We start from the raw sequence: 54,648 nt of genomic DNA, 5'->3' as shown, positions 1-54,648 counted from the left end.
CAGGCGTCTGGCTCAGCGCAGGGGATTCGAGCATGGCGTCCAGGCGGTCCATGTCGAAGGTGGAAACGGTGATCGACGGCGGCAGGCCGCTGGCGGTACTCATGGTGAAGCTCCTTGGTTGAAAGCCATGCAAAAGGCGGCACCTGCTGGCGCCGCCTGTCTGTATTGTGGGGACAAATGCGGCCGGAATCGACTCCTGCCGATTCCAGGCAGGTGCTGCGGGGGTTCAGCCGTTCAGCGCGGGGCCGGGCAGGGCGGCAGTGTCGCTGGCGGCGTTGACCGCCTCCAGGGTGAACAGCGCCTGCGGCAGGCGCTTGAACTGGTCGGCCAGCTCCATCAGGAAGTCGTTCATGGCCGAGCTGCGGCGCCAGATCATGGCGATGCGGCGGCTGGGACGGCCCTCGCCGGTGAAATCGAGCAGGCGGATGTTGTTCGAGCGCGGCACCGGCGGCTGCACCGACAGGCTCGGCAGCAGCGTGATGCCGACGTCGGCGGCGACCATCTGCCGCAGGGTTTCCAGGCTGGTGGCGCGGAACTCGGACTTCTCGTTGGCGCCGAACAGGCGGCAGACTTCCAGTGCCTGGTCGCGCAGGCAATGCCCGTCTTCCAGCAGCAGCAGCTTCTGCGTGGCCAGTTCCTGCACGTCCAGGTGTTCGCGACGGGCCAGCGGGTGGCGCCCGGAGACGGCCAGCAGGAACGGTTCCTCGAACAGGAACTCGGCATGCAGCTGGTCGTCGATCACCGGCAGCGCCAGCAATGCAGCGTCGAGCTTGCCTTCGCGCAGGCGGTCCAGCAGCACATCGCTCTTTTCCTCGACCAGCAGCAGTTCCAACTCGGGGAAGCGATCGCGGATGCGCGGGATCACATGCGGCAGCAGGTACGGGCCGAGGGTCGGGAAGATTCCCAGGCGCACTGTACCGGCTTCCGGGTCGCGGCTGCGTCGCGCCGCTTCCTTCAGCTGTTCCACTTCGGACACGATCACCCGCGCCCGTGCCGCCGCTTCCTGGCCGGCCGGGGTCAGCATCACCTTGCGCGGTGCGCGTTCCACCAGCGGCAGGCCCAGCTCTTCTTCCAGCTTGCGGATTTGCGTGGACAGCGTGGGCTGGCTGACAAAGCAGGAGGCGGCAGCCCGGCCGAAATGCTTGTGGTCGGCCAGGGCTACCAGGTACTTCAGATCACGTAGGTTCATCCTTACACCCCAGGGGTAACGGACCGGCTGACGGCATGGTTACCCGACAGGCAGACAATGTTCCCGGTGATCTGGGAACGGTGGATCAGGCAGCTTCAGCAACGGCACCGCTGCTGTTGCTCACCGACGAGCGGATCAGGTGGTCGAACGCGCTCAGTGCGGCGGTCGAACCGGCGCCCATGGCGATGATGATCTGCTTGTAGGGTACCGTCGTGCAATCGCCAGCGGCGAACACGCCCGGCAGGTTGGTCTGGCCGCGGTCGTCGATGACGACCTCGCCACGCGGCGACAGCGCCACGGTGTCCTTCAGCCACTCGGTGTTGGGCAGCAGGCCGATCTGCACGAAGATGCCTTCCAGCTCGACGCGGTGGGCGTCGCCGCCGACGCGATCCTTGTAGACCAGGCCGGTGACACGGCTGCCGTCGCCCAGCACTTCGGTGGTCTGCGCGCTGGTCAACACGGTGACGTTGGCCAGGCTGCGCAGCTTCTTCTGCAGCACTTCATCGGCGCGCAGGCTGGAATCGAACTCCAGCAGGGTTACATGCGACACGATGCCGGCCAGATCGATGGCCGCTTCCACGCCGGAGTTGCCGCCGCCGATCACCGCCACGCGCTTGCCCTTGAACAGCGGGCCATCGCAATGCGGGCAGTAGGCCACGCCCTTGTTGCGGTACTGGTCTTCGCCCGGCACGTTCATCTGGCGCCAGCGTGCGCCGGTGGACAGGATCACCGAACGCGACTTCAGCACCGCGCCGTTTTCCAGCTGCACCTGCACCAGGCCGTCTTCACCGGCCGGCACCAACGCACTGGCGCGCTGCAGGTTCATGATGTCCACCTCGTACTCGCGCACGTGCTGTTCCAGCGCCGTGGCCAGCTTCGGGCCTTCGGTCTCCTTCACCGAAATGAAGTTCTCGATCGCCATGGTGTCCAGCACCTGGCCACCGAAACGCTCGGCGGCGATGCCGGTGCGGATGCCCTTGCGTGCGGCGTAGATCGCTGCTGCCGCACCAGCCGGGCCACCGCCGACCACCAGCACGTCGAAAGCGTCCTTGGCGGCGATCTTCTCGGCATCGCGCTTGCCGGCATTGGTATCCAGCTTGGCCACGATCTGCTCGAGGGTCATACGGCCCTGGTCGAAGACTTCACCGTTGAGGTACACGGTCGGCACCGACATGATCTCGCGCTTCTCGACTTCGTCCTGGAACAGGGCACCGTCGATGGCCACGTGCTGGATGCGCGGGTTGAGCACCGCGGCCAGGTTCAGCGCCTGCACCACGTCCGGACAGTTCTGGCAGGACAACGAGAAGTAGGTTTCGAACTTGTACTCGCCTTCCAGGTTCTGCACCTGCTCGATCAGCTCGGCGGTGGCCTTGGACGGATGACCGCCCACCTGCAGCAGCGCCAACACCAGCGAGGTGAACTCGTGGCCCATCGGCAGGCCGGCGAAGGTCAGATGGATGTCCTGGCCCGGGGTGCCCAGGTCGAACGACGGCACGCGGCCCTGGCCATCGCGCAGCACCTGCAGCGAGATCTTGTCCGACAGGCTGTCCAGGGTCTGCAGCAGTTCCAGCATTTCCTGCGACTTGGCGCCATCGTCGGCGTGCGCGGTGATCTGGATCGGGCGGGTCACGCGCTCCAGATAGGTCTTCAGCTGCGACTGCAGGTTGGCGTCCAACATCGGGTCTTCTCCTGGCTTCAGGCAAACAGGGGGCGTGGCACCGCTGTAGAAGGTAGCGGACCAGCAGGGGGTAGGGGTGAACCCAAGACAGCGACCGTGGAAGGGGCTGGCTGGCCAAGGCTGGCGTGCGTTGGCTGTCTTGGGTTCACCCCCACGCCGGCGGGGGGACCGGCACGGGGATGAAGGGCGCGCCGTGGCGTGGGGCCACGGCAGGCCGGTACTGCCTTAGATCTTGCCGACCAGGTCCAGCGACGGGGTCAGGGTCTTCTCGCCTTCCTTCCACTTGGCCGGGCAGACCTGGTTCGGGTTGGCGGCGGTGAACTGGGCAGCCTTCAGCTTGCGCAGGGTTTCGGACACGTCACGGGCGATCTCGTTGGAGTGGATCTCCAGGGTCTTGATCACGCCTTCCGGGTTGATGATGAAGGTGCCGCGCAGGGCCAGGCCTTCTTCCGGAATGTGCACGCCGAAGGCGTTGGTCAGCTGGTGGGTCGGGTCGCCGACCAGCGGGAACTGGGCCTTGCCGACGGCCGGCGAGGTTTCGTGCCACACCTTGTGCGAGAAGTGGGTGTCGGTGGTGACGATGTAGACCTCGGCGCCGGCCTTCTTGAATTCGGCGTAATGGTCAGCGGCGTCTTCGATCTCGGTCGGGCAGTTGAAGGTGAAGGCTGCCGGCATGAAGATCAGGACCGACCACTGGCCCTTCAGGGTGCTGTCGGAGACCTTGATGAACTCGCCATTCAGGTAAGCATTGGCTTCGAACGGCTGGATCTGGGTGTTGATCAGGGACATCGTTTTTCCTCTGGGTGAAGGGGAGTGGGTGAATCGACAGGACCTAGGTTACCGATTCGCTCGCGATAAGAACAATCCATTGATTGCATCTATTTGATAGATGGAGTCTATCAAAATGCCATGAGCCGGCACTGAACCTTGCCGCCCTCATCCTGCAACTGCCTGTGTGACAAGGAAAATCTCCCCGAGGCGCGGAATGGGGCCGATAGCCCCTCCTTATTCCCTCCGGCGGAACCTGAACGGATCTCGGCTTTTGTAGCGTCGAGCTTGCTCGACGGCTTTTCCGGACCCGCCCGTCATCTCAATCAAAAGCAGTCGAGCAAGCTCGACTCTACAATTGCGGAATGTCTTTCCAAACCGAACCCACCCTGCGCCAGATCGTGGCCGAGGCCAGTGCCCGCCTGGGCGGCGTCGAAGCCCGCCACGAGGCGGAGCTGCTGCTGCTGCACGTACTGGACCGCCCGCGCAGCTGGTTGTTCGCACATGCCACCGATCCGCTAGCCGCCAATGACCAGGCCGCCTTCGAGGCGTTGCTGGCCCGCCGCGTAGCCGGTGAGCCGGTGGCCTACCTGACCGGCCGCCGCGGATTCTGGACGCTCGACCTGGAGGTCGACCCGGCCACGCTGATCCCGCGTCCGGAAACCGAGCTGCTGGTCGAGCTGGCGCTGGAGCGGCTGCCGCCAGACCAATCGCTGCAACTGGCTGACCTGGGCACCGGCAGCGGTGCGATCGCCCTGGCACTGGCCAGCGAACGGCCGCAGGCCCAGGTGCTGGCCACCGATGCCAGCCCGGGCGCGTTGGCCGTGGCTGCGCGCAACGCGGCCCGCCATGAACTGTGCAACGTCCGCTTTGCCGAGGGCGGGCACGACTGGTATGCGCCGCTGCAGGGTGCACGCTTCGACCTGATCGCCAGCAACCCGCCGTATATCGCCAGCGACGACCCGCATCTGGAACAGGGCGACCTGCGTTTTGAACCGGCTACCGCGCTGGCCTCCGGCGTCGATGGCCTGGATGACATCCGCCGTATCGTCGACGGTGGCCAGGCCCATCTGCTGCCCGGCGGCTGGCTGCTGATCGAACATGGTTGGGACCAGGGCGCGGCGATCCGTGCGCTGTTCGAGTCGGCGGGGTTTGCCGAGGTGCAGACCGTGCAGGACCTGGAGCAGCGCGACCGCATCACCCTGGGCCGGCGTCCGGCCTAGAATGGAGGTTCTCCTGCCCCGGCAGGGCATCACCCTGGAGCTGCAAGCATGCGTACGCTGTACCCCGCCATCACCCCCTACGACGTCGGCACCCTGAAGGTCGACGACCGCCACACGCTGTACTTTGAACAGTGCGGCAACCCGGACGGCAAGCCGGTGGTGATGCTGCACGGTGGCCCGGGCGGCGGCTGCAGCGACAAGATGCGCCAGTTCCACGACCCGTCCAAGTACCGCATCATCCTGTTCGACCAGCGCGGTGCCGGCCGTTCCACCCCGCACGCGGATCTGGTGGACAACACCACCTGGGATCTCGTTGCCGATATCGAAAAGCTGCGCGAGCACCTCAAGGTCGATCGCTGGCAGGTGTTCGGTGGCAGCTGGGGTTCGACCCTGGCACTGGCCTATGCCGAAACCCACCCGCAGCGCGTGACCGAGCTGGTCCTGCGCGGCATCTTCATGCTGCGTCGCTGGGAGCTGGAATGGTTCTATCAGGAAGGCGCCAACCGCCTGTTCCCGGATGCATGGGAGCACTACCTCAAGCCGATTCCGTCGGTGGAGCGTCATGACCTGATCTCGGCCTTCCATCGCCGCCTGACCAGCGACGACGAAACCACCCGCCTGGAAGCGGCCAAGGCGTGGGCGGTGTGGGAAGGCGCGACCAGCTTCCTGCACGTCGACGACGACTTCATCAACAGCCACGAAGACCCGCATTTCGCGCTGGCGTTTGCCCGCATCGAGAACCACTACTTCGTCAACGGCGGTTTCTTCGAAGTGGAAGACCAGCTGCTGCGCGACGCGCACCGCATCGCCGATATTCCCGGCGTGATCGTGCACGGCCGCTACGACGTGGTCTGCCCGCTGGCCAACGCCTGGGACCTGACCAAGGTGTGGCCGAAGGCAAAGCTGGAAATCACCCCGGCTTCGGGCCATTCGGCGTTCGAGGCAGAGAACGTGGACGCGCTGGTGCGCGCCACCGATAGCTTCGCCTGATCGGTAGTGCCGGCCGCTGGCCGGCAACGCCTCACCGGTAGCGCCGGGCCATGCGCGGCGCTACCCACCCTCATCCACGCATGGCGTGGATCTACTGCACCCGGTAGTGCCGGCCGCTGGCCGGCAACCCGGAAACGGTTGGATCCACGCAGACGCCGGCCAGCGGCCGGCGCTACCAATCCCCGGCCAGCAAGGCGTCGGCCAGCACCTGCAGCTTCGGCGAATGCTGGCGCGACGGTGGATAGATCAACGACAGTTCGCGGCTGCGGCCCTCGAACGGCTGCAGCACGCGCTGCAGGCGGCCGTCGGCCAGCGCATCGGCCACTGCGAAATCCATCACCTGTACGATGCCGATACCGGCGATGGCCGCTTCCACCAGCGGATCGCCGCTGTCGAATACCATCCGCGTCGGTGGCGTGACCTCGCGCAGTTGCCCGTCCTGCAGGAACTGCCAGTCCACCAGCCGGCCACTGCGCAGGTTGCGTACCGCCAGACACGCGTGATCCTGCAGCGCGGACACATCGTCCGGTGCGCCACAGCGGGCCAGATAGGCGGGGCTGGCCACCGTCACCCAGCGCAGCGGCCGCAATGGCCGCGCGACGATGCGCTGGTCGGCGATGACGCCGGTGCGCAGCGCGGCATCGAAGCCTTCTTCGACCAGATCGACCAGGCGGTCGCTGAGCACGGCTTCCACCTGCAGTTGCGGATGCTGTTCCAGTAATGGCGCCAGCATCGGCACCAGCACCTTGCGCCCGAACATCGACGGCGCACTGATCTTCAACGTGCCCGAGGGCGTGCAAGGGCGGTCGGCCAGTTGCCGCTCGGCATCGTCCAGGCCAGCCAGCAGCGGTGCCACCTGTTCCACGAACTGGCGGCCATCCGGGGTCAGCGCCACGTTGCGGGTGTTCCGCTGCAGCAGCTTCACCCCCAGCGATACTTCCAGCCGCCCGATCGCGCGGGACAGGCCGGACTGGCTCAGGCCCAGCTGGCCGGCAGCCACGGTGAAACTGCGCGCTTCGGCCACCTGCACCAGCATGCGCACCGCATTGAGGTCCATCGAGGCTGTATTCATGCGGAAAATCATGACAGAAATGGTGGGCAGGGGGTTTATTGATTCAGTCGCATCAATGAGACTGCGCTCCCCCACCGATCCAATCCGCCGATGCCTCCCCTCAAATACCCGCGCTGGGCGCTGACCCTGCTGGCCACCGCACAGCTGATCATCGCCCTGGATGCCACCATCATCTTCGTCGCCCTGCACGACATGGGGCGCGCGCTGCAGATCAATGCGCAGCAGCTGCAATGGGTGGTCAGTGCCTACACCGTCGCCTTCGGCGGCAGCCTGCTGCTGGGAGGCCGTGCCGCCGACCTGATCGGCCGCCGCCGCTTCTACCGGCTGGGCATGCTGCTGTTCGCGCTGGCGTCGCTGCTCGGCGCGCTGGCGCCGAATGCCACCTTGTTGATCATCGCGCGCGCCGCGCAGGGCGTCGGTGCGGCCCTGCTGTTCCCCGCCACGCTGGCACTGATCAACACGCTGTACGCCGAAGGCCCGGTGCGCAACCGCGCACTGGCGATCTGGAGCATGGCCAGCGCGGTGGGCCTGGCGCTGGGCACGCTGCTGGGTGGCGTATTGACCCAGGCGTTCGGCTGGCCGGCGGTGCTGGCGGTGATCGTGCCGCTGGCCACCGCTTGCGCGGTCGCTGCCGGTACATGGCTGCCGGCCGATGGTCCACGGGTGCAGGGCCGTTCATTCGATCTGGCCGGTTGCCTCACTGTCACCGCCGGCGGCAGCCTGCTGGTCACCACCCTGGTGCAAGGGCCGGAGTGGGGCTGGACGGCGCCGGCCACGCTCATCTGCCTGCTGCTTTCAGCCGTACTGTTGACGGTGTTCGTACAGATCGAAAAGCGCAGCCGTGACCCGCTGATGCAGTTTTCGCTGTTGCGCCTGCCGGGCCTGCGCGCGGCACTCGGCCTCACCTTCGCCTTCATGAGCAGCTATGGCGTGCAGTACTACTTCCTGGCGCTCTACTTCCAGGATGGCTATGGCTGGAGCCCGCTGCAGGCCGGCATGGCCTTCCTGCTGCCGACATTGGTGTGCACCTTCGGCATCCGTATTGCCGAACGCATGCTGCGGCGCCGTTCGCCACGGCAGGTACTGGCCTGGGGCTTCGCCGCCGGTGCCATCGGCATTGCCGCGGTGGCGCTGGCGATGCCGCATGGCGCCAGCTACTGGCCGCTGCTGCCGGGAATCGTGGTGCTCAGCATCGGCCAGGGCATGAGCTGGACGGCGATGTGGATCGTGGCCGGGCAGGGCGTGCCGGGTCCGCAGCAAGGCGTCGCGTCCGGCATGGCGGCCACCGCCCAGCAGATCGGCGGCGCCTTGGGACTGGCGGTACTGGTGATGATCGCCAACGCCGCGCGCGGCACGCAGGCAGCAACCAGTCCCGATGCCCTGCAGGGCATGGTCAATGCACAGTACGGCGCCGCGCTGTTCGCCGCGCTCGGCGTGGTGATCGCGCTGGGCCTGCGCCCGGCGCCGGTAGACTCGGCAGCGACCGCCTGCCTGAGCACAGACGCATGATCGAACTGCTGGACCTGCAACAGACCCTGCATGCCTTCGCCGCCTGCAACGATGACGATGCGGTGTGGAACGCCTTCGGCTGGGTGATGGCCAGCGACGAAGACCTGCTGGCGGCACGGTTGTGGTTGCCGTCATCCAGTGATGAAGCGCTGGATGACGACGGCGAGCGATCGGCCGCTTCGGCAGCGATGGGGCTGTTCCCGTATCTGGAACCGGCCACGTTTGCCGACGTGCTGGATGTGCAGAAGCGGCAACGTCCGCTGTCGTCGCTGCAGGACTACGCACAGGCGCTGGCGTACTACGCCGAGTACGACGCGTTCCAGCAGGTCGAGGGTATCGACGAAGCGCTGGGCGAAGCGGGAGCTGCTGAACAGGCGGCTGCGCGCGAGGCGGGGGTGGGCACGGGCATCTTCGCCTCCTTCGATCTGACGCTGAGGGCGTGCCCGGAGGGGCAGATCAAAGCAGCAGCCCAGCGCGTGGCGCACCTGCTGGAGATTCCGGTGGGCGAGGCGCTGGCGCGCTGCCGCGCGTTGCCGTTGGTGCTGGGTGAAGCGCTGGATCGCCGCCGCGCGCAGGCGATCAAGGATCAGTTCGAAGCGATCGGTGCGACCGTGCAGGTGCACGGCTTCAAGCCGTTCCCGTGGATGGAGGCGCCCGTATTGCGTTGAACAACACCATCCACGCATGGCGTGGATCTACTGGGAACCGGCCTCGTTCGTTTTTCGCCGAATGCGGATGTCCGTCGGCGCTGCAGTAGATCCACGCCATGCGTGGATGACCCTCACCCGGCCGCCAGCAACCCCGGCTGCAACGCGCTGAAGATCCGCGCCAGCCGATCCGCCCACGCGAGCTGCCCAGCCACATCGGCAATCAGGTCCTGGCGGATTTCCAGTTCCACGTGCACCAGCCCGCGGCCTTCGCCATGCACCGGCACCGCGTAGTCGCTGGTACTGCTGACCGAATACGGTTCGTTGTCACCCACCACCAGATCGCCTTCATCGCGCAGTGCCTGCAGCAGCGCATGCGCAAAGCGCGTGTCCTGGTGATACAGCACGCCGGCGTGCCACGGCCGCTGCGCGCCGTTCATCGCCGGGGTGAAGCTGTGCATCATCACCAGCAGGGTGGGGCGGCCGGCATCTCGGCGCGCATCCAGTTCTGCGTCGATGCGCGTGTGGTAGGGCGCGTGGATCGCATCGATGCGTTGCTGGCGCTGCGCCGCTGACAGCCCGGCGTTGCCCGGGATCACGGTGTGGTCGCTCACTTCCGGAATCAGCGTCGGTGAGGCCAGTGGCCGGTTGCAGTCGATCAGCAGCCGCGAATAGGTCTGTTCGATCGCCCAAGCATCCAGCCGTTCGGACAGTGCACGGGTGGTGCCGGCAATGCCGATGTCCCAGCCGATATGGCGGTCCAGTTCGGCCTGCGGCAAGCCCAGGCCTGCAAGGGCACGCGGCACCTGCTGGCCGGCATGATCGGCCAGCAGCAGGTACGGCGAAGCGCCCTGCGGCCGGTGGAGGGTGTAGATCGCCGGGTCGTCGGCGCCCAGCAGCGCCGGCAGCGCATGCAGGTCGGCGTCAGCCACGCGGGCGTCCGTCCAGGTGGTGCTCGATCATCCACAGCCCGGCCCAGAGCTTGGCGTCCAGCTCGTAGCCTTCGCCCATTTTCTGCACCAGCCAGGCCGCAGCCTCACTGCGCGGAATCTCGTGCACGGTGATGTCTTCGCTGTCATCGCCGCCACCTTCGCCGATCCGGCGGAGGCCGGTGGCGCGTACGAAGGCGATCTTCTCGCTGCTGGCGCCGGAAGACGTCGGGCCGATCATCAGCACTTCGGCGTGGTCGGCGGTCCAGCCGGTTTCTTCTTCCAGTTCGCGCACGGCCGAGACTTCGATCGATTCGCCGGCGTGAATGTCGCCGACCAGGCCGGCCGGCATCTCGATGGTGGGTGCCTGCAGCGGCACGCGGAACTGCTCCACGAACAGCACCTTGTCCTCCGGGGTGACGGCGATGATGATCGCGGCCAGGCCACCGGCATGGGTGCGTTCGCTGTATTCCCAGGTGCCGCGCACCAGCATGCGCTGGTACTTGCCTTCATAGACGACACGCGGGGCTTCGGTGTTGCGCTGGCTCATGCGGGCTCGCCGGAATTGGAAAAGGATGGAGTGGGAACGGGGTCGGCCACGCCAGCGGCTTCGAACAGCCGGCGGCGGGTCATCGGGCCGAAGCGCAGGGTCTGGCACAGGCCGCCGAGCAGCTCGGGGTCGGCCGCCTGGCGCAGCAGGCCGGGCTGGCTGCCTTCCAGCGGCGCGTCCAGCGCGATGGTGGTCAGCTGGCGCCAGAGCTGGGCGTGCTCGCGCTGCTCGCGCAGCCGCACCGCCATCTGTGCGGCACCGCGCAGGCGCAGGAACGGCACTTCGTCCAGACGTTCGTAGAGCACGTCCATGCTGCCGAAATGGGCCAGCAGCACCGCAGCGGACTTGCTGCCAACGCCACTGATACCGGGAATGTTGTCCACCGCATCGCCGCACAGCGCCAGGTAGTCGGCAATCTGGTGGGCGTGCACGCCGTGCCTCGCCTTCACCCCTGCCACGTCCCAGCGCTGGTTGCGTGCGTAGTCCCACTGCTCGTCGTGGTCCACCAGCAGCTGCGACAGGTCCTTGTCGGCGGAAATGATCAGGCCGCGATGGCTGTGCCGGTGCTGGTGCAGGGCACTGCCGATCAGGTCGTCGGCCTCGTAGTCATGGTGGGCCAATACCACCAGGCCCAGCGCTGCGCACAGCGCCTTGCAGTGCACGAACTGGCGCTTCAGCGCTTCCGGCGCCGGGTCGCGGTTGGCCTTGTAGGCCGCGTACAGGCGATGGCGGAAGCCACTGTCCAGCGCCTCGTCGAAGGCGATGGCGATGTGCCGGGGGCGTTCGCGCTCGAGCAGGTCCAGCAGGAAGCGGGCAAACCCATGTACTGCGTTGGTCGGCCAGCCCTGGCTGTCCTGGAACTCGTCCGGTAGCGAATGCCAGGCGCGGAACACGTAGATGCTGGCATCCACCAGGTACAGCGGCGGTGGCAGCGGCACGGCATTCACGGCGCTCACTGGCCGGTCCAGTCCTGCAGCAGGGCCGCGACGTCCGGCCGCTCGCGCTCAGGCACCTCGGCCTTGGGCGTGCCGATATGGATGAAGCCGGCGATGCCCTCGCCCTCGGTGAGGCCAAGGTGCGCCTGCACGACCGGGTCGAAGGCCATCCATGCAGTCAGCCATTGAGCGCCGAAGCCCAGCGCCTGTGCGGCCTGCAGCAGGGCGAAGCAGACGCAGCCGGCGGTCATCAGCTGTTCCTGCTCGGGCACCTTGGGGTCCGGACGCGGGCTGGCCACCACCACGATCACCAGCGGCGCATGGCTGAAACGCTGGCGGTCCTTCTCGAATACCGCCTCGCCGGCATGTGGGTCGCGCTGGCGGCTGCGCTCGGCCAGGAAGTCGCCCAGAGTGTGACGTGCATCGCCGGCGATCTTCAGGAAGCGGAACGGTACGCGCTTGCCGTGGTCGGGCACGCGCACGGCCGAGGCCAGCATGCGCTGCAGGGTGGCCGGATCCGGTCCGGGCTCGCCCAGTTGCCGCGAGGGCACCGAGCGGCGGGCATCCAGGGCAAGCAGGGCAGCGGGGTCGGGCATGGAGTCTGAACCGGTCATCACGGGTGTTTGATTATAGTCGGGGTGGTCAATGACGCCGTCTGTGTCGCGTCCGGCCCCTGAATATCAAACTGTGATGAACATCATGCCACTGGCGGGAAAGGGACGACCGCTTCCTCTCGCCTCGTGGGCCTCGCACGGCTTACGATATCTATCTTGCCGGGCCGCCGGTCATGAGGTTTGAAGTGAGGACTGTTTCACTGTCCGTGACGGGCTGGCCGGCCTACCATCGACGTACCGGTACATGGGGTGTGCCGGCCGTCGCGATGTCCATGCTGTCTGTCGTACCAGAGAAGGTGGGGAGCCTTCCCGAATGATGAGCGCGCCCACACCGATGGGATCGCCGGGCCGTGACCCGGTCCAGCTTCAGCGTGCCCGGGACATGGTCCTGCCGGCGCTGTGCCAGGCGTTCGGGGCCGCACTGGCGCGTTTCGACGATGCACTGTTCGACCGGGCCGGCAATGCAGGCTCGTCGCAGCTGCTGTTCCTGGATGCGATGCGCGAGCTGCGCCGCCGCCGTGAGGACATCGCCGCCGCCTTCGCCGGCCACCTGCAGCGGGCCTGGGATGCACTGGCCAGTGGCGAGCCGCTGTCGGCCGAAGCCACCCTGTCCGGGCCGGCCGAGGATGGCCTGAGCCTGCTGGCTGAACATGTACTGGAGTCGCGGCTGGCGGTGCGTAATTTCGCCACCGTGCTGCTGCGCGACTTCAAGCCGGTGCTGGCGCGGCTGGACCGGCGCCTGGGCCGCTTGATCGGCGGCGCCGAGCTGGATGCCGACCACAACCCGGTCAGCCCCGAACACCTGGGCGTGGCCATCCACGAGGCCTTTGCTGGCTGTGAGCTGGCGCCGGAAGTGCACCTGGTGCTGATCAAGCTGTGCGAGCGCGACCTGCGCGCGCCGGTGGGCCGCATCTACGAGAAGCTGGACGAGCAGCTGGCCGCCGCTGGCGTGATGTCGCAGATGGGGGCGCCGCGGCGTCCGCTGTCGGCCGCGCCCGACCCGCGCATGGCGCCGGGCGCGGACGATCTGGTCGAGCCGCGTCACGCGGCGGGCTTCGAATCCGACTTCAGCGATGATGAACAGGCCGCGCCGGCCTGGGCGCAGCGCTTCGCCGCGCGCTGGTCCGAGCGCCGTGGCCACATGCAGCAGCATCTCGGGGGCGAGGAGGCCGGCAGTGGCGAGGCGTATGCCGGGCAGCAGGGCATGTTGCTGGAGGCCCTGCATGAGCTGCTGCAGCAGACCCGCCACGTTCGCGAGGACGCCACCTCGGCCGCGCAGGTCGCGGTTGGCCAGCACCGCCCATTGAGCCAGCGCGAGATGATGTCGGTGCTGTCGCTGCTGCAGGCCACGCCCAGTGCGACGCTGCGTGCGGCCATCGGCGAGGACGGCGAATCCCTGGCGCAGCGGTTGAAGAGTGAAGTGCTGTCCAGCGCCACCCGTCTCGGTGTCGATCCGGGCCAGACCCGGCTGGACCCGCAGGACGAGGATGCGATCGACCTGGTCGGCATGCTGTTCGACGTGATGCTGGACGAGCGCGAGCTGGAAGGTCGCTCGCGCGAGCTGATCGGCCGCCTTGTAGTGCCGTTCGTCAAGGTCGCGATGCTCGACCGCCGCATGTTCGTGCAGAAGACCCATCCGGCCCGCAAGCTGCTCAACTCGCTGGCCGAAGCCTGCGAGGGCAACACCGGCGAAAGCCAGGCCGAGCGCATGCTGATGGCCAAGGTGGAAGAGATCATCGAGCGCCTGGTGGCCGAGTTCAACGAGAACCTGGCGATCTTCCTGACCCTGGAAGAAGAATTCCGCGAATTCCTCGTGCAGCACCGCCGCCGCGTGGAAATCGCCGAGCGTCGGGCCGCCGAAACGCAGCGTGGCCAGGAAAAGCTGGAAATGGCCCGCAGCCGGGCCGGTGCCGAACTGGACCGCCGCATCGGCGATGCCACCTTGCCGCCGGCCATCGCCGAGTTCCTGCGCCAGCCGTGGCAGCACCACCTGACCCTGGCACTGCTGCGCGAGGGCGAGGAGGGCGCTTCGGTGGCCGAGGCACTCAGCCTGGCTGACGGCCTGCTGGAGGAAGTGGCCGAGGCCCGCCGCCAGATCGTCGGCAAACCGTGGCTGCAGGCCTGGCAGCCGGTGCTGGCCAAGGTATTTGCCAGTGTCGGCGTGCACGGCGATGCCGCCACCGGTGCTATCGACGCCTTGCATGACACCCTGCAGGGCATTGCCGAATCGCGGCCGGAACTGCAGCGCGCGCTGCCGGAACTGCCGCAGGTTGCCTTGCCGGCACCGCCGGTGGCTGAATCGCCCGCGGTCGAGCTGGGCGGGCAGATCGACGCCGACGATTTCGACAACGCCGATGCCGACCGCTTCCGTCGCATGGAAATCGGCAACTGGCTGGACTTCGTCGACAAGGACGGCAAGGTGCAGGCCGGCAAGCTGTCCTGGGTCAGCCCGATTTCCTCGCGCCTGCTGTTCGTCAACCGCCGCGGTGTGCGCTTCTGCGTGGCCTCGCCGGAAGAACTGGCGGTGATGGTGCGGCTGGGCCGCCTGCGCGCCCATGTGGACGATGGCGCCTTCGACAGCGCGATGCAGGGTGTGATCGATCGGCTGGACCCGGGCAGCGCCACACTGCACTGAGCCGTGGCCGCCTGCTAGGATCGGGAAAACTCACCGATCAGCGGGGACCTGCATGGCCGTGGCGTTGCTGGGGATCAAGGAGACCGCGCCGGGCGAACGGCGCGTGGCGTTGACGCCGGAAACCGCGCGCAAGCTCGGTGCCCTCGGCATCACCGTCTGGTACGAGGCCGGCGCCGGCTTGGCGGCAGGCTTCACCGATGCCGCCTATGACGATGCCGGCGCACGAGTGTTCGACGCGGGCCGTTGGGGCGAGATCGATATCCTGCTGTGCGTGCAGGCGCCGCCGGCGTCGGTCCTGGAACAGCTCAAGCCCGCTGCCAGCGTGGTCGGCCTGCTGGCCCCGGCCAGTGATCCGGCGCTTGCGGCATTGGCCGCCGGCGACCGCCTGCAGCTGTTTCCGCTGCAGCAGCTGCCGCGCACCACCCGCGCGCAGGCGATGGACGTGCTCAGCTCGCAGGCGGGCATGGCCGGCTACAAGGCGGCGCTGATCGCGGCCGAGCGTGCGCCGCGTTTCTTCCCGATGCTGACCACCGCCGCCGGTACCGTGCGTCCGGCCAAGGTGCTGGTGATCGGCGCCGGTGTGGCCGGGCTGCAGGCCATTGCCACCGCGCGCCGGTTGGGCGCACAGGTGGAAGGTTTCGACGTGCGCCCGGAAACCCGTGAGCAGATCCAGTCGCTGGGCGCGCGCTTCCTCGATCTTGGCGTGAGCGCGGCCGGTGAAGGCGGCTATGCGCGTGCGTTGACCGATGAGGAGCGTGCCGAGCAGCAGCGCCGGCTGGCCGACCACCTGCGCAGCGTGGATGTGGTGATCTGTACCGCAGCAGTACCGGGGCGACCGGCGCCGACGATCGTGACTGCCGCAATGGTGGAGGGCATGGCCACCGGCAGCGTGATCGTGGACCTCGCGGCGGAGAGCGGCGGCAACTGTGCACTGACCCAACCGGGGCAGTGCATCGAGCATCAGGGCGTGACCATCGATGGCCCGCTGGGCCTGGCCAGCCGCGGCGCGACCCAGGCCAGCGAGATGTATGCGCGCAACCTGCTCAACTTCGTCGCGCTGTTCGTGCGCGAAGGGCAGCTCGGTTTCGACTGGGACGACGAGCTGCTGGCGAAGACGCGCTGGCAGGCGTGAGTGACATGGGGTCAGATCCCTTTGCCGCAGGCAAAGGGATCTGACCCCGTTCCCCGGGCCTTACCGCGGCTTCGCCGGCGGCGGGTTGTCGCGCACCCAGTCCTTGCGTTGTTCCGGCGTCATCTGCGACCAGCGCTCGCGCAGTGCGTCGCGCTGCGCGGGCGGCAGTTCCCGCATCTGGCCGAACAGGGCCCGGGCCTGCTCACGCTGTTCCGGGCTCATGTGCTCGAAGCGGCGCAGGCCACGGCGGGCCTTGTCGCGTTCCTCAGGGCTCATCGACTGCCAGCGCTGGCCGTGCGAGAGCATGCGCTGGCGCTGGCCGGCATCGGCGCTGTTCCAGCGGTCGCGCAGCGGCGCCAGCAGCGATTCCCGCTGGGTTTCACTCAGCTGTTCCCAGGCAGGCAGCGGTGCGGCCGGCGCAGGGCGTGCGGCAGGGGCGGGCGCGGCACTCTGCGCCAGCGCCGGGAGGGCCGGCAGCAGCAACAGGGTCATCAGCAGGGGCAGGGTGTGCAGTCGGGACATGATTCACTCCATCGCCAGGTCGGTATCGCCCAGCCACAGGTACAGATCGGGATTTTCGTCGTAGAGCGCGCTGTTGTCTTCCACCGAGGCCAGCACAGGTGCCGGCGCCGGGCCCGTCAGCGTGCCATGGCCAGTGAACTGCAGGCCGATACCCAGCGCCACCACCAGCGAACAGGCACTGGCCAGCCACCAGCGCCAGCGCCCGCGATGGGGGGCCGTGGCGCTGTGGCGAGCCTGTCGCAGCCGGGCCAGCGTTGCCGGCGACAGCGCGTGCAGCGACTGTGCGTGCAGGCTGCGCAGGGTGTCATCGGAAGGCAGGGAGCGGTTCACGGGTGGATCTCCAGGTAATCCTGCAGCGCCTGGCGGGCGCGTGCCAGATGGGTTTTTACCGCGCCTTCGCTGCAGCCCATGGCGCGGGCGGTGGTGGCCCCGTCCAGGTCCTGCAGCACGCGCAGGGTGAAGGCCTCGCGCTGGCGGGCGGGCAGGCGGCGCAACGCGTCCACCAGCTGCTGGTACTGCTGGCGCTGTTCATGCGCCTGTGCCGGGTCCGGGCCGGGATCGGCCCAGTCGATCTCGCCGCCTTCCGCATCCTGGTTGTCGCGCCAGAACGGCAGTCGGAAGCGGCGCCGGCGCTGCACGTCGATCACGCGCCGGCGCAGGATGCTCCAGAACAGCGGCGCCCATTCGGCCGCCGGCTTGTCGGCTTAGTCCAGCATGCGCAGCAGCGCGTCCTGCACCGCGTCCATGGCGTCGTCGCGCTGGCGCAGGCCGGCCTCGGCGAAGCGGAACGCACGCGGGCCAACGCTGGCCAGGAACGCTTCCAGCGATGCCGGCAGGGCATCGGTCTCGGCGCTCGGGGGGACGGGGCTGCTCACCAGCACAGGGTACGGTTCCTCGCTCGGGGTCACCATCGACAACGCGTGAGCGCGGCGTCGGTTGACGCCGGGCGCGCACCGGGTTCAGCCCATGGTTATGATGGGACGACGAAGACAGAGCAGGAGCGTTGCCAGTGAGTGACGGGTTCGTAGCGCTGTACATCTTCATGCTGGCGGCCATTGCCGGCCACGTGATCATTTCGCGGGTGCCGGTGATCCTGCATACCCCGCTCATGTCGGGTTCCAACTTCATCCACGGCATCGTGCTGATCGGCGCGATGGTGGTGCTGGGGCACGCGCAGACACCGCTGGAAAAAGCCCTGGGCTTCCTCGCCGTGGTGCTCGGCGCCGGCAACGCCGCCGGTGGCTACGTGGTCACCGCGCGCATGCTGGAAATGTTCAAGCCGAGTGCGCCCAAGGGCGGCAAGGACGAGCCGAAGGAGCCGCAGGCTTGAACATCAGCACCGTCGAACTGCTCGATTGGCTGGTCAAGGCCAGCTACCTCGTCGCCGCCACGCTGTTCCTGCTGGGCCTGCAGCGCATGGCCTCGCCGCTGACCGCGCGCAGCGGCATCCGCTGGGCCGGGCTGGGCATGCTGCTGGCCACGGTGGCGACCTTCTTCCTGCCCGAACTGCACAACGTGCCGCTGATCCTGGTGGCGCTGCTGCTGGGCGCCGGCCTGGCCTGGTGGTCGGCCGGCAAGGTTGCCATCACCGACATGCCGCAGATGGTGGCGCTGTACAACGGCATGGGCGGTGGCTCGGCGGCGGCCATCGGCGCGGTGGAACTGCTGCGCTACGCCTTCCTTGCCAACCGCGATACCAGCCACTGGAGCGCGCAGGCGCTGGCCGACCTGGCCGCGCGCCAGCCGTCGGGCATGGTGCTGCTGCTGGCGGTGGTCGGCGCGGCGATCGGTGCGGTGTCGCTGTCCGGTTCGGTGATCGCCTGGGCCAAGCTGGATGGGCGCCTGGACAAGCGCGTGACCTGGCCCGGCCAGCAGGTGATGAACCTGCTGGTGGCACTGGCGGTGGTGGTGCTAGCGATCATCGCGGCCAGCACGCTCAATACCTGGGCGATCGTCGCCTTCTTCGTGCTGGCACTGGCACTGGGCGTGCTGATGACGCTGCCGATCGGTGGCGCCGACATGCCGGTGGTGATCTCGCTGTACAACGCGTTCACCGGCCTGGCGGTGTCGTTCGAGGGCTACGTGCTGGGCAACGAAGCACTGATCATCGCCGGCATGATGGTCGGCGCGGCGGGCATCCTGCTGACCCGGCTGATGGCCAAGGCGATGAACCGGCCGATCCGCAATGTGCTGTTCTCCAACTTCGGCGGCGGTGCTGGTGGCGAAGCGCAGGCGATCACCGGCGCGCAGAAGCCGATTGAAGCGTCGGACGTTGCGGCGATGATGGCCTACGCCGAACGCATGGTGATCGTGCCGGGATACGGCATGGCGGTGGCGCAGGCCCAGCACAAGATCTGGGAACTGGCGCAGCGGCTGGGACAGCGCGGGGTGAAGGTGAAGTTCGCGATCCACCCGGTGGCCGGGCGCATGCCTGGGCACATGAACGTGCTGCTGGCCGAAGCGGGTGTGCCCTACGACCTGATCGCCGACATGGACGACATCAACCCGGAGTTCGCCAACACCGACGTGGTGCTGGTGATCGGTGCCAACGACGTGGTCAATCCGGTGGCACGCACCGACCCGGCCAGCCCGATCTACGGCATGCCGGTGCTGGACGTGGTCAACGCGCGCAACGTGGTGGTGATCAAGCGCGGCAAGGGCACCGGTTTTGCCGGCATCGAGAATGCGCTGTTCTATGCCGACAACACCCGCATGCTGTACGGCGATGGTGCGGAAGCGGCCGCATCGCTGGTGAGCGAACTGAAGGCGCTCGACGGCGGGCATTGAGTGGCGGCTGCATCGGGTAGGTGCGGACCTTGGTCCGCACGCTCCTGCCGGCCAGCGGCCGGCACTACCGAATCCACACGCGTGGCGTGGATCTACGACGGGTACTGAGGGGTGGCTGGATCTGGTAGGTGCGGACCTTGGTCCGCACGCTTCTGCCGGCCAGCGGCCAGCACTACCGAATCCACACGCGTGGCGTGGATCCACGGCGGGCATTGAGCGGCGGCTGCATCTGGTAGGTGCGGACCTTGGTCCGCACGCTCCTGCCGGCCAGCGGCCGGCACTACCTGCCGGTGGGTCAGCGCGCCAGCCAGGCGCCCACGGCTACGCCCAGAGCCAGCCACAGCCATTCCATCGCGCCATTGGCGAGGGTGATCAGCGTCCAAGCCAGGTGCGGGCCCATCCGCATCGTGGCGTCCCACAGGTCCAATCCGATCGAGCCGCCCATCCAGGCGCTGGCGATGGCCCAGTTGGCCACGGCGGCCACCAGCAGGGTGCCCAGTACGACCAGGGCAATGCGCAGCCGGCCCGGGCCCAGCGTACCCATGCGCAGCATGAACACCAGTTCCAGGGCGGTCAGTACCGCCATCCAGCCGACCTGCCGGCCGGTCATCAGTGCCAGCACCATCCAGGCAAGGGGAGCAACAACCAGACCCAGCAACAGCATGATGGGCCAGAGCCAGGTCACGGTCCTGGCACGCGCGGCATTGGAGGACATCGAAGCTCCCTGAAGATCACCCACAGGATACTGTGGTTTGCCGCAGTGCACCGGCGGCCGCAGGGCGGCTGGGCTAGAATGCCGTCTTGCGTGGCCCCGGCCACGGCCCCATATCGGTCCCCATGTATTCCCGTAGCAGCGAACCTGTCCACTTCGAACGCGATTGCGAGGCCGTGATGGTCCCGCAGGGCGACACCGTGACCCTGCCCGCCGGCAGCTATGGGTACATCACCCAGGCGCTGGGCGGCAGTTATTCGGTGTTCGTCGAGGGCAACCTGTTCCGCATCGCCGGCAAGGACGGCGACGCCATTGGCAAGGAGGCGCCGGCACCGCTCGAGCTGCCGGCCGACGCCACCGATGAACAGGTGGAACAGCTGGTGTGGCAGCAGCTGCGGACCTGCTTCGACCCGGAAATTCCGGTGAACATCGTTGAACTGGGCCTGGTCTATGAGGTCGAGATCAAGCACCTGGACGAAGGCAAGCGCGAGATCGACGTGAAGATGACCCTGACCGCACCGGGCTGCGGCATGGGCGACATTCTGGTCGACGACGTGCGCAGCAAGCTCGAAATGATCCCGACGGTGGCCGAGGCCGACGTCGACCTGGTGTTCGACCCGCCGTGGAACCAGCACATGATGTCCGAGGCGGCCCGGCTCGAGACCGGCATGCTTTGACCCACGGCCCGCAGTGACGCGGGCCCGGCTTTACCCGCAACCAGAACAGGAAATCTCCGGTGTCCCAGTCCATTCCCAGCTTCGCCGTCACCCGTTCGGACCACCCGCGCAGCGCTGAAGAGCGCGCCCAGATCCTGGAGAAGCCGGGCTTCGGCCTGCACTTCACCGACCACATGGTGGAAGTGCGCTGGGACAAGGACACCGGCTGGCACAACGCCAACGTGCGCGCCTACGGCCCGCTGCAGCTGGACCCGGCTGCAGCCGTGCTGCATTACGGCCAGGAAATCTTCGAAGGCATCAAGGCCTATCGCCATGCCGACGGTTCGATCTGGACCTTCCGCCCGGATGCCAACGGCCGTCGCCTGCAGCGTTCGGCGCAGCGCCTGGCGCTGCCGGAACTGCCGGTGGAAATCTTCGTCGAATCGCTGAAGCAGCTGATCGCCGTCGACAGCGACTGGGTGCCGTCGGCCGATGAGTCGAGCCTGTACTTCCGTCCGTTCATGATCGGCGACGAAGCTTTCCTCGGCGTGCGCGGCGCGCACAAGGCCGGCTACTACGTCATCGCCAGCCCGGCTGGCCCGTACTTCGCCAAGGGCGTCGCCCCGGTGTCGATCTGGCTGTCCACCGAATACGCGCGTGCGGCCAAGGGCGGCACCGGCGCCGCCAAGTGCGGTGGCAACTACGCCGCGTCGCTGCTGCCGCAGCAGAAGGCGCAGGCGCAGGGCTGCTCGCAGGTGCTGTTCCTCGACCCGGTCGAAGGCAAGTACCTGGAAGAACTGGGTGGCATGAACGTGTTCCTGGTCTACAAGGACGGCACGCTGGTCACCCCGCAGCTCTCGGGCAGCATCCTCGAGGGCATCACCCGCGAGAGCATCCTGCAGCTGGCCCGCGACCGCGGCATGAAGGTCGAAGAACGCAAGGTCAGCATCGACGAGTGGAAGAACGGCGTTGCCTCCGGCGAGATTGCCGAAGTGTTCGCCTGCGGCACTGCGGCGGTGGTCACCCCGATCGGCCAGCTGAAGGGCGAGGGCTTCTCGGTGGGCGACATCAATGCCCCGGCCGGCGAAGTGACCATGTCGTTGCGCAAGGAACTGACCGACATCCAGTACGGCCGCCTGCCGGACCGCCACAACTGGCTGGTCAAGCTGGGCTGATCGCCCACGCCGAACGGTAGCGTCGAGCCATGCTCGACTGCGCTTCTGGAAAGCCCGTCCCAGTGACGGGCTTTCTGCGTTGTGGGCCCGCCGGCCAGACCGCAGCAGGTGATTACTTGACGCAAATAGGTTTGCAACGCAAACTAAATTCAAGCGACCCCGATGGAGCGTGTCATGCAGCAGCCGTCTGTCATTGATCCTTCCACGCGCCTGCAGGCGCTGACCCGTGAATACTCGCGGTACTCGCGAAGTGCCGGGGGCCTGTCGGCGATGGCGGGCGGCATCGCCTGCCTGGCCTCGTTCCTTGCCGGAGCCCTGTTGCCGACCACCCTGGCGCTGCGCATCGTGCTGATTGCCGTGCCGGTGCTGTGGATCGTCGGCAAGCAATGGCTGGCACGCCGCTACTACCAGCGGCTGGGCCAGGTCGAGGAGCAGGTCACGCCGGCCGAACGCAATTTCCAACGCTTCTTCATCGCCTTCACCGCGCTGGTAAGCGTGCTGGTGATCGGCAGCGTGCTGACCCGGCTGGTGCCGATGGGCGAGTTGCCCTGGGATCTGCGCGCCGTCGGTTATCTGGTCGTAGTGGCACTGTTGCCCTGGGTGGTGTGGCGCTGGCTGCGGACACCGCTGGAGTTCATCGTGGGCGTGTTCCTGCTGTGCCAGGCCGCGCTGGCCTTCACCGGGCAGGCGTACGGCTTCGGCCCGAGCACCGCCGTGTTCCCGTTGGCATCCATCGCACTGATCGTGGTCGGCTGGCGCGACCATCGGCGCTTCCAGCGGCTGCAGGTGGAGCTGCGCGCGTTCGTGGCGGCGCGGACGAACCTCGAATGACCCAGCTGCCTGATTCCAGAGCGCTGCTCCAGCTCGACCGCTTGATCCACGAGCCGGCACGCCTGCTGATCCTGTCGATCCTGGCAGGTGCTGAATCCGCCGAGTTCGGATTTGTCGAGCATCTCAGCGGGTTGAGCAAGGGCAATCTCTCCAGCCATCTGAGCAAGCTTGAAGCGGCAGGGCTGGTCGCCATCGACAAGTCGTTCCGTGGCAAGCGCCCACTGACCACCCTGCAGTTGACGCCGGTGGGCCGCGCTGCCCTGGCCGAGTACCGCACGCAGCTGGCGGCAATCGTTGCCGGCATTCCCGATCCGGATCGAAAGGACGCCTGACATGACAATGCTCCTGCGCCTGTTTGCAGTTCTGGTTGTTTCCTTCTCTGCCCTCACCGGCGTGGCCGCGGCCGCAGATCCGCGCCAACAGGGAGCCACGCTGACCACGCAGTTCTACGAAGGGCACATCGACGCCCTGTGGGAACGGATGACCCCGCAGATGCAGGCCGGGCTGCAGTCCCCGCAGAGCCTGGTGGCGCTGCGCGAGCATGTGCTGGCGGGCTGGGGCGCAGAAACCGAGCTGGTCAGTGAGAAGGTCGAGAAGGTTGATGGATTCGACACCTATCTGCGGCAGGCGCGCTTCGCCAGGAGCCCGGCCATCATCCAGGTGCTGTGGGCCATCGATGCCGACGGGCGGATCGGCGGCTTCTACATCCGCCCGCTACAGACCACGCCGCCGCAGGCTGCGGCGAGCGGGTTCCTCGACTACCAGACCCGCACACGGCTGCAACTGCCGTTCGACGATGAGTACTACGTGTTCTGGGGCGGGCGTACTGTCGAACAGAACTACCATGCGGCCCATGCCGGCCAGCGCTTCGCGCTGGATCTGCTGGTGGTCCGCGATGGCCACTCGCACCGTGGCGATGGGCTGCGCAACGATGACTACTACTGCTTCGGTCGCCCGATCCTCGCGCCGGCCGACGGCACGGTGGTGGAGGTGATCGAGGGGGTCGCCGACAACGTGCCGGGCCAGATGAACGCCGCTCAGCTCACCGGCAACCGCGTCATCCTCGACCATGGCAATGAGGAGTACTCGGTGCTGGCGCACCTGCGCCAGGGCAGTGTGCGCGTCGCGCAGGGACAGGCTGTCCGCAGCGGCGAGCACCTCGGTGACTGTGGCAACAGCGGCAACTCCTCCGAACCGCACCTGCACTACCAGCTGCAGGCCGGGCCTGTGTTCGGTGTCGGCGAAGCGTTGCCGGCACAGTTCTCCGGCTACGTGGCCGATGGCCAGCCGGTTGCACGCGGCGAGCCGGTCAAAGGGCAGCGCATCCGGCCAGCGAGCGTTCCGCAGGCAAAGTAGTCAGCGCGTCCGACGCGACGGGCAGGCGCACCGCGGGCACGCTGCGCGGTCGTTGGGGTCAGCAGTGGACGCCGATGTCGGCAAAGTCATCGCAGGACACGTGATGACCCAGTCAGGTGCGTGCAGGGCACGAGAAAGTTCCTTCACCTTCACAAACCCTCGACCCGGGAAGTCTCAGAACGAACATTTCATCTTGCTGAAAAGACGCTGAAAATCTTGTGGTGTCCGGTTTTGGTCATTAGCGTCATCTGCACGGCGGATCGGAAGGGGGATCCGCTGGCTCGCCGGACTTCGAACCTCGCCAATGCAAGCCAGCCCAGGGTTCGGGCCGGTGCTTCTGCCGATTCCGGCATTCACACCACAAGAAAGGGAAATACGATGTCCCAGGTAACGCAACCGCGTGTGCGTCGAGTGTGGGTGGTCCTTGGTGCGTCCGTTCTGTCATCGCTGCTGCTGGCCACGCCTGCGCTGGCCGGTGATGTCCAGCTCAGCGGCCTGCAGTCCGCGCAGACCCACCAGCGTTTCATCGTGAAGTACCGCGACGGCAGCGCGCCGGTGGCCAACACCACCGCACTGGCCTCTTCACTGAAGAGTGCCGCCGCTGGCCTGGCCAGCAGCCAGGGCCGCGCGCTGGGCCTGCAGCAGGTCCGCAAGCTGGCCGTCGGCCCGACCCTGGTCAAGACCGATCGTCCGCTCGACCAGGCCGAATCCGAGCAGCTGATGCGCAAGCTGGCCGCCGACCCGAACGTGGAATACGTTGAAGTCGACCAGATCATGCGTGCCACGCTGACCCCGAACGACACCCGCTTCAGCGAGCAATGGGGCTTCGGCACCTCCAATGCCGGCATCAACATCCGGCCGGCCTGGGACAAGGCCACCGGCACCGGTGTGGTCGTGGCGGTGATCGACACCGGCATCACCAACCACGCCGACCTCAATGCCAACATCCTGCCGGGCTACGACTTCATCAGTGATGCGGCGATGGCGCGCGACGGCAACGGCCGCGACAACAACCCGAACGATGAGGGCGACTGGTACGGCGACAACGAGTGCCAGGCGGGCTACCCGGGTTCGAACTCCAGCTGGCACGGTACCCACGTCGCCGGCACGGTGGCGGCGGTGACCAACAACAGCACCGGTGTGGCAGGTACCGCATTCAACGCCAAGGTCGTGCCGGTGCGCGTGCTCGGCAAGTGCGGCGGTTACACCTCCGACATCGCCGACGCGATTGTGTGGGCTTCCGGCGGCAGCGTCAGCGGCGTGCCGGCCAATGCCAATCCGGCCGAGGTCATCAACCTTTCGCTGGGCGGCGGCGGCAGCTGCTCCAGCACGTACCAGAACGCGATCAATGGCGCTGTCGGCCGTGGCACCACCGTGGTGGTCGCCGCTGGCAACAGCAACACCAACGTGTCCTCGTCGGTGCCGGCCAACTGCCCGAACGTGATCGCAGTGGCGGCCACCACCTCGGCCGGTGCGCGTGCCAGCTTCTCCAACTATGGCAACGGCATCGATATCTCGGCACCGGGCCAGGGCATCCTGTCCACCCTCAACAGCGGCACCACCACCCCGGGCAGCGCCAGCTACGCTTCGTACAACGGCACCTCGATGGCGGCACCGCACGTGGCCGGCGTGGTCGCGCTGATGCAGTCCGTAGCCCCGAGCCCGCTGAGCCCGGCGCAGGTGGAAAGCATCATCAAGAGCACCGCACGTCCGCTGCCGGGCGCCTGCTCGGGTGGCTGCGGCGCCGGCATCATCGACGCCGACGCGGCGGTGGCTGCAGCGATCAATGGCGGCGGCCCGAACCCGGGTGGCAACGTGCTGCAGAACAACGTGCCGGTGACCGGCCTGGGCGCTGCCAGCGGCGCTTCGCTGAGTTACACCGTGAACGTTCCGGCCGGCAGCACCCAGCTGCGCGTGGCGATCAGTGGCGGCAGCGGTGACGCCGACCTGTACCTGCGCCAGGGCAGTGCCCCGACCGACACGGTGTACACCTGCCGTCCGTACCTGAGCGGCAATGCTGAAACCTGCACCGTCAACAGCCCCGCCGCCGGCACCTGGCATGTGCGGGTGAAGGCGTACAGCACCTTCTCGGGCCTGACCCTCAACGCCCAGTACTGAGCCCAAGCCCCTCTCCATGGGCACGCCCCGGCTCAGGCCGGGGCGTTTTTGCTTCTGTAGAGCCGAGCCCATGCTCGGCTGCTCAGGCTGCGGACCGTTGTGCCGAGCATGGCTCGGCACTACAGGAGAGCGCTTTGGTGGGTGCCGACCTTGGTCGGCACGCCGTTCCTCAAACCGATTCGAAGCGGTTCGCGGCCACGTTCTTACGCACGTGCTGCGGGTCGAAAATCCGCCCGTTCATCGCGATGTACACGCCGCTCGGCAGCGACTGCACCGCACCGATCGCGCAGCCGATGTTGAACTCCGCATCCGAACCGCGGAAACGCGCCGGGCTCAGCGCGCCGGTCATCACGATGGTCTTGTCCGGGATCGTCGCCAGCACCTTGCCGGTCTGCACCATCGAATCGGTGCCATGGGTCACCAGCACGTGCCGGGTCGGCTGCGCGGCGATGGTGGCGCGGATCAGCTCGCGGTCCTCATCGTTGATGTGCAGCGAATCCTTGCGCAGGATCGGAATCACGTTGAAGCGGAACGTCACGCCCAGCTCGCGCAGGATCATGCCGATCTGGGGGTCGCCGATCTGGTAGTCCGACTTGTCGTCGAAGTAGATCTTGTCGATCGTGCCACCGGTGGTGACGACCAGGAGCTCTTCCATCATGTGCATGCGCGAAACCAGGACAGGTACAGCGGCGCGGGGCCAGGAACACAGATGATACGGCCCGGCGGGCGCAGCGTCAGCGTCGCTTGCCGAAGCGGGCGCGCAGCCCCGGCAGGCTGGCGCTGAAGATCACCAGCAGGGCCAGCGCGATCTCGATCAGGGCCAGCCAGCGCGTTTCCGGGTGGCTCCAGGCACTCATCACGCCGTGGCTGAACCAGCCCAGGGCCAGCACCGAGGCCCAGAAACCCGCCTTGCGCCAGCCCAGGCGCAGTGCGATGGCCAGTGCCAGCGGTGGCGCGGTGAACACCAGCTGGGTGGCCAGCCAGTGTTTGTCATTGATGAACCAGCCGGCGAACAGCGCGGCCAGCCCCATCAGGGCCAGCAGCAGGGCCATGCGCGGCGCGGTGCTCATCGGGCCAGCCGCTGCGCGATGTCGGCCACCCGGCGACCCAACGCGCGCGCCAGCACCGCTTCATCGTCGGTCGGCTGCGGGTCGTCGGCCGCACCGGCCACATGGCTGGCACCATACGGCGTACCACCACTGGTGGTGTGGCTCAGCGCCGGCTCGGTGAACGGGATGCCGACGATCACACAGCCATGGTGCAGCAACGGCACCTGCATCGACAGCAGGGTCGATTCCTGCCCGCCATGCATCGAGGCGGTGGAGGTGAACACGCCGGCCGGCTTGCCGGAGAGAGTGCCGTTGACCCATTCGGCGCCCAGCCCGTCGAGGAAGTGCTTCACCGGCGCGGCCATGTTGCCGAAGCGGGTGGGGCTGCCGAGCAGCAGGCCCTGGCATTCGACCAGGTCCTGCACGCTCACGTAGGGGGCACCATCGTCGGGTACCGGCGGCTGTGCGGTCTGGGTCACGGCGGCCACCGGCGGCACCGTGCGCAGGCGCGCGGTCATGCCCGGCACTTCGCCGATACCCCGCGCGATCTGGCGCGCCAGCCGTGCCACTGAACCGCCCCGGCTGTAGTACAGCACCAGAATCTCGCCCATCGTGCCCGCTTCTCCTCGTCGTGTGGCCACCAGTATGGCTATCCTGCGAGCATTCCGCATCGGGTACCCTTTCGCCGATGGAACCTTTGGATACGCTCAACCTGTGGATGGAGCGTGCGCGGGATCGCGCACGGGCCATCAGTTTCGGCCGCTTCCTGTGGCATCGCTTCCTCGACGACCGCCTGTTCCAGGCAGCGGCGGCGCTGGCGTACACCACGGTGTTCGCGCTGGTGCCGTTGGCCATCGTGGTGTTCGGCGTGCTCTCGGCCTTCCCTGTCTTCGACCGCTGGAGCGATCAGCTCAGCGATTACGTCTTCTCCAACTTCGTGCCCAATGCCGCGCGCGCGGCGGAGGGTTACCTGCGGCAGTTCTCGGCCAGTGCCGGCCAGCTCACCGCCGCCGGCTTCATCGCACTGGTGGTCTCGTTGCTGATCACCCTCAACAGCGTTGAAGAGACCTTCAACCAGATCTGGCGGGTCGGCTCGACCCGGCCCAAGCTGACCCGCTTCCTGGTCTACTGGACCGTGCTGACCCTGGGCGCGATGCTCGCTGCCGCTTCGCTGGCGGTGTCGGCGCGGGTGTTCGCGATGCCACTGTTCGGGACCCAGGAAGGTCGTTGGCTGGCCGAGTTCGCGCTGCGGCTGGCGCCGATCCTGATCGAGTTCGTCTGCATCACGCTGATGTTCCGGGTGGTGCCGCACCACACCGTGAAATGGCGGCACGCGGTGCCCGGCGCGATTCTCGCGGCGGTCATCCTGGAACTGGTGAAGTGGGGCATCGGCGCTTACCTGGGCAGTTTCCAGTCCTACCAGAAGCTCTACGGCACGGTCGCCTTCGTGCCGATCCTGCTGCTGTGGATCTACCTGTGCTGGGTGGCGGTGCTGCTGGGCGCGTCGCTGTCCTCGTCGATGGCGGCCTTCCGCTACCAGCCGGTGGAGCTGCGCCTGCCGCAGGGCTACGAGTTCTATGGCCTGCTGCGCCTGCTCGGCCGCTTCCACCATGCCCGAGCCAAGGGCAAGGGCCTGGCCGATGATGAAATCCTGCGGCTGGAGCCGATGCTGACAGATTCGCTGCTGCAGGACCTGGCCTGCAACCTGCAGGAGATCGGCCTGCTGCGCCGCGATGAACGCGGCGAATGGCTGCTCTCGCGCGACCTGGACCAGGTGAGCCTGGCCGATCTGTACGAATGCACCCAGTTGCGCATTCCGGTAGCCGAGCAGCACCTGCCATACCGCGACGACACACTGGGCCGTGCTGCGCTGGCGGCACTGGACGATCTGCGGCTGCCCCTGCGCGAACGCCTCAAGCGCAAGGTCAGCGATATCTACACCGATTCCGGAGACATGCCATGACCCGCAAGACCCCGTTGCTGCTCCCGCTGGCCCTGCTGCTGGCGCTGTCGGCCTGCAAGCCGGCGCAGGAGCCGACCCCCGCCAGCAGCCAGCCACCGGCACAGGCACCGACGCCGACCGCACCGGCGCCGGTCGAAGAGACCCCGGCCGAACGCACCACTGCCGAGTTCCCGACGCTGAAGATGAAGGCCGTGGATGGCAGCGACTACGACCTGGCCGCGCACCGCGGCAAGTGGGTGATCGTGAATTTCTGGGCGACCTGGTGTGCCCCATGTCGCAAGGAGATGCCGGAGCTGTCGGCGCTGCACGCGATGCGCAGCAACATCGAGGTGGTCGGCCTGGCCTATGAAGACATCGAGGTGCCGGAGATGCAGTCGTTCCTGACCAAGCATCCGGTGACCTATCCGATCGTGATCGTGGATCCGTTCGATCCGCCGGCGGACTTCGCCACACCGCGCGGTTTGCCGCTGACGCACCTGCTGGATCCGCAGGGCAAGCTGGCGCACACGTTCCTCGGCCCGGTGACGGCCGCCGACATCGAAAAGCAGATCGCGGCTGCCAAGTAGCGGGTTGGTCGGCAGGGCCTGCGGCCCTGCACCCGCCGAAGCGGTAGTGCCGGCCGCTGGCCGGCAACATCAGCAACCGTAACAACCGAAGCAGAAGCGGGTTTCCTGTGGGTAGGCGGGGTGGGTCCGGTGGCGGGGGCCGCTGCAAGTACGTCCCTGTAGGCTTGGCAGCCGCATTCATGCGGCTGACACCCTGCACTCCGACACCGCCCCACCTCTGACAGATTTCTGCGATCTGGTAGATCCACGCCATGCGTGGATGAATCTCTATCGAGTTCGAATACTTCGACAATCGAACAAAGAGCATCCACGCATGGCGTGGATCTACAGAATGCAATGCTGACAGATCGCGGAGATCTGTCGAAGGCGGGGTGGGTCCGGTTGCGCGGGCGTGAGCCGCATGGATGCGGCGACCGAGCTTACATGGACGTACTTGTAGCGTCCCCCGCAACCGGACCCACCCCGCCATCCCTCAGGAAGCCCGCCGTTGCTGTTGCCGTTGCCGTTGCTCTGGCTTCGGCAGGTGCAGGGCCGCAGGCCTTGCCGACCCACCCTAATCCTCGACCGGGAAATCCTCGATCGGCTTCAGCACATCGTAGTGCTCGCGATGCAGCTTGCCCTTCAACTTCGGCAGCTCCGGCAGCGGTGCATCCACCCGCGTGTCCGGCAACCGGTCCAGCAGGTTGCGCACCAGTGTCAGCCGGCCCAGCCGCTGGTCGTTGAAATCCACAAGTGTCCACGGCGCCGCCTCACGATGCGTCGCGCGCAGCATCGCCTCGCGGGCCTCGGTGTAGGCGCTGTACTTGCTGCGCGACTTCAGGTCGACCGGAGAGAGCTTCCAGCCCTTCAGTGGATCGAGGTGGCGTTCGGCGAAGCGCTTTTCCTGCTGTTCCTGGTCCACGCACAGCCAGTACTTGAACAGCAGGATGCCGTCGTCCACCAGCAGCTGTTCGAATACCGGCGCCTGGTGCAGGAACTGCTGGTACTCGGTCTCGCTGCAATAGCCCATCACCCGTTCGACACCGGCGCGGTTGTACCAGCTGCGGTCCATCAGCACGATCTCGCCGGCGGCGGGCAAGTGTGAGGCGTAACGCTGGAAGTACCACTGCGTGGCTTCGCGGTCGGTCGGCTTGGGCAGCGCCACCACCCGGCACTGGCGCGGGTTGAGGTGCTGGCTGATGGCCTGGATCGCGCCGCCTTTGCCTGCGGTATCACGGCCTTCGAACAGCACCAGCAGGCGCTGCCCGCTGTGCTGCACCCAGCGCGCCATCGCGGTCAGTTCCAGCTGCAAAGGCAGCAGCAGTTCGTCGTAGTCCTTGCGCTTGAGCTTGGCCATCGTCACACCACGCGGGGAGGAAGCCCGAGCGTAACGCAGGGGTCGCTCAGGTGTTGTCGACACCCTGCCAGCCGTGTTCACCGGCAAGCCGCTGCAGCAGCGCCGACAGGTCGCGGGCAAATCCGGTCATGTCGAACAGTCCACTGCGGTCGCGCGCGTGCGCCAGCTCGGCACGCAGCACGGCCAGTGCTGCGGGGTCATTGCCCAGCGCGCTGGCGGTGGCAATGAACGCCGCATCGTCGGCGACATTCATCCACGCCAGCCCCAAATGGTGGTTGAGGCTGCCGGCGACGCGCGCGGCGAAGGTGTCGCCGGGGCAGGTCAGCACCGGGCAGCCGGCCCACAGCGCGTCGGACGCGGTGGTGTGCGCGTTGTACGGATGCGTGTCGAGGAACAGGTCGGCCAGCGGGTAGCGAGCCAGGTACTGCGGATGTGGCAGCTTGGCCATGAACACCAGGCGTGCCGGGTCGAGGCCAGCGGCCTGTGCGGCCCCACGCAGGCGGGCGTCGGCCTGGCCGGGGCCGGACAGCAGCCACAGCACGCTGCCGGGTACTGCCTGCAGAATGGCGAAGGCACGGCCCATGCTGCGCGGGTTGAGCTTGTAGCTGTTGTTGAAGCAGCAGAACACCACGCCCTGTTCGGGCAGGCCGCACTCGGCCCGGGACGGTGCCGGCTCCAGCATGCGAGTGTTGTCCGAGGGCTGGAACGCACGCGGCAGGCGCAGTACGCGCTCGCTGTAGTGGGGTTCCAGTGACGGTGGCAGAACGAAGCTGTCGCCGATCACTGCATCCAGCCACGGCGCCCCGGACGTGCCGGGGTAAGCCAGCCAGTTCAACTGCAGCGGGGCAGGGCGCATCGCCAGCACTTCCGGCGTACCGCCACCGCCCCATCCGCGCAGGTCGAACAACAGGTCGATGCCCTGTGCGCGGATGCGTGCGGCAGTGTCTGCATGGCGCAGCCCGGCCACATCATGCAGCTGTGTGGCCGCCTGCAGGCGCTGGCGGATGCGACTGCCGTCATCGTGGTTCAACGCGAACAGATGCAGCTGCAACGCGGGGTCATGACGCAGCTGCTCGAACAGGGCCACGGTCAGCAGCCCGGTGGGATGGGCGCCAAAACCATTGGAAAGGAAACCGACGCGCAAGGCGCCGTGCCCGCGCACCTTCACGGCAGGAAGGGGGCGCACTCCCGAAGCAACCACCGCGGCGCGTGCACGCGCGCAGGCCAGCTGTTCGGCCGCGCCGGCATCCTCGCTGAGGAATGCGAACGGTTCGACCACGCCTTGCCCGTTGGCCACGGCGCCACGTACCTGTGCCGCCAGCGCATCCACGTCCTGCCAGTCGCACAGGCGACGCTGCCAGGCCAGGCGCTGGGCGGCGATATAGGGTTCGCCCGGCATCAGCGCATGTGCGCGGCGATAGGCCGCCGCTGCGCCTTCGGCATCATCGGCATCTTCCAGCGCATGGCCCAGCCACAGCGCAATGCCCGGGTGCTGCGGGGCCAGCGCCGAGGCCTGGCCGAGCAGCTTCGCTGCGTCCGCGTGTGCGCCAGCCATCCAGGCCACGCGGCCCAGCCGTGCCAGCGCTTCGGGGTGGTTCGGGCGCAGCTGCAGCGCACGTCGTGCCGCCTGCTCGCCGGCGGCGATGTCGCCGGCTTCCAGTTCCAGGTCGGCCAGCATCACCCAGGCGACGAAGTCGCCGGGCTGGCGTGCAATCGCCTGTTGCAGGTGCTGTCGCTGCTGCCAGGCCGTCATCGTGCTCAGCCCGCCGACAGCTGGGCCAGGGCGTCGACCTGGTGCTCGTGGCTGAGCCGCTGCAGCAGCGGATCGAGGTCGCCGGCCAGTACGTTGGGCAGGTCGTACAGGGTCAGGCCTTCCACGCGGTGGTCGGTGATCCGGCCCTGCGGGAAGTTGTAGGTGCGGATGCGCTGGCTGCGGTCGCCGCTGCCGACCTGCAGACGCCGCGATTCGGCCTGCGCCGCGTCCTGGCGCTGGCGCTCGGCGTCCAGCAATTGTGCTTTCAGGCGTTTCATCGCCTTGTCGCGGTTGGCGTGCTGGCTGCGCTCGGTCTGGCATTCCACCACCACACCGGTCGGTACATGGGTGATGCGGATGGCCGATTCGGTCTTGTTGACGTGCTGGCCGCCGGCACCGGACGAGCGGAACGTATCCACCTTCAGGTCGGCCGGGTTGATGACGATGTCATCGACTTCGTCAGCCTCGGGAATGATCGCCACCGTGGCCGCCGAGGTATGGATGCGGCCCTGCGACTCGGTGGCCGGCACGCGCTGCACGCGATGCGTGCCCGATTCGAACTTCAGGCGCGAGAACGCGCCACGGCCGACCACGCGCGCCACCACTTCCTTGTAGCCGCCATGCTCGCCCGGGCTGTCCGATTCGATCTCGACCTTCCAACCCTGGCGCTCGGCGTAGCGGGCGTACATGCGGAACAGGTCGCCGGCAAAGATCGCGGCCTCGTCGCCGCCGGTACCCGCACGCACTTCCAGGAACAGGTTGCCTTCGTCGCGCGGGTCGCGCGGCACCAGCAGCAGCGCCAGCTCCTGCTCCAGTTCCTGCAGGCGCGCCTGTGCAGCAGCGATTTCCTCATCGGCCAGCTCGCGCAGGTCGGGGTCGGCGCGCATACCTTCGGCGGCGGCCAGATCGGCCTTGGCACGGGATTCATCGGCCAGGGCGATGGCGATCGGTTCAAGTTGGGCGAATTCGCGCGAAAGGTCGCGGAAACGAGTGTTGTCGGCGACCACATCGGGTTCGGCGAGCAGGCGTTCCAGTTCTTCGCGGCGCTCGGCCAGCGCTTCCAGCTTACGGCGCAGGGTCGGCGTCATCGGGTCTCACGGGTGGGTGGCGGTAACCCGGCGTGGCCGGGAACAGGCGCTCGGCGGCGCGGGTCAGGTCGGCATCGCCACTCAGCGCGGCCGCACGCAGGGCGGCGGTCGGCGGATGCAGCAGGCGGTTGGTCAGGCCGTGGGCCAGCAGTTCCAGCACTTCATCGGCCGGCTTGCCGTTGGCCAGTTGCTGGCGTGCGCGCTCCAGCAGCTCGGCGCGGGTGGCTTCGCCGAACGCGCGCAGCTGCCGCAGCGGCGCCTGGTGGGCGCTGGCCTGCTGGGTCTCGACGAAGCGCGACACCTGCAGGTCGATGATCGCCTCGGCTTCGGCGGCGGCCTCGCGGCGGCCACGGCGGTTGTCTTCCACCGCGCGCTCGAGATCGTCCACGGTGTAGAGGAAGGCGTCGTTGAGCGTGCCGACCTCGGCCTCGATGTCGCGCGGTACGGCCAGGTCGAACAGCAGCATCGGCTTGTGCCGGCGCGCGCGCAGGGCCTTGGCCACCATCTCGCGATGGATCACCGGTTCGCGCGCAGCGGTGGCCGAGAACACCACGTCGGCCTCGCCCAGGTGGCGGTCCAGTTCGGTCAGCGGCAGGGCCACGCCACCATGGCGGCTGGCCAGTTCCTGCGCGTGGGCGAGGGTGCGGTTGGCGATCAGCAGCCGGCGTACCTTGCCTTCGCTCAGGTGCCGTGCAGCCAGTTCGATGGTCTCGCCGGCACCGACCAGCAGCACGGTGGAATCGTCCAGCCGCGCGAACGCGTTCTGCGCCAGGCGCACCGCGGCCGACGCCACCGATACCGGGTTGGCACCCACCTGGGTATCGGTGCGCGCACGTTTGGCCACCGAGAAGGTCTGCTGGAACAGGCGGTCCAGGCGCTGGCCGAGCAGGCCGTGGTCGCGCGCGGTCGACCAGGCATCCTTCACCTGGCCGAGGATCTGCGGTTCACCCAGCACCATCGAGTCCAGGCCGGTGGCGACCCGGAACAGGTGGCGCACGGCCTCGGCATCGGCGTGCTGGTACAGGTAGCCCTGCAGGTCGCCGGCCTGGGTGTGCAGCCACTGGTCCAGCGCCTGTGCCGAATCGGCCACGGCATACAGCTCGGTGCGGTTGCAGGTGGACAGCAGCACCGCCTCGGCGATCTGCGGAGTATCGCGCAGCGAACCGAGCGCGCGCGGCAACGCCTCACCGGCGAAGGCCGCGCGCTCGCGCAGTTCCACCGGTGCGGTCTGGTGATTCAGTCCGAGCACCCACAGGGTCATTGTTCAGTTGCTTGCGATAAGCTGCTGGCCATTGGACGACATTTTAAGGCCCCGATGCCGACGATGCCCGCATTGATTCGCATCCCCAGTGTTCTGCTGCTGTCCCTGGCCTGCAGCCAGGCCCTGGCGGCGGTGCCGGCCAAGGCCCCCGTGCGGGCCCCGGCCACTGAGGAACTGGCGCTGGAACCGGTGATGGCCGGTGAGTTCGCCCTGCAGGCCGGCAAGCTGGCCGAGGCCGCGCGCTGGTACCTGCAGGCGGCCCAGCAGACCGACGGCGACGCCGGCCTGGCCGAGCGCGCGACCCGCATTTCCATGCTCGCCAACGATGATGCCAGCGCCGCCAAGGGCTTGGCCCTGTGGCAGCAGCGGGCCCCGCGCTCGTTGACCCTGCGCAGTGCGGCCGGTGCGCTGGCCATGCGCCAGGGCGATGTGAAGGCTGCCCGCACCGAACTGCAGGGCCTGCTGGCCGACCCCGACGAGCGCGGGTGGAAGTTCGCCCTGGCTGCCCTGATCGGTGGCGGCCGCGATCCGGCGGTGCCCGCGCAGGTGCTGGGTGAGCTGGTTGACGCCAACGCCATTCCGCCGAAGATCGAAGCCTGGCAGGAGTTCGGCCGCCTGGCCCTGCGCATGGAAAAGCCCGAGCTGGCGCGGCGCATGATCGATGAAGTGGTCAAGCGCTTCCCCGAAGAACCGCGTGTGGCGCTGCTGCGTGCCAGCCAGCTGCAGCAGGCCGGGGAGACCGGCAAGGCGCTGTCGCTGCTGCACGATGTGGAGCCGAAGACCCGTCAGGACCCGGAACTGCGCAATGCGGTGGCCATTGCCTATGACAGCCTCGGCCAGCCGTCCGCCGCCGAGCGTGTGCTGGCGTTCGGCCCGCAGGACGTGCAGACCTGGGGCATGCGCGCCTCGCTGTTGGCCAAGCAGGGCGACAAGGCCGCGCTGTCCAACCTCTACAACGAACTGTCGCGGCAGGCGGCCAAGCCGGACGCGGCGCAGCGCCTGCTGCTGGGCAAGATCGCCGAGTACCTGAAGCGTTACCCCGAGGCCGTGCAGTGGTACCACAGCGTGCCCGGTGGCGATGAGCTGAGCGAAGCGCGCCTGCGCGCGGCCAATGCCCAGGCCCTGGCCGGGCGCCTGCCGCTGGCGCTGGATGAAGTGCACGCGATCCAGTCCGATGCGGTGGTTGACGACGACGTGCGCCGCGACGCCTACCTGCTGGAAGCCGAACTGCGCCAGCGCGCCGACGACAGTGCCGGTGAACTGGATGCGCTGGCCCGCGGCTTGGCCGCTTACCCGGATGACAACGGCCTGCTGTACGCCCGTGCGCTCACCTGGGAACGCCGCGATGACATCCCGCGCGCCGAGGCCGACCTGCGCAAGATCCTGGTGACCGACCCGGAAAACGTGCCGGCGCTGAACGCGTTGGGCTACACCCTGGCCGACCGTACGGGCCGCCTGCAGGAGGCGCTGGAGCTGATCGACCGCGCCCGCGTGGCCGAGCCGGACAACGCGGCGATCGTCGACAGCTATGGCTGGGTGCTGTATCGCCTGGGCCGCAAGGAAGAGGCGCTGGTGCAGCTGCGCCGGGCCTGGACCCTGGCCAAGGACCCGGAGATCGCTTCCCACGTCGGCGAAGTGCTGTGGGTGCTGGGCAGGCATGACGAGGCCCGCCATTTCTTCGACGAAGCGGCCAAGCTCGACCCTGAAAACCGCGCGCTGCTGCGCGCCCGCGAGAAATTCAATCCATGAGTGTTTCCCTGATCCGGCCGCTGCTGCTGGCGGCCGTGACCCTGGCGGTGACCGCCTGTACCACCGTGGGCACGCAGAAGACCCCGGCACCGGCGGTGGTCGAGGTTGTTTCAGCCGAAGCGGCACAGGCCGAGGCGGCGCGCGTGGCTGCGTTGCAGGCACAGCCGGACTGGACCTTCCAGGGCCGGGTTGCGGTCAGCAAGGGCAAGGACGGCGGCAGCGGTCGCATCGACTGGAAGCAGGAAGGGCGCCGCTATGTGGTCGAGCTGAGCGCGCCGGTGACCCGGCAGAGCTGGAAGCTGACCGGCGATACCCATTCCGAAGCCGGTCGCCTGGAAGGACTGGCCGGCGGGCCGCGTGACGGCGAAGACGCCCAGCAGCTGCTGCTGGAGGCGACTGGCTGGGACATCCCGGTCAACCAGTTGCCGGCGTGGATCCGTGGCCTGGTGGCCGGTGATGCTGCCGGTCCGGAGAAGGTCGAACGCGACGGTGAAGGCCGCCCGCGCCGCATGCAGCAGATGGGCTGGCAGGTGCAGTACCTGGACTGGTACCCGGCCGAGGCCGGGCACCCGGCGCTGCCGCGCCGGATCGAGGCCAGCAATGGCGACGCCAAGGTGCGCCTGCTGGTGGACCAGTGGGGGCAGGGCGCCCCATGAGTGCCGGGCGCGATGACGCGGGCTGGTCCTGGTGGCCGGCCCCGGCCAAGCTGAACCTGTTCCTGCATGTCACAGGCCGTCGTGCCGATGGCTACCACGAGCTGCAGACCGTGTTCCGCCTGCTGGACTGGGGCGACCGCATTGGCCTGCGCCTGCGTGAAGACGGCCAGGTGCGCCGGCAGGGCGAGGGCCTGGCCGGTGTGGCCGAGGCGGATGACCTGGCGGTCCGCGCCGCGCGTCTTCTGAAAGGTGCGGCCAATATCGCGCAAGGCGCAGACATCATCGTCGAAAAGCACGTTTCTGCAGGTGGTGGCTTCGGAGGTGGTTCCTCCGATGCCGCCACTGTGCTGGTGGTGCTGAACCGGCTCTGGCGGGCCGGTCTGGATGAGGACGCCCTGGCGGAACTGGGCCTGCGCCTGGGCGCCGACGTGCCGGTGTTCGTGCGCGGGCGCAATGCCTGGGCCGAAGGCGTAGGCGAGCGCCTGCAGCCGATCACACTGGCCCCGGCCTGGTATGTGGTGGTTGAACCGGGCGTTCATGTTCCCACGCCGGCCCTCTTTGCAGACCCGGATTTGACGCGCGACAGCCCAGTGGCGAAAATAGACGACTTCGCTTCCGGGACCCTGGTCGGGAACGCGTTCGAACCGGTGCTGCGCCGCCGTGAGCCTGCCGTCGAGGCGGCGCTTACTGCGTTGAGCGACATCGGCACGGCGCGGCTGACCGGTTCGGGAAGTGGTTGTTTCGTCGAGTTCGCGTCGCAGTCTGCTGCAGAGCAGGGACGGTCGAAATTGCCGAAGGAGTTGCGGGCAAGGGTGGCAGCGGGCGTTGCGCGTTCGCCACTGCTGGATGCACTCGAGCAACACTGATTTATCAATGCAGGGGCGTCGCCAAGAGGCCCAAGGCACCAGGTTTTGATCCTGGCATTCGTAGGTTCGAATCCTACCGCCCCTGCCAATAGCGGCTGTGTCCGCGCCTTCCAGCGCATCGCCTGCGCGGGACGTGGAAACAACCGCGGTGTTGTCAGCAGCAAGGGTCCATCGGGTCCTTGCCGACCCCGGATCCCCGCCACTCGTCCCCGCCCGAGACAATCATGATGCAAGAGTCCCCGAACCTGCTGGTCTTTTCCGGCAACGCCAACAAACGTCTGGCGCAGAACATCTGCAAGGAACTGGGGGTTCGCCCGGGCAAGGCGCTGGTCTCGCACTTCTCCGATGGTGAAGTGCAGGTGGAAATCGAAGAGAACGTCCGCAAGCAGGACGTGTTCGTGATCCAGCCGACCTGCGCGCCGAGCGCGGAAAACCTGATGGAACTGCTGGTGCTGATCGACGCGCTCAAGCGCGCATCGGTGGCCAGCGTGACCGCCGTGGTGCCGTACTTCGGCTACTCGCGCCAGGATCGCCGCATGCGTTCCTCGCGCGTGCCGATCACCGCCAAGCTGGCGGCGAAGATGTTCAGCACCGCGGGCGCTGATCGCGTGCTGACCGTCGACCTGCACGCCGACCAGATCCAGGGCTTCTTCGATATTCCGGTGGACAACGTGTATGCGTCCCCGCTGCTGCTGGCCGACATCTGGCGCGCTTACGGCACCGAGAACCTGATCGTCGTGTCGCCGGACGTGGGCGGCGTGGTCCGCGCCCGTGCCGTGGCCAAGCGCCTGGATGACGCCGACCTGGCGATCATCGACAAGCGCCGCCCGCGCGCCAACGTCTCCACCGTGATGAACATCATCGGTGACGTCGAAGGCAAGACCTGCGTGATGGTCGATGACATCGTCGATACCGCCGGCACCCTGTGCGCCGCTGCCGCTGCCCTGAAGGCGCGCGGTGCGCTCAAGGTCGCCGCCTACTGCACCCACGCGGTGCTGTCGGGCCCGGCGGTGGACAACATCACCAATTCCCAGCTCGACGAGCTGGTGGTGACCGACACCATTCCGCTGAAGGACGCAGCGCGGGTGTGCAGCAAGATCCGCCAGCTGAGCGTGGCGGAAATGCTGGCCGAAACGATGCGCCGCATCGCCTTCGGCGAGTCGGTCAGCTCGCTGTACGTCGACTGAGTTTTTCGTCCCTGCCGGCAACGGCGGGGACATACCCCGGGTGCTTCTGGTCGCGGAAGCATCTTCAACCGCCAAGCCGCAAGGCGAGGCAACAACCTGAGTAGTCGAAAATGTCGAAGACCCATGAAATCAAGGTCACCAAGCGTGAACTGCAGCGTAAGGGTGCGAGCCGCCGCCTGCGTCACGCTGGTGTGATCCCGGCCATCGTGTACGGCGGCAACGCCGAGCCGGTCGCCATCAGCCTGGACCACAACGAAATCTGGCTGGCCCAGCAGAACGAGTGGTTCTATGCCTCGATCCTGGACCTGAACCTGGACGGCCAGGTGCAGAAGGTCCTGCTGCGTGACATGCAGCGCCACCCGTACAAGCAGCTGATCATGCACCTGGACTTCCAGCGCGTGAACGAGAACGAAGCCCTGACCGCTTCGGTCCCGCTGCACTTCATCAACGAAGACACCTCGCCGGCTGGCAAGGCTGCCGACGTCGTGGTCGCCCACGAACTGAAGGAAGTGACCATCAGCTGCCTGCCGAAGGACCTGCCGGAGTCGATCGAAGTCGACCTGGGCGAGCTGAAGGCCGGTGACATCGTCTACCTGTCCGACATCAAGCTGCCGAAGGGCGTGGAAATCCCGGCCCTGGCGCTGGGCAAGGACCACGACGACGCCATCGTCACCGCCAAGGCCGGCAAGGTCGACGCGGCTGACGAAGAAGCGGCTGCCGAGTAATACCCAAGCGGCGCCTGCCTCCGGGCAGGCGCCGTGCTGGAAGGAACCATGGCAGGATTGCGACTGATCGTCGGTCTGGGCAACCCCGGATCGGAACACGCCCGGACCCGGCACAATGCCGGGTTTCATTTCGTTGAGGCCCTGGCGGAAAAAGCCGGTGCGCGATGGAATGTGGACAGCAAGCTGTTCGGCGAGACCGCCAAGGTCGAGATCGCCGGGCAGACAGTGTGGCTGCTCAAGCCCGCCACCTTCATGAACCTCAGCGGCAAGTCGGTCACCGCCGCACAGCGGTTCTGGAAGATCGAGCCGGAAGAAACCCTGCTGGCCCACGACGAACTGGACCTGGCGCCCGGCGTGGCGCGGCTGAAGTTCGACGGTGGCCACGGCGGACAGAACGGCCTGCGCGACACCATCCGCCTGCTCGGCCACGGCAAGTTCCACCGCCTGCGCGTGGGCATCGGCCACCCCGGCCACAAGGACCGCGTGGTGGGTTGGGTGCTCGGCCGCCCGTCGAAGGACGACGACGTGCTGATCGCGCGCGCCATCGACGATGCGATCGACGTGATGCCGCTGGCGGTGCAGGGCGATTTTAGCGAAGCGATGAAGCGGCTGCATACCCCGAAATAACCGGTAGGTACCGACCGTTGGTCGGTATGGAACCAACCAGGCCGGTAGGTACCGACCGTTGGTCGGTACGGAGAATGATTGGAAAAGCAGCGCCCAGGTCGCTGTTTCCCCAATCACTTTCACCCCAGAGAGCTGTCACCCATGGGTATCAAATGCGGCATCGTCGGCCTGCCCAACGTCGGCAAGTCGACCCTGTTCAATGCGCTGACCAAGGCGGGTATCGCCGCGGCGAACTTCCCGTTCTGCACCATCGAGCCGAACGTCGGCATCGTGCCGGTGCCGGATCCGCGCCTGAACGAGCTGGCAGCGATCATCAACCCGCAGAAGGTCATCCCGACTGCGGTCGAGTTCGTCGACATCGCCGGCCTGGTGGCCGGTGCCGCCAGCGGTGAAGGCCTGGGCAACAAGTTCCTGGCGCACATCCGCGAAGTCGATGCGATCACCCACGTGGTGCGCTGCTTCGAGAACGCCGACGTCATCCACGTCAACAACAAGGTCGACCCGATCTCGGACATCGAAACCATCGATACCGAGCTGGCGCTGGCCGACCTCGACAGCGTCGAGAAGGCGCTGAACCGTGCCGAACGCGCGGCCAAGGGCGGTGACAAGGACGCCGCGGCGCGCAAGCCGGTGCTGGCCAAGCTGCAGGCGGCGCTGTCCGACGGCAAGTCCGGCCGTTCGGTGGGCCTGGACGAGGAAGAGAAGGCGCTGGTGCGCGACCTGTTCCTGCTCACCCTGAAGCCGGTGATGTACATCGCCAACGTGCTGGAAGACGGCTTCGAGAACAACCCGCACCTGGATGCCGTGCGCGCGCACGCCGCCGCCGAAGGCGCGCAGGTGGTGCCGGTGTCGGCCGCGATCGAAGAAGAGCTGTCCCAGCTCGACGACGAAGACCGCGATACCTTCCTGGCCGATCTGGGCCTGAGCGAGCCGGGCCTGAACCGCGTGATCAATGCGGCCTACAGCCTGCTCGGCCTGCAGACCTACTTCACCGCTGGCGTGAAGGAAGTCCGCGCCTGGACCGTGCGCAAGGGTGCCACCGCCCCGCAGGCTGCCGCAGTCATCCACACCGACTTCGAGAAGGGCTTCATCCGCGCCGAAACCATCGCGTATGACGACTTCATCAAGTACAAGGGCGAAGCCGGCGCCAAGGAAGCCGGTCGCCTGCGCCTGGAAGGCAAGGAATACCGCGTGCAGGAAGGCGACATCCTGCACTTCCGCTTCAACGTCTGATCCAGCGGCATCGGATCGACCCCGGACGCCCCGCCTTGTGCGGGGCGTTTGCGTTTCCGGTGATGGACAAAAAAACACCACGTTGCGAAACGCTTGCGGTGTGATGTTCGCCGGCACTTGTCCACAGCAAACTCCCATCGCTTTCCACGCCGGATGTGGAAAACCGCGTGGCGCCCTGTGGAGCCGAGCCCATGTTCGGCTGATCCCCGGCTCGGGCTCGGCTCTACAGGGCTACCCGTGCAGCGTGGACAAATTTTCACCACGCCCTGAAACGCCTGCGGTGCAATGCTCGCGCCCACTTGTCCACACCAAGTTCCCATCGCTTTCCACGCGGGGTGTGGAAAACAATTGCAGGCGTGGACAAAAACTCACCACGCCCTGGAACGCCTGCGGTGCAATGCTCGCGCCTACTTGTCCACACCAAGTTCCCATCACTCTCCACGCGTGGTGTGGAAAACCCCGGGTGGCCCGCTCTGGTAGTCACCCACCCTGGTGGGCGCGCGGCGGAACAGTGCCCACCGAGGTGGGCATCTACCAAGGCCGCAAACAGCAAGGCCCGCCAATGGCGGGCCTTGTCGTCCACGTTCTGCAATGCGGCGTGCCTTACAGCGCGCTGCCACCGAACTTGTGGGTGTACTGCAGGTTGATCGTGCGGCCGACGCTGTCGAACCAGGACACGTCGTAGTACGGATACGCGGTGTAGGTGGCGTCCTTCGGCGGCATCTTGTTGAAGACGTTCACCACCGACAGCGACAGGCGCGAGTGGTCGTCGAAGCGGTACTGCAGCGACGCGTTGTAGCGGTAGGTCGCCTTGATGTACGGGCTGTCACCGCTGTCCCACTTGAATACCTGGTCGTAGCTGTCCGAGGTCGGCAGCTTGCCCAGGCGCGAACCATAGACCGTGGCCGACCACGCGTCCTTCTCCCAGGTCACGCTCAGGCTGGTCTTGGTACGCGGGATGTCGAAGTTGCTGTTGACCGCGAACTGGTCCTGGATCGGATCACCGGGGTAGCGCTGGAAATCGTGCTTCTTCACCCAGGTGTGGGTGCCGTTGAGGATGAAATCACCGATGCCGGTCTGTAGGCGGTAGCGCAGGCCGACGTCGATGCCGGAGGTCGATTCGCGGGCGACGTTGATCGGGGCGACACGCACGCCGTACAGGCGGCCATCACTGGTGCGGGTGATGCGGTCGAGCGCGTCCACGCAGGTCGGTGAATTGATGTCGGCAGTACCCAGGCGGCAGTTCGCTTCGCTGGCCAGGATGGTGCGCACGTCCATGTCCTGCACCTGCTTGCGCATGTCGATGTCGAACCAGTCCACCGACAGGTCCAGGCCGATCGCGGGCGACCAGACGAAGCCGGCACTCCACGAGGTGCTGGTTTCCGGGTCGAGCTGGCGATTGCCGGTGCGGCTGCGGATCAGGTTGTGCTCGTAGTCGGAACAGTCGGCGGCATCGTCGGCGCGGCAGCTGTACAGGTCCACGGCGCTGGTCTCGTCGTTGCCCGGGCCGGCGAACACGTAGTGCAGGTCCGGTGCGCGGAACGCGGTGCCATACGAACCGCGTACCAGCAGGGTGTCGATCGGGCGCCATTCCAGGCCGCCGCTCCAGGTCGCCTTGCCGATGGTGTGGCCGGAATAGCGGTACTGGTCGTAGCGGCCTGCCACGCTCAGGTTGACCGTCTCGTGCAGCGGCATGCGCAGCTCGGCCGCCGTGGCCCAGCGGTTGCGCGAACCCTTGCCGTCCGAATCCTTCCAGCTGTAGTAGTAGTACTGGGTCGCCAGCGGATCGGGATTCAGCGAGTACGCCTGCTGGCCTACTTCCACGGTTGCGGCGAAACCGGCATCACCGCCTGGCAGGCCGAACAGCGCGGAATTGGTCAGCGTGAACGCAGCCGTCTCGGTGCGCGACTTCGGGGTGTAGGTGGTGCGTGCGGCGATCGAATCGTACTCGGCGCGGGTCAGCGGCCGGTACAGGCGCGACGGGTCGGCGTTGTAGATCGGGAAACCGTCGTCGTCCACGCCCAGCTGCGGGCCCAGGAACAGGTCATTGGCCTTGGCGGCGATGATCTGTGCCCAGCTGATCCGCGACTGGTACTGCGAATGGCTCAGGGCCGCTTCGTAGTCCCAGTTGCCAGCCAGATTGCCCTTGAAGCCGGTGGTCACGCTGAAGGTCTTCTGCGTGCTGCGCACCATTGCATTGCGCAGACCACCCATCTCCTCGGGCGAGAACTGGCGCTGCCAGAACTCGATCTCGCCGGTGGCCTGGTTGTTGAAATAGCCCGACTCATCGCCATTGGCGTCCATGCGGCCCCACTTGGTGACGTCGCGCATCAGCGACATCGTGTGGTAGCCCAGCTGCACATCGGCGAACCACTGCTGGCCGTTGTCGAAGTCGTAGCTCAGCGAGGCGTAGCCATTGGCGCCGCGGCGCTTGCTGAGGATGGTGCCGTAGCCGATCGAGCTGTCGCTGCCGCAGTAGTAACCGTAGCGCGGGCGGTAGGCGCGGTAGGTGCTGCCCTGGTTCTGCCCGGCCAGCGCTTCGCAGGTGGCCGCACCCGGATCCAGGTAGTCGTCGTTGTAGTCCGTACGCAGGTAAGCGCGGCGGGCGATGCGCGAGCCCTCGGTGGGGCCGTCCTGGGTCGAATCCTGGATATCGCGCTCGTACGCCCACAGCGGGCTCTGCGACTGCAGCTCGACGCTGTACACCGCGTTGAAATTGCCGCGACTGAAACCGCTGGCCAGGCTCATGTCGAACGAGTCGCCACCGCCTTCGCTGGTGGTGCCCATGCGCATGTCGATCGTGGTGCCGTCGGCCTTCTTCTTCAGGATGAAGTTGACCACGCCGGCGATGGCGTCCGAGCCGTAGATGGCCGAGGCGCTGCCAGTCAGCACTTCGATGCGCTCGATCATCCCCAACGGGATGTTGGAGACATCGGTGAAGTTGCTGCGGCCCTTGAACGGCATCGGGAAGTCGGCGATGCGGCGGCCATTGACCAGCACCAGCGTGTGGTTCGGGCCGAGGCCGCGCAGGTCCACCTGCTGGGCGCCCGGCGAGAAGTCGGCGCCGCTGGAGGACTGCTGGCTCTGCGTCTCACCGCCGTTCTGGGTCATCGACCGCAGCACGTCGGGCACGCTGGTGAAGCCGCTGGAACGGATCTGCTCGGCGCTGATCACCGTGATCGGGGCGGGGCCTTCCACCTGGGCGCGCGGAATGCGCGAACCGGTGACCTGCACCGCATCCAGTTGTTGAACCGAAGAGGAAGCCGGTGCCTGGGCCGCCGCGGAAGCAGCCACGCCCATCAACGCCAGCTGGATCGACCACGCCATCGCCTTTCTACGCATGAGGAATTCTCGGAAATGAAGCCGGCCCGCAGAGGAGGGGCCCTGTCCCCCATTCAGATTTCCGGAATGGGCGCGCGCATTTAACGCCTTTTTTATGCCCTTGACTACTGGGTCCCTATCTGGCAAAGAGTGAAAACGCTTGCAAGTCGATTTTGTTCAGGGAGATCAAGATGCGACGCCTCCACCGGACCCTGCGTGCCCCCTTCGCCTGGCTGGCGCTGCTGGTGTTGGCCGTGCCGTTGGCCGTCCTTGCGCAGGACCTGCAGGGCCCGGGCTTCGCCTACTACGAAGCCGGGGATCTCGACGCACCCCGGCCGGGCCCACGCGCGCCGGCCATGATGCTGATGGGCGGTGGCGAATGGGTGCCGGAGGCCTTCCACTGGTGGCTGAAGCAGGCTGGCAATGGCCGCGTGCTGATCCTGCGTGCATCTGGCAGTGACGAGCTGCAGGACCGCCTGTATCGCGAGATTGGCGGGACCACCGCAGTGCAGACGCTGGTGTTCGACAGTCGCCGTGGTGCCGATGATCCGGCCGTGCTGCGCGTGGTTGCCGCAGCCGATGCCATCTTCATCGCCGGTGGTGACCAGTCGCGCTACATCCGCTTCTGGAAGGGCACTGCGCTCAACCGCGCGCTCAACGCCCATGTGCGCGCCGGCAAGCCGATTGCCGGTACCAGCGCTGGGCTCGCCATCCTCGGTGGCTATGCCTACGGCGCGATGGACGGCGGCAGCATCACCTCCGCTGGTGCGCTGGCCGACCCGATGGGCAGCGCGGTGACCATGGACAGTGGCTTTCTGCAGATGCCCTACCTGCAGCGCGTGGTCACCGACACCCACTTCGACAAGCGCGATCGGCTCGGCCGCCTGATCGTATTCGTGGCGCGCGCCGCCCAGGACAGTGGCAACCCTGACATCGTCGGCATCGGCGTCGACGAGGACACCGCCCTGTGCGTGGAGCCCGATGGCCAGGCACAGGTCTACAGTGCTGACGGCGAGGGCAAGGTCTGGGTGGTCAGCCCCGGCCGCGATGCCGACCGCCTGGTCGAGGGCGAGCCGCTGCGCTTCCACGCGGTGCCGGTAACGGTGGTCGCCAGTGGCAGCCGCATGCGCCTGGATGACTTCCAGGCCGAGGCCGACTACCAGGCCATGGCCGACGTCAGCGACGGCGAGATGGAGTTCACGCTTCGGTAGTGCCGGCCGATGGCCGGCAACTCACCTTTCCTGATACGCCCCCTGCCGGCCAGCGGCCGGCACTACCCTGCAATCCATTCCCTCGTTCTGTTGGAGACGTACCCGATGAAACTGCGCCTGGCGCTGTCCGCACTGTTGTCCCTGCCCATGCTTGCCCAGGCCGTGCCGGCCACCTCACCGCTGCTGGTCATCCACGGCGGCGCCGGCGTCGAGCGCAAGGACCTGTCGCCGGCCGAGGAAAAGGCCGCACGTGACGCGCTGCGGGCGGCCCTGCTGAAGGGGCATGCGGAGCTGGCAGCGGGGCGTCCCGCGCTGGCCGCAGTCACCGCCGCGATCACCGTGCTGGAGGACGATCCCACCTTCAACGCCGGCAAGGGCGCAGTGTTCACCCACGACGGCCACAACGAGCTGGATGCGGCGGTCATGGATGGCGCGAGCCAGGCGGCGGGCGCGGTGGCGGGCGTGCAGCGGGTGCGCAACCCGATCCTGCTGGCGCAGACCGTGATGCAGAAGTCCCGGCACGTGATGATGGTCGGGCAGGGCGCCGAAGCCTTCGCGGCCGAGCAGGGCATTTCTCTGGTCGATCCCTCCTACTTCCGTACAGAGAAGCGCTGGCAGCAGTTGCAGCGTGCACTGAAGGAAGAGGCCAGCGGCCAGGCGCATGCCGATCTGGAGACCGCAAAGCATTTCGGGACCGTCGGTGCAGTCGCATTGGATGCACAGGGACACCTGGCCGCCGGTACCTCCACTGGCGGCATGACCAACAAGCGCTACGGCCGGGTGGGTGACTCGCCGGTCATCGGTGCCGGCACCTGGGCCGACGCACGCTGCGCGGTGTCCGGCACCGGGTGGGGCGAGTACTACATCCGCACCGCTGCCGCGCACGAGATCTGTGCACGCATGCGCTACCAGGGGCAGACGCCGGAGCAGGCCGGCAAGGGTGTGATCAACGAGTCGATTCCGCAGATGGGCGGCGACGGCGGTGCGATCGTGCTCGGCGCAGACGGAAAAATGGCGACGCCGTTCAACACCCAGGGCATGTATCGAGGCTGGATCGGCGGCGACGGCGTCCCCCATGTCGCAATTTTCGCCAACGAGACCCTGCCGGTCCCGGGGCAATAACCTTGCGTATCAATGGGTTTGCGACAACGTGTGAAAAAAGTGGAAAAAAGCGTTGACAGCCCCCCGTCCCATCAGCAGAATAAGCGGCTCACCACCACACACCGCAACGCTTCGGCGGCAACGGAATGGGGTGGTAAGGAGGGATACCCAAGCGGCCAACGGGGGCAGACTGTAAATCTGCTGGCTTACGCCTTCGGTGGTTCGAATCCACCTCCCTCCACCAGTTTCACGTTGTGACATTCCCGGCGCGGGAGTAGTTCAATGGTAGAACCTCAGCCTTCCAAGCTGATGGTGCGGGTTCGATTCCCGTCTCCCGCTCCATTGAATGAACTTTGAATATTATCGAGTTCATGTCATAATGCAAAACTCGGCTCACGTAGCTCAGTCGGTAGAGCACTTCCTTGGTAAGGAAGAGGTCGAAGGTTCGATTCCTTTCGTGAGCACCATCTTAAGCATCACCTCTCAGACGAATTCGAGATAAGCAGCCATGGCCAAGGGTAAGTTCGAGCGCACCAAGCCGCACGTCAACGTCGGCACCATCGGTCACGTCGACCACGGCAAGACCACGCTGACCGCCGCACTGACCAAGATCGGTGCCGAGCGCTTCGGTGGCGAGTTCAAGGACTACTCCTCGATCGACGCCGCGCCGGAAGAAAAGGCTCGTGGTATCACGATCTCGACCGCGCACGTCGAATACGAATCCCCGGTCCGTCACTACGCCCACGTCGATTGCCCGGGCCACGCTGACTACGTCAAGAACATGATCACCGGTGCTGCCCAGATGGACGGCGCGATCCTGGTGTGCTCGGCCGCTGACGGCCCGATGCCGCAGACCCGCGAGCACATCCTGCTGTCGCGTCAGGTCGGCGTGCCGTACATCGTCGTGTTCCTGAACAAGGCCGACATGGTTGACGACGCCGAGCTGCTCGAGCTGGTCGAAATGGAAGTGCGTGAGCTGCTGAGCAAGTACGACTTCCCGGGCGACGACACCCCGATCATCGCCGGTTCGGCCCGTCTGGCGCTGGAAGGCGACCAGAGCGACATCGGCGTGCCGGCCATCCTGAAGCTGGTCGATGCCCTGGACAGCTGGATTCCGGAGCCGGAGCGCGCGATCGACAAGCCGTTCCTGATGCCGGTGGAAGACGTGTTCTCGATCTCGGGCCGCGGCACCGTGGTGACCGGTCGTATCGAGCGCGGCGTGATCAAGGTTGGCGACGAAATCGAAATCGTCGGCATCCGTCCGGTGCAGAAGACCACCGTGACCGGCGTTGAAATGTTCCGCAAGCTGCTGGACCAGGGTCAGGCAGGCGACAACGCTGGCCTGCTGCTGCGCGGCACCAAGCGTGACGACGTCGAGCGTGGCCAGGTCCTGGCCAAGCCGGGTTCGATCAAGCCGCACACCAAGTTCGAAGGCGAAGTCTACGTCCTGTCGAAGGACGAAGGCGGCCGTCACACCCCGTTCTTCAACGGCTACCGTCCGCAGTTCTACTTCCGTACCACCGACATCACCGGCGCAGCTGCTCTGCCGGAAGGCGTCGAAATGGTGATGCCGGGTGACAACGTCAAGATGGTCGTCACCCTGATCAACCCGGTGGCAATGGACGAAGGCCTGCGCTTCGCCATCCGCGAAGGCGGCCGTACCGTCGGCGCCGGCGTGGTCTCGAAGATCATCGAGTAAGCCTGCAGTACCGGTGGTTGCATAGCGCCGCCGGTTACGCGAATGGCGGGCCGGGAACCTCGGTCCGCCTTCGCCGTCTAAGGGAAGGCAAGTTTCAATACGTACGCCAGTAGCTCAATTGGCAGAGCAGCGGTCTCCAAAACCGCAGGTTGGGGGTTCGAGTCCCTCCTGGCGTGCCATCTGCCCACCTTATCCAGCGGCCTGGGCCGCTAAAGCAGACACAGCCGGATGAATAGCAAGATCGAACACTCCAAGGACAACTCCGCCAACGGCGGGGATATCGTCAAGTACGTCGCCGCATCGCTGCTGGTGCTGGCTGGTCTGTTCGTCTGGTTCTGGTTCTCCGCCGACTCCGGTCGCGCCACCCAGCTGGGTGCGTGGGCGGGTCAGCTGCGTGCGTTGGCGGTTGTGGTCGGTCTGGTTGGCGGCATCGGCGTGTTCATGCTGACCGGCAAGGGGCGCGACACCCGCGAATTCCTCTCCGAGTCGCGCTTCGAACTGCGCAAGGTGGTCTGGCCGACGCGCCAGGAAGCCATCCGCATGACCTGGGTCGTGATGGTGGTGGTGACCATTCTCAGTCTGTTGCTGGGTGGGTTCGATTACGTCATTCAGTGGCTGGTTCAGTTGTTCCTGAGCCGCTAAGGAGAATTGCATGAAGCGTTGGTACGTCGTTCACGCCTATTCGGGCTTCGAGAAGTCGGTGGCGCAGGCTCTGCGCGATCGCATCGTCCGTGACGGCATGGAAGAGCGCTTCGGCGATGTCCTGGTCCCGACCGAAGAAGTGGTCGAAATGCGCGCTGGCCAGAAGCGCCGCTCCGAGCGCAAGTTCTTCCCGGGCTACGTGCTGGTCCAGATCGAGACCCACGAAGAAGCCGGTATTCCGCGCATCGACAACGAAAGCTGGCACCTGGTCAAGGAAACCCCGCGCGTCATGGGCTTCATCGGCGGCACCGCCGACCGTCCGCTGCCGATCGCCGATTCCGAGGCCGAAGCCATCCTGAACCGTGTTCAGGAAGGTGTCGAGAAGCCGCGTCCGAAGGTGCTGTTCGAGCCGGGCCAGATGGTCCGCGTCACCGACGGCCCGTTCAACGATTTCAATGGCGTCGTCGAAGAAGTCAACTACGAGAAGAGCCGCCTGCGCGTCTCGGTGCTGATCTTCGGCCGTGCCACTCCGGTCGAGCTCGAGTTCGGCCAGGTCGAAAAGGCCGTCTGACCTGTCGGTAGAGTCGAGCTTGCTCGACTTTGCTGACCAGTCGAGCAAGCTCGACTCTACGGAACCAGGAACCGGGCCTCGCCCGGTTTCGTCCGTTTATGTGCCGCTTCAGGCATGTGAAGAAAAAACCTGATATAGTGCGCGGCTACCCGCTGGGAAGCCAGCAGGACGAGGCCGCCGCAAGGTGGCCTTCAGCATGATTTCAAAACGCGATGCCGGGACGCGTGATTCCCGGTCCGATGGGGAGCCTGTTGTCGCAAGGCGCTAGCACCCGGAGAGCATACTCATGGCAAAGAAAGTTGTCGGTTACATCAAGCTGCAGGTGAAGGCCGGTCAGGCCAACCCCTCGCCGCCGGTCGGTCCCGCGCTGGGTCAGCGTGGTCTGAACATCATGGAATTCTGCAAGGCGTTCAACGCTGCCACGCAGAAGCTCGAGCCGGGTCTGCCGGTTCCGGTGATCATCACGGCCTACTCGGACCGTACGTTCACCTTCATCACCAAGAGCACCCCGGCCACCACCCTGCTGAAGAAGGCCGCTGGCATCTCGTCGGGCTCCAAGCGCCCGAACACCGAGAAGGTCGGCAAGGTCACCCGTAAGCAGCTGGAAGAGATCGCCAAGGCGAAGGAACCGGATCTGACTGCCGCCGATCTGGACGCCGCCGTGCGTACCATCGCTGGCTCTGCCCGTTCCATGGGCCTCGTGGTGGAGGGTTAATAAGATGGCACAGACCAAGCGTGAGAAGGCCATCAAGGCCGCCGTCGTTCCGGGCAAGGCATACGCCTTCGAGGACGCGATCAACATCCTGAAGAGCGCCACCAAGGCCAAGTTCGTCGAGTCGATCGACGTCGCTGTGCGCCTGGGCGTCGATGCGAAGAAGTCCGACCAGCAGGTCCGTGGCTCCACCGTGCTGCCGGCTGGTACCGGCAAGTCGGTCCGCGTCGCCGTGTTCGCTCCGGCCGGTGCCAAGGCTGACGAAGCCCTGGCCGCTGGCGCCGAAGCCGTCGGTATGGATGATCTGGCCGAGAAGATGCAGGCCGGCGATCTGAACTACGATGTCGTCATCGCGACCCCGGACGCCATGCGCGTCGTCGGTAAGCTGGGCACCGTGCTGGGCCCGCGCGGCCTGATGCCGAACCCGAAGGTCGGCACCGTTTCCCCGAACCCGGGTGAAGCCGTGAAGAACGCCAAGTCGGGTCAGGTCCGTTACCGCACCGACAAGGCCGGCATCATCCACTGCACCATCGGCAAGGCCGACTTCGCCGAAGACGCGCTGAAGTCGAACCTGACCGCGCTGCTGCTGGACCTGATCAAGGCCAAGCCGGCCACCTCGAAGGGCACCTACCTGCAGAAGGTTTCGGTCAGCTCGACGATGGGCCCGGGCGTCACCGTCGACCAGTCGTCGCTGACCCTGAAGTAATTGTTTCAAGCGGTCACGGTACCTTCGGTGCCGTGACCGTGACATTTGAAGGCATCGCTGGCAGTGCATCGCCCGCGGTAGCCGTCAAAGACCGCAGGCGCGGTCGTGGCAATACCGGCGACGGGCACGGAAGCTCGATCTGGCAAGGAGTCGCCGCCGGAGCAGTCATGAGCGCTTAATCGATTCCCCGGAATCACCCTGCGTAGATGGTGCCCTTCTGGAGTTTTTCTGGTTCACGCACGTCTGGGTTTCCCAGGTTGGCCCACTCCAGGTCTAGAACGGCCCACCCCCCGGAACATCATCCCGATGTTCCCGGCGTCCAGGACGGATGCCGCACAGGACCGCACACGGCAGGAGCCGTAAGCGGAGTTCAATAGGAGGAGTGCAATGGCTCTCAATCTGTCCCAGAAGCAAGAAGTAGTCGCCGAGCTGGCAGACGTCGCCGCCAAGGCCCACTCCTTGATCGCAGCCGAATACGCTGGCACCACGGTCGCCCAGATGACCGCGATGCGCAAGCAGGCTCGTGAAACCGGTGTTTTCTTGAAGGTTGTCAAGAACACCCTGGCTTCGCGCGCCGTTGAAGGCACCGAGTTCGCAGTCGCCCAGGACCAGATGGTTGGTCCGCTGCTGTACGCGTTCTCGCTCGAGGAGCCCGGCGCTGCCGGTCGCCTGATCAAGGAAGCCGCCAAGGGCAACGACAAGCTGAAGGCTAAGGTCGTCGCCATCGGTGGCGAAGTGTTCCCGGCAAGCCACGTCGACGTGCTGGCCTCGCTGCCGACCCGCGACCAGGCCCTGGCCATGCTGGCCCGCGTCCTGACCGAGCCGGTCACGATGTTTGCCCGCGCCATCAAGGCCGTTGGCGAGAAGCAGGGTGGTGGCGACGTCGCCGCCGACGCTGCCGAGCCGGCCGCCGAGACCGCCTGAGTTTCGACTTACCGTGGTTCCTGACGGAACCTCAACCCAGAAAATCATCCAAAGGTATTAATCATGTCCCTTACCAACGAACAGATCGTCGACGCCATCGCCGAGAAGTCCCTGATGGAAGTGATGGAGCTGGTCAAGGCCATCGAAGAGAAGTTCGGCGTCTCCGCCGCTGCTCCGGTTGCCGTGGCTGCTGCCGCTGGCCCGGCCGCTGCTGTTGAAGAGCAGACCGAGTTCACCGTCACCCTGAAGTCGGCCGGCGACAAGAAGGTCGAAGTCATCAAGGCCGTCCGCGCCATCACCGGCCTGGGCCTGAAGGAAGCGAAGGACCTGGCCGAAGCCGGTGGCGTCCTGAAGGATGCCGCTTCGAAGGACGAAGCCGAGAAGATGAAGAAGGACCTGGAAGCTGCTGGCGCGACTGTCGAAGTCAAGTAAGCAGTTACCTTGCATCGTCACCGATTCACGGCGATGCAGCCAAGGCTGGGGGCGTAAGCCCCCGGCCTTTGGTCGTTGTTGCAAGGTTGTAGATCCACGCCACGCGTGGATGTAACGAGCGGCAAAAAGCCCAACACGGGCTGCGGTCAGACCCCGGCAGGCCAGCGCAGAGCGCGGCAGCGGGGGAGTGGATGCAGACGAGTTGGCAGTTGGAAGTAGCGGGAGAAGGCGTGCTGGTGCCGGCAATACCAGCGACTTCCAACTGACAATTTCAAGTTCCCTTCGGATCGTGGGCGCACGATCCGCACAACAAGGTGGAAGACCTCATGACGTCCTATTCGTTCACCGAAAAAAAGCGTATCCGCAAGGATTTCGGCAAGCAGCGCTCGATTCTCGAAGTGCCGTTCCTGCTCGCCATCCAGGTGGATTCCTATCGTGAATTCCTGCAGGAAAACGTCGATCCGGCCAAGCGCACGGACCACGGCCTGCACGCTGCGCTGAAGTCGGTCTTCCCGATCGCCAGCTACAGCGGCAACGCTGCCCTGGAATACGTCGGCTACAAGCTGGGCGAACCGGTCTTCGACGAGCGTGAGTGCCGCCAGCGTGGCATGAGCTACGGCGCCCCGCTGCGCGTGACCGTGCGCCTGGTGATCTACGACCGTGAGTCGTCGACCAAGGCCATCAAGTACGTGAAGGAGCAGGAGGTCTATCTGGGCGAAATCCCGCTGATGACCGAGAACGGCACCTTCATCGTCAACGGCACCGAGCGCGTCATCGTCTCGCAGCTGCACCGTTCGCCGGGCGTGTTCTTCGACCACGACCGTGGCAAGACCCACAGCTCGGGCAAGCTGCTGTACAGCGCCCGCATCATTCCTTACCGCGGCTCCTGGCTGGACTTCGAGTTCGACCCGAAGGACGCGCTGTTCACCCGTATCGACCGTCGCCGCAAGCTGCCGGTGTCGATCCTGCTGCGCGCGCTCGGCTACAGCAACGAAGAGATGCTGGCCGAGTTCTTCGAGATCAACACCTTCCACATCAACCCGGATGAAGGCGTCCAGCTGGAGCTGGTGCCGGAGCGCCTGCGCGGCGAAACCCTGGGCTTCGACCTCGCCGACGGCGACAAGGTCATCGTGGAAGCCGGCAAGCGCATCACCGCGCGCCACATCAAGCAGCTGGAAGCCTCGGGCATCGCCGCCCTGGCCGTGCCGGACGACTACATCGTCGGCCGCATCCTGTCGCACG

General features: G+C 66.7%; 53 protein-coding genes, 5 tRNA genes and 1 pseudogene (2 of these 59 running past the window's edge). 38 read left to right on the top strand and 21 right to left on the bottom strand.

Going from position 1 to position 54,648, the window contains the following annotated elements:
• The 4 genes from rnk to ahpC all read right to left on the bottom strand — a co-directional run.
• Positions 1 to 103, bottom strand: the start of a protein-coding gene (rnk, locus tag AC13GF_RS03760) for a nucleoside diphosphate kinase regulator (RefSeq protein WP_005408156.1). The gene continues 302 nt to the left of window position 1, outside the view; the window shows 103 of its 405 coding nt (coding positions 1-103); its start codon is at positions 101 to 103; its stop codon lies off the left edge, out of view.
• A gap of 123 nt (positions 104 to 226) precedes the next feature.
• Entirely contained in the window at positions 227 to 1,189 is a 963-nt protein-coding gene (locus AC13GF_RS03755) for a LysR substrate-binding domain-containing protein (protein WP_483003298.1), read from the bottom strand.
• A gap of 85 nt (positions 1,190 to 1,274) precedes the next feature.
• Complete coding sequence (gene ahpF, locus AC13GF_RS03750; protein WP_483003296.1) at positions 1,275 to 2,867, bottom strand: alkyl hydroperoxide reductase subunit F; 1,593 nt, start codon at positions 2,865 to 2,867, stop codon at positions 1,275 to 1,277.
• Positions 2,868 to 3,092: 225 nt separating this feature from the next.
• Positions 3,093 to 3,656, bottom strand: coding sequence for an alkyl hydroperoxide reductase subunit C (gene ahpC / locus AC13GF_RS03745; protein ID WP_004144811.1), 564 nt, complete (start codon positions 3,654 to 3,656; stop codon positions 3,093 to 3,095).
• Positions 3,657 to 4,000: 344 nt separating this feature from the next.
• On the opposite strand from ahpC, the gene prmC reads away from it, so the two are divergent.
• On the top strand, positions 4,001 to 4,858 hold the full coding sequence (gene prmC / locus AC13GF_RS03740; protein ID WP_483003294.1) for a peptide chain release factor N(5)-glutamine methyltransferase: 858 nt from the start codon (positions 4,001 to 4,003) through the stop codon (positions 4,856 to 4,858).
• Positions 4,859 to 4,906: 48 nt separating this feature from the next.
• Positions 4,907 to 5,848 (top strand): prolyl aminopeptidase, encoded by a 942-nt coding sequence (gene pip / locus AC13GF_RS03735; RefSeq protein WP_014646006.1) that lies wholly within the window; start codon positions 4,907 to 4,909, stop codon positions 5,846 to 5,848.
• Positions 5,849 to 6,020: 172 nt separating this feature from the next.
• Here the strand turns inward: pip and AC13GF_RS03730 are convergent, their stop codons facing one another.
• Positions 6,021 to 6,905, bottom strand: coding sequence for a LysR family transcriptional regulator (locus tag AC13GF_RS03730; protein WP_483003706.1), 885 nt, complete (start codon positions 6,903 to 6,905; stop codon positions 6,021 to 6,023).
• A gap of 105 nt (positions 6,906 to 7,010) precedes the next feature.
• On the opposite strand from AC13GF_RS03730, the gene AC13GF_RS03725 reads away from it, so the two are divergent.
• Both AC13GF_RS03725 and AC13GF_RS03720 read left to right on the top strand, forming a co-directional pair.
• The gene (locus AC13GF_RS03725; RefSeq protein ID WP_483003292.1) at positions 7,011 to 8,429 is read left to right on the top strand and encodes an MFS transporter; all 1,419 of its coding nucleotides are present in this window, start codon (positions 7,011 to 7,013) and stop codon (positions 8,427 to 8,429) included.
• Positions 8,426 to 9,097 carry a DUF7716 domain-containing protein gene (locus AC13GF_RS03720; protein ID WP_483003290.1) on the top strand — a complete coding sequence of 224 codons (672 nt, stop codon included), beginning with the start codon at positions 8,426 to 8,428 and terminating at the stop codon, positions 9,095 to 9,097. The genes AC13GF_RS03725 and AC13GF_RS03720 overlap by 4 nt, the downstream gene beginning before the upstream one ends.
• A 113-nt stretch (positions 9,098 to 9,210) precedes the next feature.
• Here AC13GF_RS03720 and AC13GF_RS03715 read toward each other — a convergent pair whose 3' ends face one another.
• From AC13GF_RS03715 to AC13GF_RS03700, 4 genes are read right to left on the bottom strand one after another with little or no spacing between them, the layout of a single operon-like run.
• Positions 9,211 to 10,008, bottom strand: coding sequence for an N-formylglutamate amidohydrolase (locus tag AC13GF_RS03715; protein WP_483003289.1), 798 nt, complete (start codon positions 10,006 to 10,008; stop codon positions 9,211 to 9,213).
• Complete coding sequence (locus AC13GF_RS03710; protein ID WP_010481791.1) at positions 10,001 to 10,555, bottom strand: NUDIX hydrolase; 555 nt, start codon at positions 10,553 to 10,555, stop codon at positions 10,001 to 10,003. The genes AC13GF_RS03715 and AC13GF_RS03710 overlap by 8 nt, the downstream gene beginning before the upstream one ends.
• Positions 10,552 to 11,523, bottom strand: a complete 972-nt coding sequence (locus tag AC13GF_RS03705; RefSeq protein ID WP_483003704.1) for a 5'-3' exonuclease — start codon at positions 11,521 to 11,523, stop codon at positions 10,552 to 10,554. The genes AC13GF_RS03710 and AC13GF_RS03705 overlap by 4 nt, the downstream gene beginning before the upstream one ends.
• The gene (locus tag AC13GF_RS03700; RefSeq protein ID WP_483003287.1) at positions 11,508 to 12,086 is read right to left on the bottom strand and encodes a nitroreductase family protein; all 579 of its coding nucleotides are present in this window, start codon (positions 12,084 to 12,086) and stop codon (positions 11,508 to 11,510) included. Before AC13GF_RS03700 ends, AC13GF_RS03705 begins: the two co-directional genes overlap by 16 nt.
• Before the next feature lie 331 nt (positions 12,087 to 12,417).
• Between AC13GF_RS03700 and AC13GF_RS03695 the strand changes: the two genes are divergently transcribed.
• Positions 12,418 to 14,739 (top strand): DUF1631 domain-containing protein, encoded by a 2,322-nt coding sequence (locus AC13GF_RS03695; RefSeq protein ID WP_483003286.1) that lies wholly within the window; start codon positions 12,418 to 12,420, stop codon positions 14,737 to 14,739.
• A gap of 52 nt (positions 14,740 to 14,791) precedes the next feature.
• Positions 14,792 to 15,871 (top strand): NAD(P) transhydrogenase subunit alpha, encoded by a 1,080-nt coding sequence (locus tag AC13GF_RS03690; protein ID WP_483003284.1) that lies wholly within the window; start codon positions 14,792 to 14,794, stop codon positions 15,869 to 15,871.
• A 60-nt stretch (positions 15,872 to 15,931) separates the two neighbouring features.
• Here the strand turns inward: AC13GF_RS03690 and AC13GF_RS03685 are convergent, their stop codons facing one another.
• The 3 genes and pseudogenes from AC13GF_RS03685 to AC13GF_RS03675 all read right to left on the bottom strand — a co-directional run bounded on the left by AC13GF_RS03685 (position 15,932) and on the right by AC13GF_RS03675 (position 17,304).
• A complete protein-coding gene (locus AC13GF_RS03685; RefSeq protein WP_126928732.1) occupies positions 15,932 to 16,393 on the bottom strand; it encodes a DUF3106 domain-containing protein in 462 nt (153 codons plus the stop codon).
• A 3-nt stretch (positions 16,394 to 16,396) separates the two neighbouring features.
• A complete protein-coding gene (locus tag AC13GF_RS03680) occupies positions 16,397 to 16,723 on the bottom strand; it encodes a hypothetical protein (RefSeq protein ID WP_483003282.1) in 327 nt (108 codons plus the stop codon).
• A pseudogene (locus tag AC13GF_RS03675) lies at positions 16,720 to 17,304 on the bottom strand (RNA polymerase sigma factor). Before AC13GF_RS03675 ends, AC13GF_RS03680 begins: the two are co-directional and overlap by 4 nt.
• A 98-nt stretch (positions 17,305 to 17,402) precedes the next feature.
• On the opposite strand from AC13GF_RS03675, the gene AC13GF_RS03670 reads away from it, so the two are divergent.
• A complete protein-coding gene (locus AC13GF_RS03670; RefSeq protein WP_005408173.1) occupies positions 17,403 to 17,723 on the top strand; it encodes an NAD(P) transhydrogenase subunit alpha part 2 in 321 nt (106 codons plus the stop codon).
• Positions 17,720 to 19,180 carry an NAD(P)(+) transhydrogenase (Re/Si-specific) subunit beta gene (locus AC13GF_RS03665; protein WP_483003280.1) on the top strand — a complete coding sequence of 487 codons (1,461 nt, stop codon included), beginning with the start codon at positions 17,720 to 17,722 and terminating at the stop codon, positions 19,178 to 19,180. The genes AC13GF_RS03670 and AC13GF_RS03665 overlap by 4 nt, the downstream gene beginning before the upstream one ends.
• Before the next feature lie 295 nt (positions 19,181 to 19,475).
• On the opposite strand, the gene AC13GF_RS03660 is transcribed toward AC13GF_RS03665, so the two are convergent.
• Positions 19,476 to 19,895 carry a hypothetical protein gene (locus AC13GF_RS03660; RefSeq protein ID WP_010481778.1) on the bottom strand — a complete coding sequence of 140 codons (420 nt, stop codon included), beginning with the start codon at positions 19,893 to 19,895 and terminating at the stop codon, positions 19,476 to 19,478.
• Between the two features lie 122 nt (positions 19,896 to 20,017).
• Here AC13GF_RS03660 and sufT point away from each other — a divergent pair, with 122 nt between their 5' ends.
• The 6 genes from sufT to AC13GF_RS03630 all read left to right on the top strand — a co-directional run bounded on the left by sufT (position 20,018) and on the right by AC13GF_RS03630 (position 26,028).
• Positions 20,018 to 20,569 (top strand): putative Fe-S cluster assembly protein SufT, encoded by a 552-nt coding sequence (sufT, locus tag AC13GF_RS03655; protein WP_024957743.1) that lies wholly within the window; start codon positions 20,018 to 20,020, stop codon positions 20,567 to 20,569.
• Between the two features lie 59 nt (positions 20,570 to 20,628).
• Complete coding sequence (locus AC13GF_RS03650; RefSeq protein WP_483003278.1) at positions 20,629 to 21,723, top strand: branched-chain amino acid aminotransferase; 1,095 nt, start codon at positions 20,629 to 20,631, stop codon at positions 21,721 to 21,723.
• A 174-nt stretch (positions 21,724 to 21,897) separates the two neighbouring features.
• On the top strand, positions 21,898 to 22,554 hold the full coding sequence (locus AC13GF_RS03645; protein ID WP_483003276.1) for a hypothetical protein: 657 nt from the start codon (positions 21,898 to 21,900) through the stop codon (positions 22,552 to 22,554).
• Positions 22,551 to 22,886 carry a transcriptional regulator gene (locus AC13GF_RS03640; protein WP_483003274.1) on the top strand — a complete coding sequence of 112 codons (336 nt, stop codon included), beginning with the start codon at positions 22,551 to 22,553 and terminating at the stop codon, positions 22,884 to 22,886. Before AC13GF_RS03645 ends, AC13GF_RS03640 begins: the two co-directional genes overlap by 4 nt.
• Before the next feature lies 1 nt (position 22,887).
• Positions 22,888 to 23,910 carry a M23 family metallopeptidase gene (locus tag AC13GF_RS03635; protein WP_483003272.1) on the top strand — a complete coding sequence of 341 codons (1,023 nt, stop codon included), beginning with the start codon at positions 22,888 to 22,890 and terminating at the stop codon, positions 23,908 to 23,910.
• Between the two features lie 378 nt (positions 23,911 to 24,288).
• Entirely contained in the window at positions 24,289 to 26,028 is a 1,740-nt protein-coding gene (locus tag AC13GF_RS03630) for a S8 family peptidase (RefSeq protein WP_126928738.1), read from the top strand.
• Between the two features lie 169 nt (positions 26,029 to 26,197).
• Here the strand turns inward: AC13GF_RS03630 and AC13GF_RS03625 are convergent, their stop codons facing one another.
• The 3 genes from AC13GF_RS03625 to wrbA all read right to left on the bottom strand — a co-directional run bounded on the left by AC13GF_RS03625 (position 26,198) and on the right by wrbA (position 27,688).
• Complete coding sequence (locus AC13GF_RS03625; RefSeq protein WP_010481766.1) at positions 26,198 to 26,683, bottom strand: asparaginase domain-containing protein; 486 nt, start codon at positions 26,681 to 26,683, stop codon at positions 26,198 to 26,200.
• A 79-nt stretch (positions 26,684 to 26,762) separates the two neighbouring features.
• On the bottom strand, positions 26,763 to 27,098 hold the full coding sequence (locus tag AC13GF_RS03620) for a DUF2069 domain-containing protein (protein WP_483003270.1): 336 nt from the start codon (positions 27,096 to 27,098) through the stop codon (positions 26,763 to 26,765).
• Positions 27,095 to 27,688 (bottom strand): NAD(P)H:quinone oxidoreductase, encoded by a 594-nt coding sequence (gene wrbA / locus AC13GF_RS03615; RefSeq protein ID WP_012510135.1) that lies wholly within the window; start codon positions 27,686 to 27,688, stop codon positions 27,095 to 27,097. Before wrbA ends, AC13GF_RS03620 begins: the two co-directional genes overlap by 4 nt.
• A 77-nt stretch (positions 27,689 to 27,765) precedes the next feature.
• Between wrbA and AC13GF_RS03610 the strand changes: the two genes are divergently transcribed.
• Positions 27,766 to 29,040, top strand: coding sequence for a YihY family inner membrane protein (locus AC13GF_RS03610; RefSeq protein WP_032130426.1), 1,275 nt, complete (start codon positions 27,766 to 27,768; stop codon positions 29,038 to 29,040).
• Positions 29,037 to 29,606 carry a TlpA family protein disulfide reductase gene (locus tag AC13GF_RS03605; RefSeq protein WP_483003268.1) on the top strand — a complete coding sequence of 190 codons (570 nt, stop codon included), beginning with the start codon at positions 29,037 to 29,039 and terminating at the stop codon, positions 29,604 to 29,606. The genes AC13GF_RS03610 and AC13GF_RS03605 overlap by 4 nt, the downstream gene beginning before the upstream one ends.
• 553 nt (positions 29,607 to 30,159) lie before the next feature.
• On the opposite strand, the gene ppk2 is transcribed toward AC13GF_RS03605, so the two are convergent.
• Genes ppk2 through hemA form a run of 4 tightly spaced genes read right to left on the bottom strand, consistent with a single transcriptional unit; the run spans position 30,160 to position 35,044 of the window.
• The gene (gene ppk2 / locus AC13GF_RS03600; protein ID WP_024957330.1) at positions 30,160 to 30,942 is read right to left on the bottom strand and encodes a polyphosphate kinase 2; all 783 of its coding nucleotides are present in this window, start codon (positions 30,940 to 30,942) and stop codon (positions 30,160 to 30,162) included.
• A gap of 46 nt (positions 30,943 to 30,988) precedes the next feature.
• The gene (locus tag AC13GF_RS03595) at positions 30,989 to 32,695 is read right to left on the bottom strand and encodes an O-linked N-acetylglucosamine transferase, SPINDLY family protein (RefSeq protein ID WP_483003266.1); all 1,707 of its coding nucleotides are present in this window, start codon (positions 32,693 to 32,695) and stop codon (positions 30,989 to 30,991) included.
• Between the two features lie 5 nt (positions 32,696 to 32,700).
• Positions 32,701 to 33,783: a peptide chain release factor 1 gene (prfA, locus tag AC13GF_RS03590; protein WP_483003264.1), complete on the bottom strand. Its 1,083-nt coding sequence runs from the start codon at positions 33,781 to 33,783 to the stop codon at positions 32,701 to 32,703.
• The gene (gene hemA, locus AC13GF_RS03585; protein WP_010481752.1) at positions 33,761 to 35,044 is read right to left on the bottom strand and encodes a glutamyl-tRNA reductase; all 1,284 of its coding nucleotides are present in this window, start codon (positions 35,042 to 35,044) and stop codon (positions 33,761 to 33,763) included. The genes prfA and hemA overlap by 23 nt, the downstream gene beginning before the upstream one ends.
• Before the next feature lie 63 nt (positions 35,045 to 35,107).
• Here hemA and AC13GF_RS03580 point away from each other — a divergent pair, with 63 nt between their 5' ends.
• The 8 genes from AC13GF_RS03580 to ychF all read left to right on the top strand — a co-directional run bounded on the left by AC13GF_RS03580 (position 35,108) and on the right by ychF (position 42,087).
• Positions 35,108 to 36,793: a tetratricopeptide repeat protein gene (locus AC13GF_RS03580; protein WP_483003262.1), complete on the top strand. Its 1,686-nt coding sequence runs from the start codon at positions 35,108 to 35,110 to the stop codon at positions 36,791 to 36,793.
• Positions 36,790 to 37,449 carry a lipoprotein insertase outer membrane protein LolB gene (lolB, locus tag AC13GF_RS03575; RefSeq protein WP_483003260.1) on the top strand — a complete coding sequence of 220 codons (660 nt, stop codon included), beginning with the start codon at positions 36,790 to 36,792 and terminating at the stop codon, positions 37,447 to 37,449. The genes AC13GF_RS03580 and lolB overlap by 4 nt, the downstream gene beginning before the upstream one ends.
• Positions 37,446 to 38,315 carry a 4-(cytidine 5'-diphospho)-2-C-methyl-D-erythritol kinase gene (ispE, locus tag AC13GF_RS03570; protein WP_483003258.1) on the top strand — a complete coding sequence of 290 codons (870 nt, stop codon included), beginning with the start codon at positions 37,446 to 37,448 and terminating at the stop codon, positions 38,313 to 38,315. Before lolB ends, ispE begins: the two co-directional genes overlap by 4 nt.
• Before the next feature lie 11 nt (positions 38,316 to 38,326).
• Positions 38,327 to 38,403: transfer RNA gene (locus tag AC13GF_RS03565), tRNA-Gln, on the top strand.
• Between the two features lie 139 nt (positions 38,404 to 38,542).
• A complete protein-coding gene (locus tag AC13GF_RS03560) occupies positions 38,543 to 39,502 on the top strand; it encodes a ribose-phosphate diphosphokinase (protein WP_005415400.1) in 960 nt (319 codons plus the stop codon).
• A 110-nt stretch (positions 39,503 to 39,612) separates the two neighbouring features.
• Complete coding sequence (locus tag AC13GF_RS03555; protein WP_126929436.1) at positions 39,613 to 40,227, top strand: 50S ribosomal protein L25/general stress protein Ctc; 615 nt, start codon at positions 39,613 to 39,615, stop codon at positions 40,225 to 40,227.
• A gap of 48 nt (positions 40,228 to 40,275) precedes the next feature.
• On the top strand, positions 40,276 to 40,854 hold the full coding sequence (gene pth, locus AC13GF_RS03550) for an aminoacyl-tRNA hydrolase (RefSeq protein ID WP_008268208.1): 579 nt from the start codon (positions 40,276 to 40,278) through the stop codon (positions 40,852 to 40,854).
• A gap of 141 nt (positions 40,855 to 40,995) precedes the next feature.
• Positions 40,996 to 42,087: a redox-regulated ATPase YchF gene (gene ychF, locus AC13GF_RS03545; protein WP_004144978.1), complete on the top strand. Its 1,092-nt coding sequence runs from the start codon at positions 40,996 to 40,998 to the stop codon at positions 42,085 to 42,087.
• Positions 42,088 to 42,690: 603 nt separating this feature from the next.
• On the opposite strand, the gene AC13GF_RS03540 is transcribed toward ychF, so the two are convergent.
• A complete protein-coding gene (locus AC13GF_RS03540) occupies positions 42,691 to 45,429 on the bottom strand; it encodes a TonB-dependent receptor plug domain-containing protein (protein WP_483003255.1) in 2,739 nt (912 codons plus the stop codon).
• A gap of 170 nt (positions 45,430 to 45,599) precedes the next feature.
• Between AC13GF_RS03540 and AC13GF_RS03535 the strand changes: the two genes are divergently transcribed.
• From AC13GF_RS03535 to rpoB, 14 genes are all read left to right on the top strand, one after another.
• A complete protein-coding gene (locus AC13GF_RS03535) occupies positions 45,600 to 46,619 on the top strand; it encodes a cyanophycinase (RefSeq protein ID WP_483003254.1) in 1,020 nt (339 codons plus the stop codon).
• Positions 46,620 to 46,724: 105 nt separating this feature from the next.
• Positions 46,725 to 47,741, top strand: a complete 1,017-nt coding sequence (locus AC13GF_RS03530) for an isoaspartyl peptidase/L-asparaginase family protein (protein WP_483003252.1) — start codon at positions 46,725 to 46,727, stop codon at positions 47,739 to 47,741.
• Positions 47,742 to 47,878: 137 nt separating this feature from the next.
• Positions 47,879 to 47,964, top strand: a tRNA-Tyr gene (locus tag AC13GF_RS03525).
• A 24-nt stretch (positions 47,965 to 47,988) separates the two neighbouring features.
• A tRNA-Gly gene (locus AC13GF_RS03520) sits at positions 47,989 to 48,062 on the top strand.
• A 49-nt stretch (positions 48,063 to 48,111) separates the two neighbouring features.
• Positions 48,112 to 48,187 (top strand) — tRNA-Thr (locus AC13GF_RS03515).
• Between the two features lie 41 nt (positions 48,188 to 48,228).
• Positions 48,229 to 49,419, top strand: coding sequence for an elongation factor Tu (tuf, locus tag AC13GF_RS03510; protein WP_004154360.1), 1,191 nt, complete (start codon positions 48,229 to 48,231; stop codon positions 49,417 to 49,419).
• 103 nt (positions 49,420 to 49,522) lie between these two features.
• Positions 49,523 to 49,598 (top strand) — tRNA-Trp (locus AC13GF_RS03505).
• 49 nt (positions 49,599 to 49,647) lie between these two features.
• Positions 49,648 to 50,061 (top strand): preprotein translocase subunit SecE, encoded by a 414-nt coding sequence (secE, locus tag AC13GF_RS03500; protein ID WP_005408202.1) that lies wholly within the window; start codon positions 49,648 to 49,650, stop codon positions 50,059 to 50,061.
• A 10-nt stretch (positions 50,062 to 50,071) separates the two neighbouring features.
• Positions 50,072 to 50,632, top strand: a complete 561-nt coding sequence (gene nusG / locus AC13GF_RS03495; protein ID WP_004154362.1) for a transcription termination/antitermination protein NusG — start codon at positions 50,072 to 50,074, stop codon at positions 50,630 to 50,632.
• Between the two features lie 286 nt (positions 50,633 to 50,918).
• Entirely contained in the window at positions 50,919 to 51,347 is a 429-nt protein-coding gene (rplK, locus tag AC13GF_RS03490) for a 50S ribosomal protein L11 (RefSeq protein WP_004145248.1), read from the top strand.
• Positions 51,348 to 51,351: 4 nt separating this feature from the next.
• Positions 51,352 to 52,050: a 50S ribosomal protein L1 gene (gene rplA / locus AC13GF_RS03485; RefSeq protein ID WP_004154350.1), complete on the top strand. Its 699-nt coding sequence runs from the start codon at positions 51,352 to 51,354 to the stop codon at positions 52,048 to 52,050.
• Between the two features lie 387 nt (positions 52,051 to 52,437).
• Positions 52,438 to 52,974: a 50S ribosomal protein L10 gene (gene rplJ, locus AC13GF_RS03480; RefSeq protein ID WP_005408203.1), complete on the top strand. Its 537-nt coding sequence runs from the start codon at positions 52,438 to 52,440 to the stop codon at positions 52,972 to 52,974.
• A 63-nt stretch (positions 52,975 to 53,037) separates the two neighbouring features.
• The gene (gene rplL, locus AC13GF_RS03475; protein ID WP_004145253.1) at positions 53,038 to 53,406 is read left to right on the top strand and encodes a 50S ribosomal protein L7/L12; all 369 of its coding nucleotides are present in this window, start codon (positions 53,038 to 53,040) and stop codon (positions 53,404 to 53,406) included.
• Positions 53,407 to 53,732: 326 nt separating this feature from the next.
• Positions 53,733 to 54,648, top strand: the beginning of a protein-coding gene (gene rpoB / locus AC13GF_RS03470) for a DNA-directed RNA polymerase subunit beta (RefSeq protein WP_049401089.1). Its footprint extends 3,239 nt past the window's final position; 916 of the gene's 4,155 nt are visible here — the first part of the coding sequence; its start codon is at positions 53,733 to 53,735; the stop codon falls past the right edge of the window.

The organism is Stenotrophomonas sp. 22LJNL06-5-1, from assembly GCF_056861455.1.
The sequence above is the reverse complement of the archived record's forward strand: the minus strand, read 5'-3'. Positions and strand labels throughout refer to the sequence as shown.

What these genes read in the sequence shown, in the direction of transcription:
- AC13GF_RS03755 (WP_483003298.1), bottom strand. Translation starts at nt 1,189, where the DNA reads ATGAACCTACGTGATCTGAAGTACCTGGTAGCCCTGGCCGACCACAAG.
- ahpF (WP_483003296.1), bottom strand. Translation starts at nt 2,867, where the DNA reads ATGTTGGACGCCAACCTGCAGTCGCAGCTGAAGACCTATCTGGAGCGC.
- ahpC (WP_004144811.1), bottom strand. Translation starts at nt 3,656, where the DNA reads ATGTCCCTGATCAACACCCAGATCCAGCCGTTCGAAGCCAATGCTTAC.
- prmC (WP_483003294.1), top strand. Translation starts at nt 4,001, where the DNA reads ATGTCTTTCCAAACCGAACCCACCCTGCGCCAGATCGTGGCCGAGGCC.
- pip (WP_014646006.1), top strand. Translation starts at nt 4,907, where the DNA reads ATGCGTACGCTGTACCCCGCCATCACCCCCTACGACGTCGGCACCCTG.
- AC13GF_RS03730 (WP_483003706.1), bottom strand. Translation starts at nt 6,905, where the DNA reads ATGGACCTCAATGCGGTGCGCATGCTGGTGCAGGTGGCCGAAGCGCGC.
- AC13GF_RS03725 (WP_483003292.1), top strand. Translation starts at nt 7,011, where the DNA reads ATGCCTCCCCTCAAATACCCGCGCTGGGCGCTGACCCTGCTGGCCACC.
- AC13GF_RS03720 (WP_483003290.1), top strand. Translation starts at nt 8,426, where the DNA reads ATGATCGAACTGCTGGACCTGCAACAGACCCTGCATGCCTTCGCCGCC.
- AC13GF_RS03710 (WP_010481791.1), bottom strand. Translation starts at nt 10,555, where the DNA reads ATGAGCCAGCGCAACACCGAAGCCCCGCGTGTCGTCTATGAAGGCAAG.
- AC13GF_RS03700 (WP_483003287.1), bottom strand. Translation starts at nt 12,086, where the DNA reads ATGCCCGACCCCGCTGCCCTGCTTGCCCTGGATGCCCGCCGCTCGGTG.
- AC13GF_RS03695 (WP_483003286.1), top strand. Translation starts at nt 12,418, where the DNA reads ATGATGAGCGCGCCCACACCGATGGGATCGCCGGGCCGTGACCCGGTC.
- AC13GF_RS03690 (WP_483003284.1), top strand. Translation starts at nt 14,792, where the DNA reads ATGGCCGTGGCGTTGCTGGGGATCAAGGAGACCGCGCCGGGCGAACGG.
- AC13GF_RS03685 (WP_126928732.1), bottom strand. Translation starts at nt 16,393, where the DNA reads ATGTCCCGACTGCACACCCTGCCCCTGCTGATGACCCTGTTGCTGCTG.
- AC13GF_RS03660 (WP_010481778.1), bottom strand. Translation starts at nt 19,895, where the DNA reads ATGTCCTCCAATGCCGCGCGTGCCAGGACCGTGACCTGGCTCTGGCCC.
- sufT (WP_024957743.1), top strand. Translation starts at nt 20,018, where the DNA reads ATGTATTCCCGTAGCAGCGAACCTGTCCACTTCGAACGCGATTGCGAG.
- AC13GF_RS03645 (WP_483003276.1), top strand. Translation starts at nt 21,898, where the DNA reads ATGCAGCAGCCGTCTGTCATTGATCCTTCCACGCGCCTGCAGGCGCTG.
- AC13GF_RS03640 (WP_483003274.1), top strand. Translation starts at nt 22,551, where the DNA reads ATGACCCAGCTGCCTGATTCCAGAGCGCTGCTCCAGCTCGACCGCTTG.
- AC13GF_RS03635 (WP_483003272.1), top strand. Translation starts at nt 22,888, where the DNA reads ATGACAATGCTCCTGCGCCTGTTTGCAGTTCTGGTTGTTTCCTTCTCT.
- AC13GF_RS03630 (WP_126928738.1), top strand. Translation starts at nt 24,289, where the DNA reads ATGTCCCAGGTAACGCAACCGCGTGTGCGTCGAGTGTGGGTGGTCCTT.
- AC13GF_RS03625 (WP_010481766.1), bottom strand. Translation starts at nt 26,683, where the DNA reads ATGGAAGAGCTCCTGGTCGTCACCACCGGTGGCACGATCGACAAGATC.
- AC13GF_RS03620 (WP_483003270.1), bottom strand. Translation starts at nt 27,098, where the DNA reads ATGAGCACCGCGCCGCGCATGGCCCTGCTGCTGGCCCTGATGGGGCTG.
- wrbA (WP_012510135.1), bottom strand. Translation starts at nt 27,688, where the DNA reads ATGGGCGAGATTCTGGTGCTGTACTACAGCCGGGGCGGTTCAGTGGCA.
- AC13GF_RS03610 (WP_032130426.1), top strand. Translation starts at nt 27,766, where the DNA reads ATGGAACCTTTGGATACGCTCAACCTGTGGATGGAGCGTGCGCGGGAT.
- AC13GF_RS03605 (WP_483003268.1), top strand. Translation starts at nt 29,037, where the DNA reads ATGACCCGCAAGACCCCGTTGCTGCTCCCGCTGGCCCTGCTGCTGGCG.
- ppk2 (WP_024957330.1), bottom strand. Translation starts at nt 30,942, where the DNA reads ATGGCCAAGCTCAAGCGCAAGGACTACGACGAACTGCTGCTGCCTTTG.
- AC13GF_RS03595 (WP_483003266.1), bottom strand. Translation starts at nt 32,695, where the DNA reads ATGACGGCCTGGCAGCAGCGACAGCACCTGCAACAGGCGATTGCACGC.
- prfA (WP_483003264.1), bottom strand. Translation starts at nt 33,783, where the DNA reads ATGACGCCGACCCTGCGCCGTAAGCTGGAAGCGCTGGCCGAGCGCCGC.
- hemA (WP_010481752.1), bottom strand. Translation starts at nt 35,044, where the DNA reads ATGACCCTGTGGGTGCTCGGACTGAATCACCAGACCGCACCGGTGGAA.
- AC13GF_RS03580 (WP_483003262.1), top strand. Translation starts at nt 35,108, where the DNA reads ATGCCCGCATTGATTCGCATCCCCAGTGTTCTGCTGCTGTCCCTGGCC.
- lolB (WP_483003260.1), top strand. Translation starts at nt 36,790, where the DNA reads ATGAGTGTTTCCCTGATCCGGCCGCTGCTGCTGGCGGCCGTGACCCTG.
- ispE (WP_483003258.1), top strand. Translation starts at nt 37,446, where the DNA reads ATGAGTGCCGGGCGCGATGACGCGGGCTGGTCCTGGTGGCCGGCCCCG.
- AC13GF_RS03560 (WP_005415400.1), top strand. Translation starts at nt 38,543, where the DNA reads ATGCAAGAGTCCCCGAACCTGCTGGTCTTTTCCGGCAACGCCAACAAA.
- AC13GF_RS03555 (WP_126929436.1), top strand. Translation starts at nt 39,613, where the DNA reads ATGTCGAAGACCCATGAAATCAAGGTCACCAAGCGTGAACTGCAGCGT.
- pth (WP_008268208.1), top strand. Translation starts at nt 40,276, where the DNA reads ATGGCAGGATTGCGACTGATCGTCGGTCTGGGCAACCCCGGATCGGAA.
- ychF (WP_004144978.1), top strand. Translation starts at nt 40,996, where the DNA reads ATGGGTATCAAATGCGGCATCGTCGGCCTGCCCAACGTCGGCAAGTCG.
- AC13GF_RS03540 (WP_483003255.1), bottom strand. Translation starts at nt 45,429, where the DNA reads ATGCGTAGAAAGGCGATGGCGTGGTCGATCCAGCTGGCGTTGATGGGC.
- AC13GF_RS03535 (WP_483003254.1), top strand. Translation starts at nt 45,600, where the DNA reads ATGCGACGCCTCCACCGGACCCTGCGTGCCCCCTTCGCCTGGCTGGCG.
- AC13GF_RS03530 (WP_483003252.1), top strand. Translation starts at nt 46,725, where the DNA reads ATGAAACTGCGCCTGGCGCTGTCCGCACTGTTGTCCCTGCCCATGCTT.
- tuf (WP_004154360.1), top strand. Translation starts at nt 48,229, where the DNA reads ATGGCCAAGGGTAAGTTCGAGCGCACCAAGCCGCACGTCAACGTCGGC.
- secE (WP_005408202.1), top strand. Translation starts at nt 49,648, where the DNA reads ATGAATAGCAAGATCGAACACTCCAAGGACAACTCCGCCAACGGCGGG.
- nusG (WP_004154362.1), top strand. Translation starts at nt 50,072, where the DNA reads ATGAAGCGTTGGTACGTCGTTCACGCCTATTCGGGCTTCGAGAAGTCG.
- rplK (WP_004145248.1), top strand. Translation starts at nt 50,919, where the DNA reads ATGGCAAAGAAAGTTGTCGGTTACATCAAGCTGCAGGTGAAGGCCGGT.
- rplA (WP_004154350.1), top strand. Translation starts at nt 51,352, where the DNA reads ATGGCACAGACCAAGCGTGAGAAGGCCATCAAGGCCGCCGTCGTTCCG.
- rplJ (WP_005408203.1), top strand. Translation starts at nt 52,438, where the DNA reads ATGGCTCTCAATCTGTCCCAGAAGCAAGAAGTAGTCGCCGAGCTGGCA.
- rplL (WP_004145253.1), top strand. Translation starts at nt 53,038, where the DNA reads ATGTCCCTTACCAACGAACAGATCGTCGACGCCATCGCCGAGAAGTCC.